At 61.9% G+C, this 57,091-nt stretch carries 50 protein-coding genes and 1 riboswitch (1 of these 51 cut by a window edge); of the genes, 19 read left to right on the top strand and 31 right to left on the bottom strand.

Annotated features, from left to right (window positions below; all coding sequences use genetic code 11):
• Positions 1-164: 164 nt before the first annotated feature.
• Entirely contained in the window at positions 165-515 is a 351-nt protein-coding gene (locus tag ABH944_RS25070) for a winged helix-turn-helix transcriptional regulator (protein WP_404610171.1), read from the bottom strand.
• A gap of 94 nt (positions 516-609) precedes the next feature.
• Here ABH944_RS25070 and ABH944_RS25075 point away from each other — a divergent pair, with 94 nt between their 5' ends.
• Positions 610-1,359 carry an SDR family NAD(P)-dependent oxidoreductase gene (locus ABH944_RS25075; protein ID WP_404610170.1) on the top strand — a complete coding sequence of 250 codons (750 nt, stop codon included), beginning with the start codon at positions 610-612 and terminating at the stop codon, positions 1,357-1,359.
• Between the two features lie 26 nt (positions 1,360-1,385).
• Here ABH944_RS25075 and ABH944_RS25080 read toward each other — a convergent pair whose 3' ends face one another.
• The 4 genes from ABH944_RS25080 to ABH944_RS25095 form a co-directional block, all read right to left on the bottom strand.
• Entirely contained in the window at positions 1,386-1,742 is a 357-nt protein-coding gene (locus ABH944_RS25080) for a c-type cytochrome (protein WP_404610169.1), read from the bottom strand.
• A 64-nt stretch (positions 1,743-1,806) separates the two neighbouring features.
• A complete protein-coding gene (locus ABH944_RS25085; RefSeq protein ID WP_404610168.1) occupies positions 1,807-3,570 on the bottom strand; it encodes a GMC family oxidoreductase in 1,764 nt (587 codons plus the stop codon).
• Between the two features lie 12 nt (positions 3,571-3,582).
• Complete coding sequence (locus ABH944_RS25090; RefSeq protein ID WP_404610167.1) at positions 3,583-4,341, bottom strand: gluconate 2-dehydrogenase subunit 3 family protein; 759 nt, start codon at positions 4,339-4,341, stop codon at positions 3,583-3,585.
• A 103-nt stretch (positions 4,342-4,444) separates the two neighbouring features.
• A complete protein-coding gene (locus tag ABH944_RS25095; protein ID WP_404610166.1) occupies positions 4,445-6,178 on the bottom strand; it encodes a methyl-accepting chemotaxis protein in 1,734 nt (577 codons plus the stop codon).
• A gap of 362 nt (positions 6,179-6,540) precedes the next feature.
• Here ABH944_RS25095 and ABH944_RS25100 point away from each other — a divergent pair, with 362 nt between their 5' ends.
• Positions 6,541-7,911 (top strand): protein kinase, encoded by a 1,371-nt coding sequence (locus tag ABH944_RS25100; RefSeq protein WP_404610165.1) that lies wholly within the window; start codon positions 6,541-6,543, stop codon positions 7,909-7,911.
• A gap of 56 nt (positions 7,912-7,967) precedes the next feature.
• Positions 7,968-9,113 carry an alpha-hydroxy acid oxidase gene (locus ABH944_RS25105; RefSeq protein ID WP_404610164.1) on the top strand — a complete coding sequence of 382 codons (1,146 nt, stop codon included), beginning with the start codon at positions 7,968-7,970 and terminating at the stop codon, positions 9,111-9,113.
• 13 nt (positions 9,114-9,126) lie between these two features.
• Here the strand turns inward: ABH944_RS25105 and ABH944_RS25110 are convergent, their stop codons facing one another.
• From ABH944_RS25110 to ABH944_RS25130, 5 genes are all read right to left on the bottom strand, one after another.
• On the bottom strand, positions 9,127-10,605 hold the full coding sequence (locus ABH944_RS25110; RefSeq protein WP_404610163.1) for a M81 family metallopeptidase: 1,479 nt from the start codon (positions 10,603-10,605) through the stop codon (positions 9,127-9,129).
• A gap of 85 nt (positions 10,606-10,690) precedes the next feature.
• Positions 10,691-11,464 carry an ABC transporter substrate-binding protein gene (locus ABH944_RS25115; RefSeq protein WP_404610162.1) on the bottom strand — a complete coding sequence of 258 codons (774 nt, stop codon included), beginning with the start codon at positions 11,462-11,464 and terminating at the stop codon, positions 10,691-10,693.
• Positions 11,465-11,576: 112 nt separating this feature from the next.
• Positions 11,577-12,680 (bottom strand): DUF2817 domain-containing protein, encoded by a 1,104-nt coding sequence (locus ABH944_RS25120; protein WP_404610161.1) that lies wholly within the window; start codon positions 12,678-12,680, stop codon positions 11,577-11,579.
• A 49-nt stretch (positions 12,681-12,729) separates the two neighbouring features.
• On the bottom strand, positions 12,730-13,833 hold the full coding sequence (locus ABH944_RS25125) for a 2Fe-2S iron-sulfur cluster-binding protein (RefSeq protein ID WP_404610160.1): 1,104 nt from the start codon (positions 13,831-13,833) through the stop codon (positions 12,730-12,732).
• Positions 13,834-13,835: 2 nt separating this feature from the next.
• On the bottom strand, positions 13,836-14,888 hold the full coding sequence (locus ABH944_RS25130) for an aromatic ring-hydroxylating dioxygenase subunit alpha (protein ID WP_404610159.1): 1,053 nt from the start codon (positions 14,886-14,888) through the stop codon (positions 13,836-13,838).
• Between the two features lie 158 nt (positions 14,889-15,046).
• Between ABH944_RS25130 and ABH944_RS25135 the strand changes: the two genes are divergently transcribed.
• Entirely contained in the window at positions 15,047-15,988 is a 942-nt protein-coding gene (locus ABH944_RS25135) for a LysR substrate-binding domain-containing protein (protein ID WP_404610158.1), read from the top strand.
• 79 nt (positions 15,989-16,067) lie between these two features.
• On the opposite strand, the gene ABH944_RS25140 is transcribed toward ABH944_RS25135, so the two are convergent.
• Positions 16,068-16,709, bottom strand: coding sequence for a hypothetical protein (locus ABH944_RS25140; protein ID WP_404610157.1), 642 nt, complete (start codon positions 16,707-16,709; stop codon positions 16,068-16,070).
• 198 nt (positions 16,710-16,907) lie between these two features.
• Between ABH944_RS25140 and ABH944_RS25145 the strand changes: the two genes are divergently transcribed.
• On the top strand, positions 16,908-17,474 hold the full coding sequence (locus ABH944_RS25145; protein WP_404610156.1) for a cytochrome b: 567 nt from the start codon (positions 16,908-16,910) through the stop codon (positions 17,472-17,474).
• A gap of 151 nt (positions 17,475-17,625) precedes the next feature.
• Here ABH944_RS25145 and mntP read toward each other — a convergent pair whose 3' ends face one another.
• The gene (gene mntP / locus ABH944_RS25150) at positions 17,626-18,195 is read right to left on the bottom strand and encodes a manganese efflux pump MntP (RefSeq protein WP_404610155.1); all 570 of its coding nucleotides are present in this window, start codon (positions 18,193-18,195) and stop codon (positions 17,626-17,628) included.
• A 20-nt stretch (positions 18,196-18,215) separates the two neighbouring features.
• Positions 18,216-18,397, bottom strand: a riboswitch (yybP-ykoY riboswitch).
• Positions 18,398-18,754: 357 nt separating this feature from the next.
• Between mntP and ABH944_RS25155 the strand changes: the two genes are divergently transcribed.
• Entirely contained in the window at positions 18,755-20,323 is a 1,569-nt protein-coding gene (locus tag ABH944_RS25155; protein ID WP_404610154.1) for a sensor domain-containing diguanylate cyclase, read from the top strand.
• A gap of 128 nt (positions 20,324-20,451) precedes the next feature.
• Positions 20,452-21,033, top strand: a complete 582-nt coding sequence (locus ABH944_RS25160; protein ID WP_404610153.1) for a transglycosylase SLT domain-containing protein — start codon at positions 20,452-20,454, stop codon at positions 21,031-21,033.
• Positions 21,034-21,096: 63 nt separating this feature from the next.
• Here the strand turns inward: ABH944_RS25160 and ABH944_RS25165 are convergent, their stop codons facing one another.
• The 3 genes from ABH944_RS25165 to ABH944_RS25175 all read right to left on the bottom strand — a co-directional run bounded on the left by ABH944_RS25165 (position 21,097) and on the right by ABH944_RS25175 (position 24,902).
• Positions 21,097-23,292 carry a hybrid sensor histidine kinase/response regulator gene (locus tag ABH944_RS25165; RefSeq protein WP_404610152.1) on the bottom strand — a complete coding sequence of 732 codons (2,196 nt, stop codon included), beginning with the start codon at positions 23,290-23,292 and terminating at the stop codon, positions 21,097-21,099.
• Positions 23,293-23,662: 370 nt separating this feature from the next.
• Complete coding sequence (locus ABH944_RS25170; protein ID WP_404610151.1) at positions 23,663-23,992, bottom strand: hypothetical protein; 330 nt, start codon at positions 23,990-23,992, stop codon at positions 23,663-23,665.
• A 160-nt stretch (positions 23,993-24,152) separates the two neighbouring features.
• Positions 24,153-24,902: a response regulator gene (locus tag ABH944_RS25175; protein ID WP_404610182.1), complete on the bottom strand. Its 750-nt coding sequence runs from the start codon at positions 24,900-24,902 to the stop codon at positions 24,153-24,155.
• A gap of 247 nt (positions 24,903-25,149) precedes the next feature.
• Between ABH944_RS25175 and ABH944_RS25180 the strand changes: the two genes are divergently transcribed.
• Both ABH944_RS25180 and ABH944_RS25185 read left to right on the top strand, forming a co-directional pair.
• Positions 25,150-25,926 (top strand): response regulator, encoded by a 777-nt coding sequence (locus ABH944_RS25180; protein WP_404610150.1) that lies wholly within the window; start codon positions 25,150-25,152, stop codon positions 25,924-25,926.
• Positions 25,927-26,072: 146 nt separating this feature from the next.
• Positions 26,073-27,374 (top strand): ATP-binding protein, encoded by a 1,302-nt coding sequence (locus tag ABH944_RS25185; RefSeq protein WP_404610181.1) that lies wholly within the window; start codon positions 26,073-26,075, stop codon positions 27,372-27,374.
• Here the strand turns inward: ABH944_RS25185 and ABH944_RS25190 are convergent.
• A complete protein-coding gene (locus tag ABH944_RS25190) occupies positions 27,361-29,613 on the bottom strand; it encodes a hybrid sensor histidine kinase/response regulator (protein WP_404610149.1) in 2,253 nt (750 codons plus the stop codon). The genes ABH944_RS25185 and ABH944_RS25190 overlap by 14 nt on opposite strands.
• 397 nt (positions 29,614-30,010) lie before the next feature.
• Entirely contained in the window at positions 30,011-30,241 is a 231-nt protein-coding gene (locus tag ABH944_RS25195) for a hypothetical protein (RefSeq protein ID WP_404610148.1), read from the bottom strand.
• Between ABH944_RS25195 and egtD the strand changes: the two genes are divergently transcribed.
• Positions 30,240-31,220, top strand: a complete 981-nt coding sequence (egtD, locus tag ABH944_RS25200; protein ID WP_404610147.1) for an L-histidine N(alpha)-methyltransferase — start codon at positions 30,240-30,242, stop codon at positions 31,218-31,220. The two genes, ABH944_RS25195 and egtD, sit on opposite strands and share 2 nt — an antisense overlap.
• A 230-nt stretch (positions 31,221-31,450) precedes the next feature.
• On the opposite strand, the gene ABH944_RS25205 is transcribed toward egtD, so the two are convergent.
• The 5 genes from ABH944_RS25205 to ABH944_RS25225 form a co-directional block, all read right to left on the bottom strand.
• Positions 31,451-31,747 carry an acylphosphatase gene (locus tag ABH944_RS25205; protein ID WP_404610146.1) on the bottom strand — a complete coding sequence of 99 codons (297 nt, stop codon included), beginning with the start codon at positions 31,745-31,747 and terminating at the stop codon, positions 31,451-31,453.
• Between the two features lie 190 nt (positions 31,748-31,937).
• A complete protein-coding gene (locus ABH944_RS25210; protein WP_404610145.1) occupies positions 31,938-33,131 on the bottom strand; it encodes a hybrid sensor histidine kinase/response regulator in 1,194 nt (397 codons plus the stop codon).
• Positions 33,132-33,163: 32 nt separating this feature from the next.
• Positions 33,164-33,772 carry a chemotaxis protein CheB gene (locus tag ABH944_RS25215; RefSeq protein ID WP_404610144.1) on the bottom strand — a complete coding sequence of 203 codons (609 nt, stop codon included), beginning with the start codon at positions 33,770-33,772 and terminating at the stop codon, positions 33,164-33,166.
• A gap of 2 nt (positions 33,773-33,774) precedes the next feature.
• Positions 33,775-34,617: a CheR family methyltransferase gene (locus tag ABH944_RS25220; RefSeq protein WP_404610143.1), complete on the bottom strand. Its 843-nt coding sequence runs from the start codon at positions 34,615-34,617 to the stop codon at positions 33,775-33,777.
• A 12-nt stretch (positions 34,618-34,629) separates the two neighbouring features.
• Complete coding sequence (locus tag ABH944_RS25225) at positions 34,630-37,782, bottom strand: response regulator (protein WP_404610142.1); 3,153 nt, start codon at positions 37,780-37,782, stop codon at positions 34,630-34,632.
• Between the two features lie 209 nt (positions 37,783-37,991).
• Between ABH944_RS25225 and hpnA the strand changes: the two genes are divergently transcribed.
• Together hpnA and ABH944_RS25235 are read left to right on the top strand one after the other, a co-directional pair.
• A complete protein-coding gene (gene hpnA, locus ABH944_RS25230; RefSeq protein ID WP_404610141.1) occupies positions 37,992-39,002 on the top strand; it encodes a hopanoid-associated sugar epimerase in 1,011 nt (336 codons plus the stop codon).
• Positions 39,003-39,167: 165 nt separating this feature from the next.
• Positions 39,168-39,650, top strand: a complete 483-nt coding sequence (locus ABH944_RS25235) for a hypothetical protein (protein WP_404610140.1) — start codon at positions 39,168-39,170, stop codon at positions 39,648-39,650.
• A 60-nt stretch (positions 39,651-39,710) separates the two neighbouring features.
• Here ABH944_RS25235 and ABH944_RS25240 read toward each other — a convergent pair whose 3' ends face one another.
• Both ABH944_RS25240 and hpnC read right to left on the bottom strand, forming a co-directional pair.
• The gene (locus ABH944_RS25240; protein WP_404610139.1) at positions 39,711-40,901 is read right to left on the bottom strand and encodes a glycosyltransferase; all 1,191 of its coding nucleotides are present in this window, start codon (positions 40,899-40,901) and stop codon (positions 39,711-39,713) included.
• A 52-nt stretch (positions 40,902-40,953) separates the two neighbouring features.
• On the bottom strand, positions 40,954-41,814 hold the full coding sequence (gene hpnC / locus ABH944_RS25245) for a squalene synthase HpnC (RefSeq protein WP_404610180.1): 861 nt from the start codon (positions 41,812-41,814) through the stop codon (positions 40,954-40,956).
• Positions 41,815-42,594: 780 nt separating this feature from the next.
• On the opposite strand from hpnC, the gene ispH reads away from it, so the two are divergent.
• The 3 genes from ispH (at position 42,595) to ABH944_RS25260 (ending at position 45,174) form a co-directional block, all read left to right on the top strand.
• On the top strand, positions 42,595-43,563 hold the full coding sequence (gene ispH / locus ABH944_RS25250) for a 4-hydroxy-3-methylbut-2-enyl diphosphate reductase (protein WP_404610138.1): 969 nt from the start codon (positions 42,595-42,597) through the stop codon (positions 43,561-43,563).
• A gap of 13 nt (positions 43,564-43,576) precedes the next feature.
• Positions 43,577-44,731 (top strand): adenosyl-hopene transferase HpnH, encoded by a 1,155-nt coding sequence (gene hpnH, locus ABH944_RS25255; RefSeq protein WP_404610137.1) that lies wholly within the window; start codon positions 43,577-43,579, stop codon positions 44,729-44,731.
• Positions 44,732-44,922: 191 nt separating this feature from the next.
• Positions 44,923-45,174, top strand: coding sequence for a hypothetical protein (locus ABH944_RS25260; protein ID WP_404610136.1), 252 nt, complete (start codon positions 44,923-44,925; stop codon positions 45,172-45,174).
• Positions 45,175-45,222: 48 nt separating this feature from the next.
• Here the strand turns inward: ABH944_RS25260 and ABH944_RS25265 are convergent, their stop codons facing one another.
• The 4 genes from ABH944_RS25265 to ABH944_RS25280 all read right to left on the bottom strand — a co-directional run bounded on the left by ABH944_RS25265 (position 45,223) and on the right by ABH944_RS25280 (position 48,456).
• The gene (locus ABH944_RS25265) at positions 45,223-45,618 is read right to left on the bottom strand and encodes a type II toxin-antitoxin system VapC family toxin (protein WP_404610135.1); all 396 of its coding nucleotides are present in this window, start codon (positions 45,616-45,618) and stop codon (positions 45,223-45,225) included.
• The gene (locus ABH944_RS25270) at positions 45,615-45,851 is read right to left on the bottom strand and encodes a type II toxin-antitoxin system Phd/YefM family antitoxin (protein ID WP_404610134.1); all 237 of its coding nucleotides are present in this window, start codon (positions 45,849-45,851) and stop codon (positions 45,615-45,617) included. Before ABH944_RS25270 ends, ABH944_RS25265 begins: the two co-directional genes overlap by 4 nt.
• Positions 45,852-46,051: 200 nt before the next feature.
• Positions 46,052-46,678, bottom strand: a complete 627-nt coding sequence (locus ABH944_RS25275; protein ID WP_404610133.1) for an MlaC/ttg2D family ABC transporter substrate-binding protein — start codon at positions 46,676-46,678, stop codon at positions 46,052-46,054.
• A gap of 143 nt (positions 46,679-46,821) precedes the next feature.
• Positions 46,822-48,456, bottom strand: a complete 1,635-nt coding sequence (locus ABH944_RS25280) for an acyl-CoA synthetase (RefSeq protein WP_404610132.1) — start codon at positions 48,454-48,456, stop codon at positions 46,822-46,824.
• Between the two features lie 739 nt (positions 48,457-49,195).
• Between ABH944_RS25280 and ABH944_RS25285 the strand changes: the two genes are divergently transcribed.
• Entirely contained in the window at positions 49,196-51,421 is a 2,226-nt protein-coding gene (locus tag ABH944_RS25285; protein ID WP_404610131.1) for a TonB-dependent receptor, read from the top strand.
• 60 nt (positions 51,422-51,481) lie between these two features.
• Positions 51,482-52,165: a Fe2+-dependent dioxygenase gene (locus tag ABH944_RS25290; protein WP_404610130.1), complete on the top strand. Its 684-nt coding sequence runs from the start codon at positions 51,482-51,484 to the stop codon at positions 52,163-52,165.
• Between the two features lie 10 nt (positions 52,166-52,175).
• Here the strand turns inward: ABH944_RS25290 and ABH944_RS25295 are convergent, their stop codons facing one another.
• Positions 52,176-52,496 (bottom strand): type II toxin-antitoxin system PemK/MazF family toxin, encoded by a 321-nt coding sequence (locus ABH944_RS25295; protein ID WP_404610129.1) that lies wholly within the window; start codon positions 52,494-52,496, stop codon positions 52,176-52,178.
• Entirely contained in the window at positions 52,490-52,738 is a 249-nt protein-coding gene (locus tag ABH944_RS25300) for an AbrB/MazE/SpoVT family DNA-binding domain-containing protein (RefSeq protein ID WP_404610128.1), read from the bottom strand. Before ABH944_RS25300 ends, ABH944_RS25295 begins: the two co-directional genes overlap by 7 nt.
• Before the next feature lie 291 nt (positions 52,739-53,029).
• Between ABH944_RS25300 and hpnN the strand changes: the two genes are divergently transcribed.
• Together hpnN and ABH944_RS25310 are read left to right on the top strand one after the other, a co-directional pair.
• The gene (gene hpnN, locus ABH944_RS25305; protein ID WP_404610127.1) at positions 53,030-55,654 is read left to right on the top strand and encodes a hopanoid transporter HpnN; all 2,625 of its coding nucleotides are present in this window, start codon (positions 53,030-53,032) and stop codon (positions 55,652-55,654) included.
• A 46-nt stretch (positions 55,655-55,700) separates the two neighbouring features.
• Positions 55,701-56,585, top strand: coding sequence for an MlaA family lipoprotein (locus tag ABH944_RS25310; RefSeq protein ID WP_404610179.1), 885 nt, complete (start codon positions 55,701-55,703; stop codon positions 56,583-56,585).
• 57 nt (positions 56,586-56,642) lie between these two features.
• Here the strand turns inward: ABH944_RS25310 and ABH944_RS25315 are convergent, their stop codons facing one another.
• Positions 56,643-57,091, bottom strand: the end of a protein-coding gene (locus tag ABH944_RS25315; RefSeq protein ID WP_404610126.1) for a dicarboxylate/amino acid:cation symporter. It continues 880 nt past the right edge of the window; only the last 449 of its 1,329 coding nucleotides appear in the window; its start codon lies off the right edge, out of view; the stop codon is at positions 56,643-56,645.

The raw sequence follows: 57,091 nt of genomic DNA on the forward strand, positions 1-57,091 counted from the left end.
CTCGTTTGGTGCGTTTCGCTACGGTCATCGTTGCTCCTAGATGCTGGCAGTCTCCTGCCAAATGACCGTTTACACAAAACTAATTACACCCTCGCCGGGCCCGTGCCGGCGGCGCTATTCCACTCGCGTGTTTACATCTTGTTCATCAGTACACCGCATATCATCTATTCAGCTTTTGCCGTGTCCAGCAGCAAACCATCTATCCGTTCCCGGTTTTCATCGCCCCAGGCACAGAGCGGCATGAGTGCTTTCGCCAGCGTCTTGCCAAACTCGGTCATTTCATAATCGACCCTTGGCGGCACTTCATGGTAATCACGCCGCACGATGATGCCATCCTCGGCCAACTCGCGAACTTGCTGGATCAGGACCTTTTCGCTGATGCCCGCGACAAGACGCTTCAATTCGCCGAACCGGCGCGGCCCGCTGTTCAGATGAAACAGCACGATCGGCTTCCACTTCCCGCCAACAACCGAAAGGGCTATCTCAAGCCCGCAGCTATACGCCCGGTTTCCCATAAAAAGAATCTCCACACATACCTTTAGGTAGGTACTAGCCTAACAGAATGTACCCGACCATAATGAATCTTCGAACTCGACCAGGAGATGTCAGATGGGCAAGCTCAGCGGCAAAGTGGCAGTAGTAACGGGTGCAAACAGTGGAATCGGCCTCGCAACGGCAAAGCGTTTTGCGCAGGAGGGAGCGCGTGTTTTCATGAGCGGCCGGCGTCAGAACGAACTCGATGCGGCGGTGGCCGAGGTGGGAGAAAATGCGCGCGGCATTCAGGGCGACGTGTCCAACCTCGCCGACCTGGACCGCCTGTTTGCGATCGTAAAAGAGGAGGCGGGAACGATCGACGTCCTGTTCGCGAACGCCGGCGGCGGGGAATTTGCAGCACTCGGCGAGATCACGGAAGAGCACTTCGACAAGACCTTCGCGACCAACGTGAAGGGCACGCTTTTCACGGTGCAGAAAGCGCTTCCGCTGCTCAAGGACGGTGCGTCGGTCATTCTCACGGGATCGACTGCCGCGGTCACCGGCATCCCGTCATTCAGCGTCTACAGTGCAAGCAAGGCCGCGATCCGCAACTTCGCGCGAAGCTGGATCCTCGATCTCGCGCCGCGCAAGATCCGCGTCAATGTACTTGCTCCGGGCGCAACCGCCACACCGGGATGGCATGGCCTTGCCACCTCGGAAGAGGCAAGCAAGGAGATGATCCGGTTCGTGCAGACCACGACGCCGCTTGGCCGCCTTGGAGACCCCTCGGAGACCGCGAGCGCGGCATTGTTCCTGGCTTCTGACGACAGCAGCTTTGTCACCGGAAGCGAACTGTTCGTCGATGGCGGGTCCGCGCAGATCTAGCAGGCTCTATCGTGCGGAATGGGCGATCACTTCAGTGTCGCCAGATACGCGATCAGATCCGCGCGTTGCGTAGCGTCAGCCATTCCTGAATAGGGCATCAGGTTACCCGGCACCACGGCCTGCGGATTTTGCAGATAGGCGTCCAGGGTCTTCTCGTCCCAGGTCAGCTTGGCGCGCTTCATCGCAGGGCTGTAGCGAAAGCCCGGCTGCGAGGCGCTGGCGCGCCCGACTATGCCTTGCAGGCCCGGGCCTATGCCGTTCGCGGCGCTGGTCGCATGGCAGGCCATGCATTGTGCATAGGCTTGCGCGCCCGAGCTTTGAGCCATCGCGCTGGTGGCGGACAGGATCAGCACGACGGCTAACGCGAGTCTTTCAATAGACATCGTTGGAATTTCCTTTCTGAATTGTGGCGTGCCGCTGGTCCGGCATCACGTTGGAAAACCAGCTTCACGCCAGCTCGCGCGGACGCTGCACGTAATCGACCAGGTCCTCGCCCAGGCGCAAGGCCATGGCGGCCAGGGGGCCGGTCGGGTTATACCCCGCGTTATGCACGAATACCGACGCGCCGACCACGAACAGGTTTTGCGCATCCCAATGCTGCAGGCGCGGAGATACCACGCTCGAATGCGGATCGGCGCCCATGATGGTGCCACCCGTGATGTGGGTGGTCTGATACACGCGCGTATCGAACGGGCTCTTGCGCGGTGCGGCCGGCCCGACAATATCGGCGCCCATGGTCCTGGCTATGTCTTCCATTTTGCGGGTCACGAACGCGGACATCTTTTCTTCGTTGGCGCGCCAATCGAACGTCATGCGCACCAGCGGTTGCCCGTAAGCGTCCTTGTAGACCGGATCGAGGTCAAGGAAGTTTTCCGTGTTCGGATAGCAACTGCCTTGCACGCTCAAGCCCATCGAGTGCGCATACCAGTCGGCGCTGGCCTTCTTCCACGCCGTGCCCCACAGCGGCGTGGCGGGCGGCAAACGGCGGCTCTTGATCGGACGACCGCTGTACATGCCTGCGCTGATCAGGCCGCCACCGAGAAAGTCCAGGCCGGTGTGATCGAAGTTGTCGTTGTTGAAGTCGTCGATGCACATTGACGTGCCGCCGGTGGCGAGAAACGGGTTCATCCAGCTGTCCTTCATGAACAGGTTCATGCCGGAGTTGGTCTGGTAGCAGAAGTTCTTGCCGACCACGCCCAGACCGGTTGCCGGGTCGTAGGGCTGACCTATGCCGTTCTGCAGCAGCAGCTTGTTGTTGGTCATGGTGAATGCTGCCAGTACCACCACGTCGGCGGGCTGCTCATACTCCTGGCCCGACTGTACATCGATATAACGCACGCCGGTCACACGCTTCCCGTCGCGGTCATAGTCGATATTCAGGACGTGGGCATGCTGGCGCAACTCGAAGCTCTTGCGCTGCCTGAGCATGGGATACAGCAAGACGTCCGGTGTCCCCTTGGCTTGTGCCTCGCAGATAAAGCGCTCGCAGTGGCCGCAATACTGGCATTGACCGAGCTTTTGTCCGTCCGGGTTGGTGTAGGTGCCCGAGGAATTGGCAACGGGCATGGGAAACGGGTGATAACCCAGATTTTGGGCCGCCGCCGTGAACTGCAGGCCCGCTTGGGTGGTGATCAGCGGCTTTTGCGCATAGTCGCCGCGCCGTGGCGCTTCGAACGGGTTGCCGCCCGCGTGCTTCTTGCCACTGATGTTGCCGGCCTGGCCCGAGATGCCGAACAGCTTTTCGAACAGCTCGTGGTACGGCTCCATTTCGCGGTACGTGATACCCCAGTCCTGCAGCGTGACGTTGCCGGGGATCGCGTTCTTGCCGTAGCGATCGACGTAATGGGTGCGCAGGGTCGGTTCGTACTCGGACCAGCGCCAGGTGTGGCCGTTCCAATGGTTGGCGGCGCCGCCCACCCCGTCGCCCGGCAGAAACGCTTCCATCCAGCGTATCGGTGCCGCGGCATCCTGACGGTTGTGGCGCAGCGTATAGGTCTGCACATTCCAGCGTTGCACCAGGCCCTGGCGGGTGTCCCAGCGCAATTCGTCGCGCTGCGTCGGCAGCTTCGCCTCGGCGCCCTCAGCGTGCTCGCCGCCGCGCTCCAGCACCAGCACATCCACGCCTTGAGAAGTCAATTGGCGAGAAATCAAACCCGCCGTCAAGCCGCCACCGATGATCACGACGGTGCGCTTGGGTAATTTTTTGATCATGCACCTGACTCTCTAGCTGAAGTCGACGATTGATTTGGGATCTCGGGCGCCGGGATAGGGCTTGCCGCGAAAATTCAGCATGTCCAGCGTGTGCGTGGCCGGTAAGCCGGGATAGCCGACCATCTTCCAGAACACCTTGTCGTGGTTACCGCCGTAGAGGGGGTCGGAAAAACAGGCCTGCTCGAACAAGGGGTACATCAGCTCGTTGAACCAGGGCGCAAGCATAAGTTCGTCATCCTTAACCTTGCCGTGGCTGAGATCTTTCAGGAAAGCGTCCGCGTCGGCCGGCGCCAGTTGATCGAAGGTCTTGCCGAGTTGCGCCTTGCATTGGCGGTTGGCCGCAGCCACCCCGGCACTGAAGAATTGCGCGGGCGTGAGCGGCAACTGCAAGCCCATTTGCGGTTTGCTGGCTTCCCACGGGCCGGACATGTAACGGCCGGCGCCTTGCCCGAATGCGCCCGCGAGTTGCCTGTCAATAAAGATGGCCAGTCCGCAATCGACGCCGTTTGGCGTGTATTGATCGGCGGGGCACATCACGTTGACCATGCTCTCTACAAAGGCCGCCTCGTCCGCACTGAAACATGCGTAGCCGACCAGGACAGGCGTGCTGGAGGGCGGTGGTGCATCCGCCGCCGCTGCGGAACCGGCGGCCAACGCCGCAATGCCGGCGCCGGCCAACTGTTGCGGCGCGAGCGGCGCAGTGCCCACTACCGCCATGACCGTGCGCAAGAAGTTACGGCGTGGACGGGTATCCGATGTGTTTTGACTCATCTTCCTATCCTCTGGTGTCGATGGGGCCGCTGGATGAATACGTCGCGTGGCTAGAGGCTCAGTGTTCGGCAGAAGAGCGAGAAGGAGGCCAGGCGTCGCGGCCTTAGAAGGTTTCCCACTCGCCGGCGCGACTGGTTTCCTGAGGTATCGGCTTGGGCGGCGGCGGACTTGCCTTGGACATGCTAGTGGTGTTGGTGTTACTGGCCGCCAGTGCGCGGCGCGGGCCGGCTGGGCGGGGGCCGGCGACAGGCATTGCCGGCGTCGGGTTTGCGCGTGCGGCGGCATGGGTGGCCTGGCCCGCGATCCGGAAAACGGAGACAGCGTCCTTCAAGGACAAGGCCTGCTGTTCGAGCGATTGCGCCGCGGCACTCGCCTGTTCCACCAGTGCGGCATTTTGCTGGGTGGCCTCGTCCATTTGTGTGACGGCGTGCGAAACCTGGTCGATCCCGGAGCTTTGCTCGCTTGATGCCGCGGAAATCTCACCCATGATGTCGGTTACGCGCTTCACCGCGCCGATGATTTCGCTCATGGTCTTTCCGGCCTGGTGAACCAGTACCGCGCCCGATTGCACACGGTCCACCGAGTGCATGATCAAGGCCTTGATCTCCTTGGCGGCACTTGACGAGCGCTGCGCCAAGGTGCGCACCTCGGTGGCCACCACCGCGAAACCACGGCCCTGTTCGCCGGCCCGGGCCGCTTCCACGGCGGCATTGAGCGCGAGGATATTGGTTTGGAAGGCGATGCTGTCGATAATGCCGACGATCTCGGTGATCTTGGATGAGCTTTCCTTGATCTCGTCCATCGTGTCGACCACGCGGCTGACGACCTCGTTGCCCTGGCCCGCGATGTCCGAGGCGTTGCCCGCCAGCGTGGTCGCTTGCCGTGCGTTCTCGGCATTGTGTTTGACGGTGCTGGTCAGTTGCTCCATGCTCGCCGCCGTTTCTTCCAGCGACGCGGCCTGTTGTTCAGTGCGCGCCGACAAGTCCAGATTGCCTGCGGCGATTTGCTTGGTGGCTGATGCAATCGCTTCGCTGCCGATCCGCACGGTGGTCACGGTCTTGACGAGGTTGTCCTGCATCTTGCCCAAACCGGCCAGCAGCTGGCCCATTTCATCGGAGGAGTGCACCCGCACCGCATGGGTGAGGTCGCCGGCTGCGATGTCGTCGAAATGCTTGAGCGCATGGTTGATCGGGTCCGAGATGGCACGGCGCAGCGAGAACCAGCCGTACCCGGCGACGATCAGGCCCACGATGATCATCAGGCTGGATGCCAGACGGAAAGTGCTGTAACGATGCTCGGATGCCTCATAGCTGAGGCGCGCTTGCTCGGTCTCGTACTCGTTAAGCGTAGTCCCGCTTTTTTGCATCACCGTGTAGACGGTGCCGACCTTGCGGGCAGCATCCGAAATGGCTTGGCGGTCGCCGCTCTTGATGGCGCTGCGAAAAGCGTCCATTGCCTGTTCCGTCTGCGTCAGGCCGTCGGTAACGTCCTGCGCCAACTGCTTGCCGCGCTCGGTTTGCGGCAGGGCCTGGTATTTGGACCACCAGTCCAGGGCTTGCTTTTTGACATCGTCGGCCGTTTGATACATGCGCTCGGCCCAGGCGGGATCGGTGGTCACGGAGGCCTGGTCCAGCGAGGTGCGCTGACGTCCCATCCACAGCAGCATGTTATCCGCGGCTACGGTCTTGGGCAGGCGCTCCTGGTAGAGCTCGCGATTTGTGTCCACAACGGTTGAAATGCCGATCAAGCCGATAACGCCGATTGCAAACAACAGTGCTGACAGAATCACCATGGCCCACGCGAGGCGCGCTTTGATGGTGAGTTTGATGAGCGGCATGGACGAAGCTCCGTAGTTTTTTGCTGAGCGTTTTGGACAAGCTACGCGAGTGTCTGGTGACGAGCGGAACAAGACTGAACCTTTAGGCTTAACGACGTACCCGGCAAAAACTTTAGCGATGCAGAGGATCGGCTGTGAGAAATCGGTGCTGACATTTCGTAAGTTGATACGAAAGCATTTTGTAATAACAAAGATAGCGGCTGCCCCTCACACCCTGTTTAGATGGGAGCCAGATTCAGCAGCTTGTAACGGCAACATCGGGGGAGATCTGGCGGCCAGGCATGGGTGTCGAAAATACTCAGTAAAATCGATCCCGCACGGGCAAAGCCAACCTGCCGCCCATCCTGGATATCCCCGCCACTGTGACAAGCACACTCGAACAACTTCGCGCCGGAAAACTTGCCGGTACCCAGCGACTCGCACTAGCCTGCGGCCTGACCGAATTTCCGCGCGAGATATTCGATCTGTCCGATACGCTCGAAATCCTCGACCTGTCCGGCAACGCGCTTTCGTCGCTGCCCGACGATCTGCCGCGCCTGACGAACCTGCACACTATTTTCTGCTCGAACAACCAGTTCACCGAACTGCCGGAGATCCTCGGGCAGTGCACGCAATTGAGCATGGTGGGATTCAAGGCGAACCGCATACGCAAGGTATCCGGTGCGTCATTACCGCCCAAGCTCCGTTGGCTGATCCTGACCGACAATCAAGTCGAAACACTGCCGCCCGAGATCGGAAACTGCACCCGGTTGCAGAAGCTGATGCTGGCGGGGAATCAGTTACGCACCCTGCCCGTGGAGTTGGCAGCATGCTCTCGCCTCGAATTGATCCGGCTGGCAGCTAATCAGCTAGCCGAACTACCGGTCTGGGTCGCGTCCTTGCCCCGGCTATCGTGGCTGGCCTACGCGGGGAATCCATTCAACGAAAGGCTGGAAGCCGACGCAATGACGGATACGCCCGTTGCCCATATCCCGTGGCAGGAGTTGGATCTGCAGCATCGGCTGGGAGAAGGCGCATCGGGTGTCATTCATCGCGCAGAACATCGGGCGACGTATCCGGCAGTACACGGCGACAACCGGCCCGTCGCCGTCAAGCTCTTCAAGGGCGTGGTGACGAGCGATGGTCTGCCGCACTGCGAGATGGCAGCCTGCATTGCCGCCGGCGCCCATCCCAATCTGATTCCGGTACTTGGCAAGGTGAAGGACCACCCCACCGGTATCCATGGCCTCGTGATGGAGCTGATCGACCCGCAACTCAGGAACTTGGCCGGGCCGCCGAGCCTCGCGTCCTGCACGCGCGATATCTATGACCTCGATACCCGCTTCGACCTGGCTTCAGCGCTAAGCGTCGCGCAGGGTATTGCGTCGGCAGCCCGGCATTTGCATCAGCAGGGCATCATGCATGGCGACCTGTACGCCCACAACATCCTGCATGGCGCTCAGGGTCACGCGCTGATGGGGGATTTTGGCGCAGCATCTTTCTATGCAGCCGACGATCAGGCGCTGGCCCCCGCACTCCAGCGCCTGGAAGTAAGAGCCTTTGGTTGCCTGCTCGAAGAATTGATCGAGCGATGCAATGTGCAAGCGTCCGCGCAAAGCAGCATCGCGATGCTCGCCAGCCTGAAAGACCGTTGCCTGAGCGAGCAGGCCGGCGACCGGCCCCTGTTCGGCGAAATCGTGAATACCTTGTCTGCGCTGAGGGATTCGCATCTGAACGCGCCAACTTCAGCTTAAATTCAGGCTCTTTAAACCGTATACTCATGCTCCCGTTCCCGTAGCGAGAGAGAAACGTGCCAGTGATTACCTGCATCGAGGATTTGCGCGTGCTCGCGCAGCGGCGCGTCCCGCGCATGTTCTACGATTACGCCGACAGTGGCTCGTGGACCGAGAGTACCTACCGGGCCAATGAAAGCGACTTCCAGCGTATCAAGCTGCGCCAGCGCGTAGCGGTCAACATGGCGGGCCGCAGCACCCGCACGGAAATGGCGGGTCAGGAGGTCGCCATGCCGGTGGCGCTTGCCCCCACGGGCTTGACCGGCATGCAACATGCCGACGGCGAGATCCTCGCGGCGCGCGCGGCGGAGAAGTTCGGTGTCCCGTTCACCTTGTCCACCATGAGCATCTGCTCGATTGAAGACGTGGCCGCACACACCAGCCAACCGTTCTGGTTCCAGCTCTACATGATGCGCGACCGCGACTTCATCGTGCGGCTGATCGAGCGCGCCCGGGCAGCGAAGTGCAGCACCCTGATGCTCACGCTCGACTTGCAGATCCTCGGCCAGCGCCACAAGGACATCAAGAACGGGCTGTCGGCGCCGCCCAGGCTGACCCTCCCGAACCTCATGAACCTCGCGACCAAACCACGCTGGTGCCTCGGCATGCTCGGCACCAAGCGGCGCAGTTTCGGCAACATAGTGGGTCATGCAAAGGGCGTGGGTGATCTCGCGTCGCTGAGCTCATGGACCGCCGAACAATTCGATCCGGGCTTGAGCTGGGCGGATGTCGAGTGGGTCAAGAAGCTGTGGGGCGGCAAGCTCATCCTGAAGGGGATCATGGATGTGGAAGACGCGCGCCTTGCCGCCGACAGCGGGGCTGACGCAATGATCGTCTCCAACCACGGCGGCCGCCAGCTCGACGGTGCGCCATCGTCCATCTCCGCACTACCCGGGATTGCGAGCGAGGTGGGGAACCGGATTGAAGTGTGGGTGGATGGCGGCATCCGCAGCGGACAGGACGTGCTGAAAGCCGTGGCGCTCGGCGCGAAGGGTACGCTGATCGGCCGCAGTTTCCTGTACGGGCTGGGCGCAATGGGCGAGGCGGGTGTCGAGCGATGCTTGCAGGTCATCCACAAGGAACTGGACATCACCATGGCCTTTTGCGGACACACCAACATCCGGAACGTGAACGACCGGATCCTGCTGCCCGGGACCTTTTGAAAACCTGCTGCGATTACCAGGCCGTGCCGGCATCCAGCGGATAAACCGGCCGCTGGACGTTCCTGAATTCGAACAAGCCGAAATCGGAACTGGTGACGCCACGGCTGTCGCATTCCACGAGGCCGTGCGCGATCGGTACGAATACCGGACGGCAATACATACGCGACTTCAGGATGAGGAACCTCGCGCGCCGCGGATCGATGCCCACACTTTCGAATACGCCAAGATCCCAGGGCTCATGCGTGCGCTCCGTCAGCACGATCTTTGCCACCTCTACGTCGAGTACCGCGGTGCGGCCCATGTGTGCGCGCTGTCCCGTATAGGTCGGTCCGCTGATCACGTATTCCCCATCGGTCAACGCCCGCACAACGCCAGTCAGCATGACCGGCGGACGCGGTTTCGCGGCTCCTCCGCTGAGCTTGTTGCCAACGCCAAGCGTGACGGTCCCGCCCACTCCCGCTTTGAATAATGTAGCGACGGCTTCCGGATCGCATAGCAGCCCCATCACGATTCCCGTCAGGCCCTGGCCGATAGCTTCCTCGTACACATCCATCGTGTCGCACGTGCCGCCCGACATGCAGTTGTCGCCGTGGTCCAGCAACAGCACCGGTTTATCAGCGCCACGGGCGAGCGTGGTGCCCTCCGCCACAGAGTCTGCAAGCGGCGGACTACGATAGAAAAACCCTTCGCGATCGGCCCAGATTTGCCGCGCGATACGGTCGGCCACGCGCGCTGCTGCCGCGCGATCGCCGTCGCCAACCACCACCACGCTGATGCAAGGCGCCGGGATATCGGCGAGCGAAAACCCCGCCAGCACGGAGACCGCGAGCATGCCCTCGCGCTCGGCGGCCCGGGCCGCTTCCACCGCGCGTTTCATCGCCCCGGCGGCACTCGCGGTGCGCAACGTATGGGTGAGCACCGGCGGCTGCGACCACGCGAGCACGGGCTGCGCGCGGCCATCGAGCAGATCGAACAACAGCCGCGCCGCGTGAGCGCCGCATTCGAACATATCGACATGCGGATAGGTCTTGAAGCTGACCATGACATCCGCGTTGTCGATCATCTTCTGCGTGACGTTCCCGTGCAGATCAAGAGCGACGGCGATGGGCGCATCCGGCAACGCGGCACGCACGCGTTCGAGCAGGTCACCCTCGCCGTCATTCGAATTTTCCGCGACCATTGCGCCGTGCAGGTCGAGCATGACGGCGTCGCAACCGTGCGCGGCTTCCACAATGGCGTTGCAGATAAGGTCGTACGCCGCAGCCGCGACCGGACCGCTTGGATTAGCCGATGCAGAAACCGGCGTGACAAGTTGCGCGCCCGCGCGTTCGGCGGCGTCGATGAACGCGGACATGCCGGTCCGCATGCCCTTGTTCTCGTTGTATGCGTCCTCGCCAAACGCAGGACCGTTACGACCGAACGCCGCCAGCGGCGTAGCCACCGGCGAGAACGTATTGGTCTCGTGATTCATACGCGCGACAAGAATTTTCATGCGGCTTCCACTCAACGGGTTGAGACCACGCGAACGCACCTTCCCACACAGCGAGCGCTTTCGCCTCTCGCCCGATCATACATTTTCAACTCCCCGAAATATCGAAATCGAAATAGCGCCGCTCGATTTTTCGATAGGTTCCGTCCTTCCTCATCGAATCGATCGCGTGATCGAGTTTCGTCCGCAATGCGGTATCGTCCTTGCGCACGCCAATGCCGGCGCCCTTGCCCAAGGTCTTCGCATCGCTCACAGGGTCTCCGACAAACGCAAAACCCTTGCCTTGCGGCGTCTTGAGAAATCCCTGGCTGCCGGCAATCATGTCCGTCAGCGTGACATCTATACGGCCGGCCAGCAGATCCGTATACACCTGCTCCTGATTCGCGTACGACACCACGTCGATCCCGGCCGGCGCCCAGTTCGCTTTCGCATAGGCCTCCTGCGTAGAGCCCTGCGCGACTCCAACTTTCTTGCCCGTCAGCGAAGCCACCGTCGGCTTGATATCCGCGCCTTCCTTTCCGATCAGACGGCTAGGCGTATTGAACAGCGGCACGGAAAATGCGACCTGTTCCTCGCGTTTCGGGGTGATCGACATAGCCGACAGAATGGCATCGAACTTGCGGCCTTGCAGCGCCGGAATAATGCCGTCGAAACCCGTTTCGACCCAGATGCATTTGACATCGAGCCGCTTGCAAATTTCGTTGCCCAGGTCGATCTCGAAGCCCACCAGTTGTCCCGACGGCGCTTTCGATTCGAACGGCGCATAAGTCGGGTCAACGCCAAAGCGAAGTTCACTTGCGTCCTTCGCTTGCACGCAGAACGCGGCGAGTAACAACGCCATGCCAGCCAGTGCCTTTTTCATGGATGCTCCAGTTCGACGGAATAGCCGCATCGTTGAATGCGTTGCCGGCTAAGGTTGATAAAACCGCGTCTATAGCGGGTTGTGAGATCGCGCGTTGCGTGAGGCTCGGGCACTAGGCGGTCTGCAGAGCCAGCAACCCACGTTCGAAAATCTGCCGTGTGCGTAGCTGGACAAGTTCGCGCCAGTCGCGGTCGGCAGGGTAGAAATGTTCCGCCAACGCGGCCTTGATCCGGCGTCCCGTTTCATCTTCAGGATCGCCGTACAGGTGCAGCCAGTGATCGTCCCTTAGCGTGCTATGTCCTCGCGCGCCATCGTAGGTCCCGCATTCGATGACCAGTTGCATCAGGTCGGTACCGGGCAACGAATCGAGCAGCGCCTGTGACGTATAGCCGGTCGCAGTCGCGGCAATTCCCGAATCGGTCGTAGCGGCAGGTCCGGTGATGATCGTGTAAAGCCATGGGCCGAAAACCGACTGTGACTTGACGAGTGCGGGATAGCTTTCCTGCGCCACCGCCAGCAACATGGCATGACCGAACGCGCCTGCCCCGGTATGCAGGTCGAAGCACATTGCCGTCTGTGCGCCTTCCATAAAACGTTTCGCAATGGCGCGCAGGGTCTGGTTGCTCCAGGTGGCCTGCCGGCCGCCGAAGAAGATGCCGTCGGCGTGAGCGTACTGACCCGCTTCGACAATGCTCATGACCGTGGCGAGCCCTGACGTTTCGATTTCCGCTGCGAACCGCTCGTCGGCGCGGCGGCGGGCGGGACCGTCCAGGTCGCGGCACAGATAGATATCGTGAAATGCTTCATAGCGCGCGTTGTCGGGCAGGAGCTCGTTGAACGCGACATAGTTCCGGTTGAGGTCGACGTTGTCCTCATTCACTCGACGTAACCAGGCCGTTCCCCACGGATTGATCAGGTGCACCACGATCACGCAGACGTCCGCCGGCAAAGCACGCTTTTGCAATGAATGAAGAAATGCAATCTGCGCTTCGGAGCCGTAGTACCCCTCGATGCCATGCGTTCCGGAGATGACAATGAAGCGCTTGGGAGCAAGCGGATCGCCGATCAACGCTACGTCTGTGGCAAGCATTTCGCCACGTGGACCGCGCATTGGATGCGGGAACTCCGTGAGATCCGCACCGGCAGCCAGCGCGGCTTCAATAAAACGCTCACGCTGTGCAGTAAAGCCTGGTGCTTCGATAAAGTGCCGGTTCATGTTCTCTTTCCAGAATTTACGATCGCTTGCGACCAATTAGTTTGATTTACTAAATAATTCGTATAGTGACTGTGGTCAACGGCCTCGCACAGCACAGCAGCACTTCGCCGTCACGCGGCTCATCGAGCGGTTGCTCGAAGTACTCGACCGTTCCATCGATCAACTGGCTGGCGCAACACCCGCACAATCCGGCGCGGCAACTGAAAGACGGTTTGAGGCCGGCAGCTTCGGAAAAATCCAGTAATGAATGACATGACGCGTCCCATGCAAGGGTCTTGCCGGAGGGCGCAAAACAAACCATCGGTACCGACTCATCGGATGAGACCAATGGCTCGGACGAGCACGGCACATCGGCCTCGTCCGGTTCAAGCACCGAGGCAGGTCCGAAGAACTCATGCCGGATGCGGGCTTTATCCACACCAAGGCTGCGCAGCAAACGGAAGTTCGCCTGCATGAAGGGCGTCGGGCCGCACAGGTAGACGTCGTAGTCGTCGAGCGGGAGCAAGCGCTGCATGCTCTCCCGCGTGATCAGGCCGTGGCTGTTGAAGCGCTGCTCCGCGACGTCCAATGGCTCAGGCGTGCGGTAACAGATATGCGTCAGCACACCCTCCCTGCTCGCCTGCAAGCGCGCCACTTCATCCTGAAACGCATGCACGCTGCCGTTTTCGCATGCGTGGATGAAATAGACACGACGCCGGGACGTCGCGCACAGGCGATGCAACATGCTGAGCATCGGCGTCACGCCAACACCACCGCTTAACAACACGACCGGTCGATCGCTATGCTCATCGAGCACGAACGCACCGGCCGGACCGGCAACATCAAGCGTAGCGCCTGCCTCCATAACACCATGCAGATGGCTCGACACCAGCCCGTCAGGAAGGTCGCCCCGATCCGGCGGCGCCAGTTGATGCTTGACCGAAATGCGCCAGCGTGTGCGCTCGGCAGGATTGCCGGACAAGCTGTAATGCCGCAGCAAGCTCTGCCCGCCGGCACCGGGGACACGCACCTGAACAAATTGCCCCGGGAGGAAAGCGGGCAGCAGCGCACCGTCCATCGCTCCAAGCGCGAACGATTTGATGACGCTGCTTTCGCGCTGTACGTCAACTACGCGCACTCGCCTGAACGCTCGCGGTTCTGTTGCGTCTTGCATGGCTAACCGACGCAGTCGAGCGCGGCGGGTTCCGGAGCCGGCGTCTCCGCCTCGATCAGCCGCTGCAGGCTGCGTCGAAAGCGCAACGGCCCGGCGTCGAGCGGCAGATCGAGATTAGGCGTTCGCCGGTTTGCCATGCCCGCGTGGACAGCCGTCAGGATCACGCGGTCCTCTTCGAATGCGTGGCGAACGTCCTCGTTGAACTGACGCGACACGCTTTCATCGCGTTGATCGAAGTTGCGCATCTGGAACCAGAAATAGCGCGTGTTCGATTCATCGATCGGCGTCATGAAGTTGTACGAGTTCATCAGGAAGACATGCTCGTGCAGCGGACCTTCGTCGGTACCGGTGCCGGCCGGCGTGAACACCGCCTTGATGATCGCATGCGATGGAAACCGCACTTCGTAATGCTGCTTGCGGTCGCACCGTCCCGAGAATTTCACGAAACGGGCGTAGAAAGGCGCCACATCCACGTCTCGCATCCAGCGCGAAACGACTACGCCGTTATCGCTCACCGTTGTCTTCAGCGGCTCGGATTCGCATGCCGCGTTGCCGAACGAAGACGGATGAACCCACGCAACATGGGACGGATCAAGCAGGTTGTCCGTTACATACAGATAGTTGCACGCGACCGTCATGGCGTCGCCCTGGTTCATGCCCCAGGCCGGATCGCCCCATTCATCGACTGCGAAAATATCGTCCGTATTCGCCTGCTGCGGCGAGCCCATCCAGATCCAGACCAGACCGTAACGCTCTTCAACGGGGTAGCTGCGAACCCGTGCAGCCGGTGGGATTCTCGCCATGCCCGGTGCTCGCACGCAGGTTCCCGCGCAATCGAATGTCAGGCCGTGGTAACCGCACTCGATCTGGCCGTCCTGCAGGCGTCCCATCGATAAAGGCAGCTTCCGGTGCGGGCAAGCGTCTTCCAGCGCAGCCACCGCGCCACCGGGCGTGCGATACAAAACCACCGGTTCGCCAAGCAGCATGACGGGATGCAAGGCATCGCCAATCTCGCTGCTCCATGCCGCCACATACCACGCGTTTCTTAAGAACATTGACCCCTCCGCTCCATTCGGCTGACGGCCATTGCGGCCGCTCTATCCGTCCAATCGCCTGAGGTCAGCTTAGGAATTCAAAATTGAAAAGAACAGAGGGCTAAATCTTCGACATCGTTTAGAATTTCTAAAACGACTCGCGTCCCCACCCGCCAAGCATGGACACACTCCCGCCACTACGAGCGTTACAGGTATTCGACACCCTGGGCCGTTGCGGGGGTGTAGTCGAGACAGCGCGCCGGCTCGGCGTTTCGCCGGGTGCAGTCAGCCAGCAGATCAAGATCCTGGAAGAGTCGCTGGGCATGCGGCTGCTGGCGAAAGAAGGCAAGCGCCTTCGTCTGACCGCGGCAGGCCTGCGTTATCACGAAACCTGCGCGGCGGCGTTCGAAAGCCTGCGGGTAGCCGGCGCCGAGATGGAACGTGTCAGGAACAGGCGCAGCCTCAGCGTGAGCGCGTTGCCCTCGCTGTTGTCAAAGTGGCTGGCGCCGCGCATCTACGAGTGGCAAAGCGCGCACCCGGAACTGGATGTGTATCTGGACGGCACCCATTCGGAGCCGTCGCCCGATGGTCCCGAGATTGACTTTCGCATTACCTACGGCGAGCGCATCAATCATGCGGGCACCACGGTCGAACTGTTTCGCGACAGCGTCGTACCCGTATGCAGCCCTCGGTTGCTCGAGACCGGGCGGCCACTCGTAAAGCTGGAGGACATCCTCGCTTACCCGTTGCTGTCGATAGACTGGTTTCCCAAGTTCTCCTCGCCGCCTTCCTGGTGCGAATGGTTCGCGGCCCATGGCGTTGATTGTGCTGAGGACGTGCGCGTCAATCGCCTGGTGTTTTCTTTGTCCGGGCTCGCAATACAGGCAGCCATTGAAGGTCATGGGTTCGTGCTGGCGCAGACATCGATGATCGTCGATGACCTGACAGCGGGCCGGCTCGTTCTGCCGTTTCCGGTGGGCGTTGTATTGCCCTCACCCTATTTCCTGACCTGGCAGGCCAGCAGCTTCGACCAGCCGCACTGCCGCGTTTTTCATCGCTGGCTTCTCACCCGCAGCCGCGAACAACAAGCGATCAACGACCGGATGCTCGACCCCGCGTAGGCCTTGTGCACAAGAAGCTTTTATGACTTACCTCGATGATGCCAACTTGCGAATTGCTGCCCGCGCCCTGGCACGCTCCCTACATGCCGCCCAGGAATTTGCCCAGGCAATACTTTCCATAGATTCGGCAATGGACTGGAACGGTCAGGTGTTTCTCGACTGTGACACCTGTCTGCGCCGATACGCGCATCAGGTTGGGCGCGAATGGCCGCGTAGCGGGATTGAGAAAAGCGAATAGCAGAAGAACAAGCAGCCCTACCAAGCGGCGCGCCAGGATTATTGTGCGGCGAAGCTGAATTTGATCCATCGCCTGTCCTTCGTCGGCTATTGCATTGATTGCGTGGTCAATGCGCTTGAGATACCTGCGATTAAAACACGCCAGTCCGCTAGGACAAAAACAAGTGGGCATGGCGCCGCCCTGCCGCACGCAGCCACGCCCGTGCGTTCCCGCCAGTGCAACCAGATCATCTGCACGACCTTTACCACCACCAACCCGACCGCCACGATCAGGTAACCACGAAGCACGCCCATCCAGAGGCGGCATGCGCCACGTGTCCCGTGTTTCCTTCAGGTAGCGCTGCCCGGTGCGCGCCGTTCCCAAGCGGGCTCGAAATATGCCGTTCCTCCCGCATCCACGCACAACGCCTTTCGTCTGACATCTGGCGGCCTGTAGGCCAAGAGCGGCCTGGATGCCGGCGTCGGCTGCGTGCTCGAAAGTCATGATCGGTGGCCTGACCTTAGGCACGCTGCAACTGTGCCGTAATGCCGATGAGCGCCCACTGGACGAACGCGGAATTCGGCGTAATGTGGAGCAACCTGCAAAGCGATTCCCGGGGCAACGTGTACGGATCCGAGTGAGAAAGCGAGTAAAGAAAAGCCGGAACGCGGCCCACGCCGCAACCAACGGGAGGAGGCGAGCATGAACATCGCGCATTCGTCCAACACGCCGCTCAATGCAAGTGCAGGCGGGCCGCGTTATTCACCCGCGCAGATAGCGCTGCACTGGGTGATCGGGTTGGCGATCATCGTCATGCTCGGAATTGGTCTCTATATGGTCGGACTGCCGAAAGGGCTCGATTTCAAGTCGAGCCTGATCAACTTCCACAAGTCGCTTGGCATGACCGTTTTCCTGCTTGTGCTGGTTCGCATCGTGGTTCGCCTGGTCGCAGGCCGGCCTCCGCTTCCCCCCATGCCGGCGTGGCAACGCGCTGCTGCAATCATGACGCAGGGTCTTTTATACGTGGCGATGATCGTCATGCCGCTGACGGGTTATCTCGGCTCGACATTCAACAAGCTCGCCACGCGCTTCTGGGGCATTCCACTGCCCATGTGGGGCTGGGACGACCCTGGCCTGCGCAGGATTTTCTTCACTGTGCACACGTTCGCCGCCTGGATCCTGATTGCTCTGATCATGTTGCATGTTGCGGGCGCACTCAAACATCAGTTGATAGATCGCGACCGCCTGATGGAAAGGATGCTGCCATAGCTTTATATACAAGAACCGGTGCTTTAAAATCCGGCTCTCCCTGATAACTACTTCGTAACCCTTATCAATTATCAAGTGACTTTGGCGGCGCTCGGCGCCCCGGCCTTCGCTGTTGTTCGGCGCCGGGGCAACCTCCGATCCGCTTGCTACCTCAGCTCATATAGCCGAGATGCTCGGTCAGGATCACCGACCCGATAACAACAAGAATGAACCCGCCCGCGATCTCCGCGCGTTGCCCGACAGCCTTGCCGAGAAAACGCCCGATCATCACGCCCAGGGTCACCATGATCAGCGTCGCCAGTCCGATGGTCGCAGCGGTCGACAGGATATTCACATCGATGAAAGCGAGTCCCGCTCCCACCGCCATTGCGTCGATACTCGTCGCGAATCCGGTGAGCGCCAGCAGCCAGAAACCGTAGCTGCTAGGCTTCTCGGCTTCGGGCGCAGGCGTGCGCAGGCCCGATCTGATCATGCGTACGCCCAGCACAAGCAGCAGGCTGAACGCGATCCAGTGATCCCACGACGCGACGTACGGCGCGGCGGCCTTGCCGAGCGCCCAGCCAACCAGCGGTGTGAGGGCTTCAATCACGCCGAAGATGAGCCCGGTACGAAGCGCCTCGCGAATCCGCGGGCGGTGCAGCGTGGCGCCCTTGCCGACAGCGGCGGCGAAGGCGTCCGTCGACATGGCGAAGGCGAGCAGGAGAGTAGAAGCAATATTCATGGGGATGTGGGTTGTTGTTGAGCCATTCAGGTCGGGCGAGAACATACGATGCAGCGGCGAGCCCGACCGGTCTCCCCGACACATCGATGGTCTTGCCAACCAAAAAGCTAACGGTTGCTCATGCCACGGTTCGATCGAACCAAGCGTGTTGACATGAGCGCTTCCAGTGCATGGAAGCCGGCTACTCCCCAAAGACGGATGGAGGCTATCACGACTGAAATGAATTTGTAAGATTTCCCCGCCAATGTGAAGGGATACTTTTGGCACACTTGCGGATCGCTTCTGCTGTGCGCGTGGACATGGATCAAGGGTCCGCACTGGTCCACACAGGACGCAAACCCCGCTAGTCCTGGCCGCCGGCCGCGCGGGAAAGAAAGTTCGAGCCGATACAATGCGGCCTGCAAGCCAGACGTGGTGAACCTCCCGATCCAACCTGCCGCACGATGCCAAATCCGAAATCCATGCCGTTGCCTGACTGTGCGCGCCCAGCGCCGCACTGCGCGTCGTGCTGCCGGCCCTGTCATTCGCGGCGCAGTCCGTGCATTGCGAGCCGTACGCGATGAACCCTGCCTCGCCCCCCGACAAGGCTTTGAGGAAGCGCCGCATCCGGCCGCGCTGGACGGCGGTCGGCATGGCGAGCGCGCTCTCCCGCCGTCCGTTGCTTGCGGGCGTCGCCGGTACCGTGGTCGCGGTGCTGATGGCAAGCTTGTCCATCGGCACGTTGTATCAGGGGCGCCAGGGCGTGCTCGACCACGCGCGCGAAACCTCGGCGAACCTCGTCGCGATCATCAGCAGCGACATCGCCCGCAACGTCGAAATCTACAATCTGTCACTCAACGCGATGGTCGAGGGCGCGCAGAATCCGGCCATCATGGCGCTGTCGCCCGCCCTGCGCCACCAGATCCTTTTCGACCGCGCGATCTCCGCGGCCTATATCAGCGGCGCCTACGTGCTGGACGCGTACGGCAACGTCACGGCGGAGGCCAAGGACGCCCCCTTCCCGGCGGGCTCCTTCGCCGACCGCGAATATTTCTACGCCCAGCAACGCAGCCCGTCGGCCGGCCTTTACTTCTCGCATCCGTTTGCGTCGCGTTTGCGCGCCACCCCGACAATCGGCATGAGCCGGCGCATCAACGCGCCTGACGGTTCGTTCGCCGGCATCGCGCTGCTGGCAATGAACCTCGCCTATTTCAACTCGCTGCTGGACAAGCTCAACGTGGGCGCCGAGGGGTCGATCTTCATCATCCATCAGGACGGCACGATGATCGCCCGCAAGCCTTTCCGCGAGAACATCGTCGGCCACAAGATCGCCAGCTCGCTCACTTTCGCGCGCATGGCGAATGCCGGGTCGGGATCGTACGTGGCGGTCTCACCGGTCGACGGCGTGCGCCGCCTCTACACGTTCTCGCGCGTCCCGGGGACGCCGTTCATCGCGGCCGTGGCCCCGGCGGAAGACGACGTACTGGGACCGTGGCGCGAGCGCAGCCGGATTGTCGGCGCGCTGACACTGCTGTCGGGTTTGAGTTTCGTCGCAGTGTCGTGGCTGCTCGCACTGTCGCTGCGCGAGCGCGCCCGCGCGCAGGAGGAACTCGTCCTGCTGGCCGGCACGGATGCGCTCACCGGCCTGCCAAACCGGCGCGCGTTCGACGAACGCATGGACGAAGAATGGCGTCGCGGCCGCCGGGCGGGCACACCGTTGTCGATGTTGTTCATCGACGTGGATTATTTCAAGCCCTACAACGACACCTACGGCCACGCCCTCGGCGACGACGCGCTCGCCACCGTCGCGCACAGCATTGCCACGGCCGTGCGCCGTCCGGGCGATGTCCCCGCGCGCTACGGCGGCGAAGAGTTCGTCGTGCTGCTGCCCGATACGCCGTCTGAAGGCGCGCTGCATATTGCCGAAGCGATCCGGCAGGGCGTGCTGGCCTGCGCGATCCCCCACCGTGCCAGCCCGCTTGGCACGGTGACCGTCAGCATTGGCTGCGCGACGGCGTCGCCGCCGGGTCTGGGCGGTCCATACGGCCTGCTCGGCGCCGCCGACCAGCAGCTCTACAAAGCGAAGGCCGCGGGGCGGGACTGCGTCCGGCCGTTGACCCACATGCCGGCCGCGGTAGTGAATTCCTGAGCACGCCGAGGAGCGGGCCGGCGTGCACCGAATAGCGCCCAGGCCGCTCTCGCAGCCAAGCAAACTCATGATTTGCAAGGATTTTTCTCGTCTGTATAATGCGACCTTCCCTTCCAAGGCCACTTCCCATGAGCAGACTCCTTTGGCTTGCTGCGCTGACACTAGGCGCAGCGCTAGGACCGACGCAAGGCGCGGTGGCCCAGGAACGAGCCCCGGAAGCGGCCCAGCAAGACGCCGCAGCCAGCGACGCCACCACCGAGGCCACTCACCAGGTCTCCCGCCTGATCTCCCAGAAGTTCGGCGTCGCGCGGGAAAAAGCGGAGCAGATTTCAGCCGCGGTAATGTCCGCGGCATCCAAATACTCCCTTCCTCCCGCCCTCCTCCTCGCCATCATCTCCGTTGAATCCCGCTTCAAGGAAAAAGCCCGCGGCGCCAATGGCGCGACCGGCCTGATGCAGGTCGTGCCGACCGCGCACAAACAACTCGTGCGCCACATCGACCTGACTGAAGCGACTGCGAATATAGAAGCCGGATCGGCGATTCTTCATGGTTATGTCCAGTCCGCTCGCGGCGACGTGGGCGCAGCCCTGAAGAGCTATGGCGGCTCGAAAGCCTACGCGGAAAAGGTCAGCCTGCGAGCCAAGGCGTTCGCCCCGCAATTCGGCTCCGACGCCGCTGCTGACGCCGACACCGAAACGGCCCGCGACTGACTCCGGGTTCCTCGCTTCAACGCTCAACTGTTATCCCGACCGCTCGAATGGTGCATCGCTGAATTAGCGCAGCACGAGTTCCCGCAACTCGTCGATATTGAATGGCTTCGCGAGAATCGTCACCCCCGTGTGACGCGCGCGCTCGAATTCGTCGGCATAGCCGGTCATCAATGCGATCCGCTGCGTGGGCCAGGTCCCGCGGACTTTCTCCGCCAGATCGATGCCGTTGAGCCGCCCGGGCATCTGTATATCCGACAACACGAGATCGAAGCGGCTGCCTTCGTTGAGCAAGTCGAAGGCTTTGTCCGCGGTGAGTTCGTGGCGTACGTCGCAGCCAAAGGTGGCGAGCACGGCCGCCACGCCGGCCGCGACTTCCTCGTTGTCCTCAACCAGCAGGATCGACCCCGGGTGCAGCCCCGCCGGCGCCGCCCTGTCCGTGGAATCTGCTGTACCTGGCACGTCCGGTATCTCAATGCCGGCTGCGTCCGCCGCCGCCGTCACCGGCGCGGCGGCCGGGCCGTGGTACCGGGGCAGATAAAGCCGCACGGTCGTGCCGCGCCCCGGCACGCTGGCGAGTCTTGCCGTGCCGCCCGCCTGCTCGCACGCCGCCAGCACTTGAGCGAGCCCCAGGCCCGTGCCCGATCCGCTCAGCTTGGTCGTGAACAACGGCTCGAACGCGCGCCGCGCTGTGGTTTCAGGCATGCCCTCGCCGCTGTCGGTGAAAGCGAGCAGCGCGTATTCACCGTCGGGCAGGACGTTGTCGGCCGTCACGCGAACGTTCTGGCAGCGGATCACGAACCGGCCGCCCTGGGGCATGGCATCGCGGGCATTCACGGCAATGTTGATGATCGCGAACTCGAGTTCGGTGGCATCCGCGCGAACCTGCCACATGTCCGACGACACCTGCACCTTCACCTGCACCTTCTCGCCGGCCGCCGTTTCGATCAACCCGGTTGCCGCGGCCAACCAGACGGAGAGGTCGATCGGCGCCTGCTTGAGCGGTTGCTTGCGCGCGACGCTGAGCAAGCGCCGGGCGAGCGCCTCGGCGCCGGCGGTCGCCCGTTCGACTGCCAGCACTTCCCTTTCCAGCCCGTTGAAATTCTTGCGGCGCGCAAGCTCCATGTTCGCCGCCACGACCATCAGCAGGTTATTGAAGTCGTGCGCCACGTTGGCGACCAGGTTGCCGAGCGCGCCCATGCGCCGCAACTGCCGGCTGGATGCCTCGGCCGACAGCCGCATGGCGACCTCCGCCTGCCAGCGCTCCCACGCGGCTTGCTGCGCCCGTAACTGGCGCAACGAGAACAGCACGAGCAGCCAGACCGCGATGCACGGCATCGCCGTGATCACGACGATCAACGTGTAGTGCTGACGCCATTGGGCGAAGATCGCGCCGGTCGGAATGCCGCTCGTCACATAGAGCGGGTAGTCACCCACACGGCGAAACGCCAGCACGCGCTCCAGGCCATCAATGCTCGAGCGTATCCGCACGCGCCCAAACAATTCGTTGTTGCGCATGGCGTTGGTGAACGCTGTGTCGTGAGCGTGGGTGATGCCGGCACGGCTGGGGGGCTCACGCACGAGAATGCCGCCGTCGCGGCGAAACAGGCCGACGCTCATGCCGGGTTCACCATTCGACAGATCGCGATAGAACCCGGTGAAATAATCGCGCTTCAGCGCAATCGACACGACGCCGGCAAACCGGCCGTCGTTCAAGCTGCGCCCGACGCTGGTCGTGAATACATCGGTTTGCTCGACGCGGCCGACGAGCGGCAGGGAGAAATACGGGTCGGGGCGGATGGACCGGGCGGAGATGAAGTCGTCGCGATTGGCGATCGAAACGGCTGGCACGGGGAAATAATGGTTGCTGGCGAGCATCTCGCCATTCACGCCGAAGATGGTGATTGCCGCCACCTGCGCAAACGATTCGCCAATCACGCTCAGGCGGTCATGGATGGCTTTCTGGTTGGCACTGATCTGGGCGTCGTCGCTGTCAGCGAGCATTTCCACGATGCGCGTCGAGATTTCGCGATTGAGATCGAGCACCTTGACGGCTTGCTCGTCAGCGACCCGGGACACGCGGTCGGCGATGTCGTCGGATTCGGTCATCCGGCGCTGGTAGTCGTAATAACCGTAGCCGAGCAGGAACACGACCGGAAACAGGATCGACGCCGCCAGCACGACCAGCAGGATTCGCCGGGTTGCAGCGAAACTGCGCAGCGGCAGCGGCAAGTCGAGTGCGGCGGAATCCGAAGAGTGCAAAGCGTCAGGGCTCCAGGGTTGTGTCCGCTCGCGCCAGGGTTGGTTTGATCGCGCTTCGGGCAGTCCTTCCGACAGCCAACAGCAGCTATCAGCAGCGGCTTTGACATTGTCCCACTACCGTCCGGCGACGCAGTGGCCGAGTTGCTGTTCGCGCTCGATCCAGATGCAAGGAGCATGCCGCACGAGAGGCTATTTTTGGGCGACACCGCTTGCCTGGCGGGCATTCCGGGCATCGTCTGCCGCAGTATTGGTGAGCGTGAGGTGGCTTGTTGACCCGCCTTTGCGTGGAACACCAACCTGTTTCGGTGCGCACAAAACAAAAAAACCGGGCTTGGTCAGCCCGGTTTTGTCATTGCGAGGTATTTCGGTCTTACCAGCCTTGCTGGTAATAGCCCGGCTGCGGTTGCGGGCCGCACGGTACATAGGTACGGCGATAGTCGTCGAAGCAGTATCCCGGCGGCGGGCCGGGTTGGTACGCCGGCTGCGCATAAACAGGTTGTGCATAGACCGGCTGATACACCGGCTGTGCGTACACAGGTTGCGCATACACCGGCTGAGCCACCGCGGACCCCACCAGCGCGCCAATCACCGCCCCGCCCAGCAGCGCGCCGACTACCGCACCGCCGTCCCCGTGCGCGGACGCCTGACCTGACATGGCAAGACTTCCGGCCAACACCAACACTGCAGCTACGCGTTTCATTTGGGTTCTCCATATCCCGTGGTCGGGACTATGGAACCGATCTTATGCGGGTACAGAAGAAATAACTGATGCAGTTGGTAACGGATCATTTCAGCGGATACATCTTCATCGGCCGTTCTTGCATTTTTACATGCAAGGCCTGGGAAGGCCTCGCGCGTTGTCACGCTTCGGTCGACGCACGCCGGATGGCACGCTCCACCGCGCCGGTCTCGCCGTGCGGCACGAAGATATAACCCTGTCCCCATACGGTCTGGACGTAGCGTGGATCGGAGGGATCGGCTTCCAGCAGGCGCCGCAGCCGCCATATGGATACGTCGAGGCTGCGGTCCCGGTACGTTCCCGCCTGACCGCGCAGCTTCTCGTTCAATTGCGCACGCGTCAGTACGACCATCTCGTTTTTCACGAAGATCTTCAGCGTGGCAAATTCGCCGGAACGCAACGGCACCCGTTCGCCGTTGTGACGCAATTCGCGGGCGGCAAAATCGACTTCGTAGGGACCAAAGCGGTAAGGAGGCCGATCCTCCGGCGCTCCCGGCGCCGCCGCGTCGCGGCGTCTGAGGACCGTACGGATGCGCGCGAGCAGTTCGCGCGGATCGAAGGGTTTGGCCAGATAGTCGTCCGCGCCCAGTTCGAGGCCGATCACGCGATCGATCACATCCGAACGCGCTGTCAGGAAGATCACGGGGATGTCGTCGCCGCCCGCGCGCAATTCGCGCAACGCGCTGATGCCATCCTGCTCGGGCATCATTACGTCGAGTACGACAATGGATGGCCGCTCGGCGTCGAGGCGCCGCTTGAGGCCTGTACCGTCGTGCAGCACCGAAACTGCAAGGCCATTGCCTTGCAGATATTCGCGAACCAGGTCGCGCACTACCGGGTCGTCGTCGACGAGGAGAACATGATGAGTCATGTGTTTCATTCTAAGACGCCAAAGCGCCTTTTCGCGACACTGATTCCTTTCCGCTTCTTTCATCGAATTGCACGGGAAGCGGGCGCTTAATACATCGCATCAAAGCGCTTAGCCGCACCGGTCAACGCGCACGGGCTTTTCGGGCCGCGCCGCGAGGTCATTTTTGCTGGAGTTTCGAGTAAGAATCGGTAACTATCTTAGGGTAGATCAAAAACCGCACTTTTACGATGCCAGCTAAAATTTCATCATGACTACCTCCGTATTGATCGTCGACGACGACCTGGCCGTGTGCGACCTGCTAAGCCGCTTCCTGAAAGCGCGCGGACTCGACGTTTCCGTCCTTCACGATGGCGCCGGCCTGCGCCGGCGGCTCGAATACCTCCGTCCGTCCATCGTGGTGCTCGACATCATGATGCCGAACATGGACGGCATTGCAGCGCTTCGCCAGGTGCGCGCCGCCGGTGACGACATTCCCGTGATCTTCGTCACTGCACGCGACAGCGTGACAGACAAGGTAGAGGGGCTGGAACTCGGCGCGGACGACTATTTGGCCAAGCCCTTCGATCCCCGCGAACTGCTCGCGCGCATAGACACCGTATTGCGGCGGCGTGCGCCTGCGTCCACGGGACGTCCGGAAGCCGTCGCAAGCGAACGCTTCGGCCGCTTCGAACTCGACTTCGTCACGCGTGCACTGGTCAGCGGCGACGAGCGCATTCCCCTGCGCGACAGCGAATTCGCATTGCTCAAGGTGCTCGTACGGCATCCTTATAAAGTCTTGTCCCGCGTGCTGATCCACGATCTCGTGCATCGCGACGACAGCACTTTCAGCGACCGGAGCCTCGACGTGCCAATCTGGCGCTTGCGCAGAATCATCGAGGAAGATCCGGCCAGTCCGCGTCATGTGCAAACCGTGCGTGGCCAGGGTTATGTGTTCATTCCGGATCCCGACGGAGCGCGTAATACAAACACGGCGACGGAACCGGCGCCCGGGGCATCCACGTCCGACCGTGCATCGACAGTATGAGAATTTTCGGCACGGCGGATTCGCGCAGCGGCAAACGCGCCCGCATCGGGTCAGGTCATGCCAAGCCGGGCCGTGCCTGGAGTCGTAGCGGCTCGGGCCGCGGCAACCCGTTCAACGGCAATCCCTTCAATACGCTGTTCGGGCGCATGGCGCTCATTTCGCTGGTCGTGCTGTTCGCCGTGCAAGCCTGCTGGTTCGCGGTGCTTACCGTGCAGCGGCCGCATCACGACGCGGAAGGTTACGCACGTGGCTTGATGCTCGTACTCGCCGCCGCCAACGACGACGCGCGTCAAGGCGTACGGCTCGCGCCCGCGCTGAGCGTGCAGTTGGTGTTGTCGTCGAACCTGCCCGAAGGCATCACGCTGCGCGAGCCCGACAACGGTCCCGTCGTGCATTTGTTGCGTGAGTTGCGGAACGTGCTGCCGCCGGGCACCCGGCTCGCCGTCGATGGCCCCAAGCACGCCCAGCGTCTGTGGGTGCGTTATCCAAACAGCCCGAACTGGATCGTGACGCCGGTCGACCTGCCGCCCGCGCCGCCTATCCTGGTTGAATCGGTGGGCATGTTGATGGCGGCCGTGATCCTGTCGCTGGTCGCCGCGTGGCAACTGCAACGGCCGTTATCGCGCGTGGCGCAAGGCGCGCGTCAGTTCGGCGCGGGCGAGCGGCCAGTCCCGGTGGACGAGCGCGGCCCGCGTGAGCTACGCGACCTGATCCGCGCGTTCAACCAGATGATGCGGCGAATCAACGACGCCGACGACGAGAAAGCAGTCATGCTCGCCGGCATCGCGCACGATCTGAAAGCGCCGCTCACCCGCCTGAAGCTGCGTGCGAGCGTCCTGGTTCAGGACGACGCCGAGCGCGCGCATTTCATTCGCGACATCGACTCACTGACGCACATCGTTCAGCAATTCCTCGAATTCGCGGGCAACGCGTCGACGAGCGGACCGGTCATCAACGTGGACGCTTTTCTCGCCGAGCAGTTTGCGCAGGACGAAGCCGGCGATACCCCCCTGTTCCGCCTCGACCTGGCCGCAGGCGACAGCTTCCACTTGCAGCGCACGTTGCTGGACCGGCTGGTGACCAATCTGGTCGATAACGCGCTGGAACACGGCGCCCCGCCCGTCGATATCAGCACGGGCAAGCGCCACGGCGAGTGGTTCATCACGGTGCGCGATTACGGCGACGGCATCCCGCCCGAGCGTCTGGACGATGCCCGCAAGCCGTTTGTCCGCCTGGACCCAGCACGCGCGGGCGACGGTCATTGCGGACTGGGGCTCGCCATTGTCGGACGCCTCGCCCAGCAGCTTGGCGGCCGCTGCGATATCGGCAACGCGGCAGACGGTGGCCTGACCGTGCGGATCGTCATTCCCATGGCCGAACCCATCCGGCCGGGTTGCGGCCCGGCTGTGCATACCGCCAGTGCACGTGAAGCCGTCATGGCTTCCTGAACACCGCCTGCTCGAGTTCATCGAAGTTGAACGGCTTTGGCAGCAGCATCGCACTGCTAAGTTCGTCGCCAAGCTCCGCCGCAATGCCCGTCCCATAACCCGATGCCAACACCACATGCACGTGCGGCTGCACGCGCTTCATCGCGCGGGCCAGGTCGAGGCCCGACATGCCGGGCATGCGGACATCGGTAAGCAGGACATCGAATAATTGCTGTGTGATCAGGTCCAGCGCTGCCTGCGCGCTGTCTACCGCGATTACTTTAGCGTCGAGCAGTTCAAGCAGCTCACGCGTCGCTTCGCGGGTGTTGGCGTCGTCCTCCACAATCAGGACGCGCAGCGGCTGAGGCTCTGGCGCGGCGGGAGCGTGAGACGCCTGCGGCGCGTCCGGCATATCGGGCGCCTCATAGACCCGCGTGCGGAACATCCAGCGCACCTTGCGCGCCAACGCATCCCGCCGATACGGCTTGCTGATCAGCGCCACGCCCGGATCAAGACGGCCACCGTGCACGATCGCGTTTTCGGTGTACCCCGACGTGAACAGCACTTCCAGCGCCGGCAGCATTTCCTTCGCGCGCCGCGCCAGTTCGACACTGCGCATGGGTCCGGGCATGACGACGTCGCTGAACAGCAAATCGACGTGCACGCCGCTTTCGAGCACACTCAGCGCGCTCTGGGCATCCACGGCTTTCAGCACCTGGTAACCCAGCTGGCTCAGCATGTCCACCGCGGTCGCCCGCACGTTCGGATCGTCTTCCACCACCAGGATCGTTTCCGTGCCGCCCGTGACGGGATCGTTCGCGGCTTCCACCCGCACGGCCTCGTTTTCCATCGAGCGCGGCAGGTACAGCTTGACCGTGGTGCCGTGACCCGGCTCGCTATACAACTTTATGTGGCCGCCGGTCTGCTTCATGAAACCGTACGCCATGCTCAGGCCCAGGCCTGTGCCGCGGCCTTCGGGCTTGGTCGTATAGAAGGGCTCGAACGCGCACGCGAGGACCTCCGGCGTCATGCCGCAACCGGTGTCGGAGACGGCGATCATCACGTACTGGCCGCTCGCCAGGTCGTCATGATGGCGCGTGTAGTCGTCGTCGAGCATCGCGTTGCCGGCCTCGATGGTCAGGCGGCCCGCGCCCTCCATTGCGTCACGTGCGTTGATTGCCAGATTCACGATCACGTTCTGCAAGTGATTCGGGTCGGCCAGCGTATTCCACAGCCCGCCCGACACCACCGTTTCCAGTTCGATGGTTTCGCCCAGCACGCGGCGCAGCATGTCGCCGGAGTTGCGCAGCAGCCGCGAGATATCCAGCGCCACCGGCTCAAGCGGTTGCCGGCGCGCAAACGCGAGCAGTTGCGACGCGAGCTTCGCGCCGCGCTCCACCGCTTCATGCGCGCACGCGAGGCGCCGCGTCAGGGTTTCGTTGCCGTTCGATTCCTGCACGGCAAGTTGAAGATTTCCGCCAATCACCTGCAGCACGTTGTTGAAATCGTGGGCCACGCCGCCGGTCAGTTTGCCGACCGCGTCCATTTTCTGCGATTGCGCCAGCGCGGCCGCCGTTTCGCGCTGCTCCGCTTCGATCGCGCGCAAGGCCTTCAACGCCTCTTCAATCCGTTCCTCCAGCGTCTCGCGATGCCGTTCCAGCGCCTCGCGCAAGCGTAGTTGCTCCTGCAGCGCCGCGACCCGCGCAGTGATATCGCGGGAAATGGACACCAGCCATTGCACGCCGTCCGGCCCGTTCACCGGCGAGACCGAGACATCCCAGTATTTCAGCGCGCCTTTCGCTGTCGGACAGGGTGCTTCGAAGCGCGAATGACGACCTTGCCGGGCGTTATCGATCGCATCAGTGAGCAGATACCGCGATTCCTCCGGCCACAGCGACGCCCACGACTTGCCCTTGAACGGCGCGAAGTTGTCGATCTCCATCAGGCAGAGACCGTTCACGTTCATGAATTCGAGCGTACCGTCACGTCGCAGGATCTTGATGCAATCCGTACTGCCGTTCAGCACGCTCAGGAAAAATTCGCCCGAATCGAGTGAAATGGCGGGGGTGTTATCGGGCGGGATATCGCTATCCGGCCCGTTTTCCGGTTCGGACGCGGCCGGCATCGCGCCATGAAAACCGAACGGCTTGTCGACAGGTGTCGCCGGGTCGGGCGGCTGGACCGGCGTCGGGAAGCAGTCCGCACCCGCGTCGTCAAGACGTCGTGCGATCGCGGGGTCGAAACTGGCTGAGTCGGTCATGAATCGGGCGCTGGAAAGAGAACGGCGAGGACAGCGCGGGGCGATTCTTGAGTCGATGCGCTGCAACGTGATCGGCAATGGAAAGCAAGCATTGCGCCAGTGTCAGGAAACGAACACCCGGGGTGGTTGACGCTTTTGTAGTGGTCGCTTCATGCGGGCGTCGACTCACGGCGTTCACGTGGCGCGTGTAAAAACCAACCCGGTAACGGGTAGTTCTTGCGCAATCGTCAATTTCCGGGATGGCTCCAGCGCGATTTCGAAGACACCGGTACAGTCGATTACGACGCGATTGCCACCGGTTGCCACGTGAAATCTGTTGACCTGTGCTTGGCCTGTTTTCTTGAATGTCCGCGTGGCGGTCGCTGGACAGCGCATCAAAGGACGCGTTTTGGGCCGTTCAGACACACAACCGCCATGACGATGCATGTCCTTGAACCAGCATATCGAGATGCCGTGCGCGCTTCTTGCTCATCCAGAAGCTTCGCTCCCCGGTCGCGCGATACCGGTCAACACCTTCATCGCCGGAATGTCGATCGACCCATTCTCGCCAGGTGTTTTTCGACGCGTATTTCTCGTCATGGATAACCCGCCGTGCGCGCCGCGCCGCGGCAACATGGAGACGCCTCATGCCTCAAGCCACGACGCAGGCCGCTCAGTCGCAGCGCTTTTCCACCCCGTTTGCCGCAGCCGTTCACGACGGCCTCACGCACGCGCCGCAAAAAGAATTGCCGTCGATGTATTTGTATGACGAAGTCGGCTCCGCCTTGTTCGAGGTGATCACGGCGTTGCCGGAATACGGCGTGACGCGTGCCGAAGAGCGCGTGCTGAATGCACATGCCGCCGATATCGTTGCCGAGTTGCCGCGTAATGTGACCGTTGCCGAACTGGGCAGCGGCAGCGGCCGGAAAACGCGGCGAATCCTGGAGGCGCTGTGCAAGAAGCGGCCAACTGAATACTGTCCAATCGAAATTTCGCCCACGGCATTGCAATTGTGCCGGCGGGAGCTGGGCGATATAGAACGGATTTCGATCGTCGGTTACGAGCGCGATTACCTGGCCGGGCTGGCGGAAGTCAGTGCCAACCGAAAAGAGGGCGAAGTGTTACTCGTCCTGTTTCTTGGCAGCACGATCGGGAATTTTGCACGGCTGGCGGCCACGCGATTTTTGAAGTCGATTCGCGGCATGCTCAAGCCGGGCGACTCGTTGTTGCTCGGGATGGACTTGCTCAAGCCACTGGATACGCTGATTGCCGCGTACGACGATCCCATTGGCGTAACGGCTGCGTTCAACCTGAATCTGCTTGCGCGGATCAATCGCGAACTGGACGCGGACATTCCGCTGGATGCGTTCGAACATCTGGCGCGTTTCAATCCCGATGCCCGCAGCGTGGAGATGCATTTGCGGGCAAAACGTCCGGTACGGGCGACCATTCGCGCAGCGGGGTTGAGCGTGGAATTTCGCCAGGGGGAGACGATCTGGACGGAGAGCAGTCACAAATATCTCGCCGGGGAAGCGGGGCCATTGGCAGCGGACGCGGGGTTCACCTGCTCAAGACAGTGGCTGGACAACGAATGGGGATTTGCCGAAAGTTTGCTGGTAGCGAAGTGATGAGGTTGGTTACCCGCGACGTGGTCGTGAAGTAGAAGTGGTGCCCGGTGCTTGTTTGACGCCCCGGGCATTCAGACTATCGTTTTTCAATTCACGTAGTTCACCTAACGCGCGCTTTGAGTCTGGCTGACGTCCCGGGAGAACGTGGAAAGGGCGAGTCGTAAAAGTCCATGTCAAACTGCAGGGCTTGTCGACCAAATTCGACTCGGGTTTCTCGTCGATCCGCCCGGTCAATGCTGTTCAAACCGCTCAAACCTCTTCTCGATATACCGCTCCTCGCTGACCAGATCCGTGACCCGCGCATGCGGCGGACCTCTGCGCAGCCATTCGAGCATCAGGTCGACCTGGTTCGCCGATCCCTGGATCATCGCTTCAACCGATCCGTCCTCCAGGTTGGCCACCCAGCCGCGAACACCGAGCGCATGCGCCCGGCGCACCGTCGCGTGGCGGAACCCCACTCCTTGCACCAACCCCTTCACGTGCACGTGATACGTCTCTATTCGAGTATCCAGGTCCGGACTCGGCATGTTTGCTTCTCCCGATTATTGCTGATTCGCCGCGTCACCGGATTTGTACCGAAGGCACACCCCGGCTGACGCCATCAGGCCGCATTTTAGACAAGACCAGGAAATCCGGCAGTGTGCATGAGACTACCGCGACCAGGTAGCGCGAAATAAGCACACGAGGTCAAGCAACGACCAACGCACCATTCCGCCGTCACCCAAGCCGGAACGGCTGCGCACCCTCGGCAGTGTCGTCACCCATCCGCCGCGCCACCGCTTCGCGCGGCAACGTCACTTCGAATACCGTCCCGCTCTGCGCGTCGGAGCGGACTTCTACCCTTCCGCCATGCATCCGCACAATCTCGCGCGTGATGTAGAGCCCAAGTCCAAGCCCGCCTGTTTCCTGCTGCGGCCGCCCCGAGCGATACGGCGCGAAAATGGTCGGCAAGACATCGGCGGGAATCTCGCCCGCGTTTTGCACGCTGATCAGAACGTCGTCGGTAGCGTCACCGTTCAGACGCACCTGAATGGCCGAGCCGTCACGCCCGTGAGTCAGCGCGTTGCCGATCAAATTCGAAAACACCTGCGACAACAGATCGCCATCGCCCTGCAACAACGTATCGCCATCGCGGAAAATGAAGATGCGGCCACGACCCACCCGCGCCTCGTATTCTTCAATAATATTCTTCGCCAGCGTCATCAACTCCACCGCCCGCGGCTGCAGCGTCACACGCCCGCCGCGCAGACGCGCGAGATTGAGCAACTGGTCGACCATGCGCACCATCCGCATGCCGCTGCCCTTGATCCGTGTGCCGATATTCGCCACGTTTTCATCCGGGACGAACCGCGCAAGATATTCCGCCGAGGCAATCACCGCCGACAACGGCGTGCGCAGATCGTGGCCGAGCACGGCCATGAGCATTTCGTTGGCGTCGAGGAGTTGCTGGACAGTCGCCAGTTGCGTGGCGAGCTGCTGCTTCTGCTTCTCGATCTGGATGAACACATCCACCTTCGAATTCAGGATCCGCGAGTCGTACGGCTTGTACAGGAAGTCCACCGCGCCCGCCTCATAACCGCGAAACGTGCGCCCGGAGTCCTGCGCGGTCGCGGTCAGGAAGATGATCGGCACATGCGCGGTGCGCCGACTGCCGCGCATCAGTTCAGCCAGTTCGAAGCCGTCCATGCCGGGCATGTTGACATCGAGAATGGCGAGCGCGACCTCGTGCTTGAGCAACAGTTCGAGCGCGGCCGGCCCCGAACCGGCAGCGAGCACCGATATGTCCGGCCGCGCCAGCGACGCTTCCAGCGCGGTGATGTTGTTCTGCACATCGTCAACGATCAGGACGTAAATGGGCGGCCTGAGCGGCTGCGGGAGCGGCTGCCTGAGAGGTTGCCTGATGTGTTCCATTAGCGGAGTTCCATTAGCGTGTCGGCTCTGAGTCATCCATGTTCGCGGCGCGTGCCCACACCCATGCGCGCCAAGCGCGCGGCCATGACATCGAGCGTGAGAATCTCGGGCGCGCCGCCGCGCGCGATGGCGCCGAGCGGCATCGCGTCGGCGACTGCGGTATGCGGGTCCTGCACCCAGCAGCGCCCGCCTGCCCGCGAGATCGCGACCAGGCCGCGTGCGCCGTCGTCGTTCGCACCGGACAGCACGACGCCGAGCAGCGTATCGGCAAAACACAGCGCCGCCGATTCAAACAGCACATCCACCGATGGCCGCGAGAACCGCACAGGCGGATCGACGGAAAGGGAGATCGTGCAGTCCGGCTCGACCAGCATGTGATAACCCGGCGGTGCAACATAGATCGTGCCGCCCGCGATCTCGTCCTTGTCGTCGGGCTCGACGACCGGTAACCGGCAACGCGCGGAAAACAACGCGGGCAGCAAGCTGGGCGGCTCGCTCCTGACATGCACGACCACCAGCACGGCAGGGCGGAAATTGGGCGGCAGCGCGGGCAAAACGTGGTTCAACGCTTCGATGCCCCCCGCCGATGCCCCGATCACGATGGCTTCGATTGCGTCCAGGGAATCTGTCGACGATGTCATCGCTAGACCTTTTGATACAAACGTTCGCGCGCGTCGAAATCGGCGAAACCGCCCGCGTGTTTTGAAAACCGCAGGCTCTCTTTACTACCGAGCCCGAGGAATCCGCGCCGCACCAGCGAATCGCTGAACAGACCCAGCGCGCGATCCTGCAGCGCCCGGTCGAAATAGATCAGCACGTTGCGGCACGACACCAGATGCGCTTCGAGAAACACGCTGTCGGTCGCGAGGCTGTGATCAGCGAACACCACGCGCGACTTGAGTGTTTGCGAAAATTTCGCCGCGCCATAAGCCGCATGGTAGTAGTCGGAGAGCGAACGTTTGCCTCCCGCCGCCAGATAATTCTGGCTGAAACTGGCGAGCCGATCCAGCGGATAAATGCCGCTCTCGGCCTGGCGCAACGCGTCGGCGTTGATATCGGTAGCGTACAAAACCGTCCGGTCCGCAATGTTCTCCTCAGCGAACAGAATGGCGAGCGACCACAGTTCTTCGCCGCTGCTGCACCCTGCCACCCACACCTTGATGGACGGATACGTCTGCAGGATCGGCACGACCTGCTCGCGGATAGCGCGGAAATACAGCGGGTCGCGGAACATCTCGCTGACCTGCACCGTCAGGTACTGGAACAGGCGCGAGAACAGCGTGGCGTCGCGCAGAATACGTTCCTGCAACTGCGACAGCGTCGTAAAACCCAGGTCGTGCAGCGCCTGCGTCAGGCGCCGCCGCAGCGAACTCACCGAGTAATGGCGGAAGTCGTGCTGATACTTCAGGTACACGGCTTCGAGCAACAGCTTCAACTCGATGTCGAAAATCGCCTCTTCCGTGTTCTTCAGGTTTCGATGCGGCATGGCAGATCCTGGCTACCGTTGGCGCAACCAGACCCGACACAGCGACACCAGCTTGTCGACATCGATCGGCTTCGAAATATAGTCGTCCGCGCCGGCTTCCAGGCACTTCTGGCGATCACTCGCCATGGCTTTCGCGGTCAGCGCGATGATCGGCAGCCGCGCATGGTCGGCGTTCCTGCGAATCTCGGTCATGGCGGCGAACCCGTCCATTTCCGGCATCATGATGTCCATCAGCACGAGATCGATCTCCGGATGGCGAGCGAGCGAGTCCAGCGCCTCGCGGCCATTGCGCGCGATTTCCAGCTTCGCCCCCAGCGGCTCGATCACATGCGACAGCGCGAAGATATTGCGGACGTCGTCTTCGGCCAGCAGGATGGTGCGTCCCTCGAACACGTCGTCACGCTGGCGCGCCGCACGCAGCATGCGCTGCTGCTCGGGCGGCAACGCGCTCTCCACGCTGTGCAGGAACAACGTCACTTCGTCCACCAGCCGTTCCGGCGACTTCGCTCCCTTGATGATGATGGACTTGGAATAGCGGCGCAGGCGCTGCTCCTCATCCGGCGACAACACGCGCCCCGTGTACACGATCACCGGCGGCGACGCATGTTCCTGCGCCGTCGATACCCGTTCCAGCAAGTCATACCCCGAGCCGTCCGGCAAGGCGAGGTCCATCACGATGCAGTCGAAGGTCGCACGATTTATCTGCTCCAGCGCTTCTGCAATCGTCCCCGCTTCCACGATCTCGACCGTTTCGCTTTTCAGCAATGCATGGATGCTCTGGCGCAGCGCGGGGTCGTCCTCGACCACCAGCACGCGCCGCATGCCTTGCGCCGAGCGCGCTTCGAGCTTGCGGATCGCGCCCGCCAGCGTGTCGCGTGCGCTCGGCTTGAGCGTGTAGCCGATCGCGCCGAGATGCAGCGCGACGTCGGCATGATCCGTCGACGAGACGATGTGAATCGGAATGTGGCGCGTGAGCGGATCGTGCTTGAGCCATTCGAGCACGGTCAGGCCCGACTGGTCGGGCAAACCGACGTCGAGCAGGATGCCGTTCGGCTGAAGGTCGCGGGCCAGTTCCACACCCTGGCTTGCGGTGGTCGCGTGCACGAAGTCGAATTCGAGTTCATGCGCGAGGTCGTGCAGGATGTGCGCGAAACGCAAGTCGTCTTCAATCGCGAGGATCACGCGGTCCGGGCGCCTGCGGTTGGCGCGGTCATCGGGAATAGGCTGCGGCGCCGGGTAGTTCGGATTCGGCGCGCGCCAGGACGACGGCTCGAGAGAAGAAGAAGCCGACGCCATTGCTGCGAGATGCGCGGGCGCGTGGCTCTGCACGAGGGGGGCGATTCCCGGGGACGTGTCCGCCACCGCGGTCTCTGGTTCGCTCATATGCCCGATCACATCGAGTTTCGCAGTGACGGTGCCCTCTCGAACGGCCAGCGGCAGCGTGACCGAAAACACACTGCCCTTGCCCGGCTCGCTCGCCACGCTGACCGAGCCGCCCAGCAACCGCGAGAACTCCCGCGATATCGACAAACCCAGGCCGCTGCCGCCGTACTTGCGGCTGGTCGTGCCATCGGCTTGCTGGAAGGCCTGGAAAATAAGGTCCTGCTTGTCGCGCGGAATGCCTATGCCGGTGTCGCGCACATCGAAGCGCAACGCGTTTTCGTCGTTGTCTGCCTTGTGCACTGAAACCGTCACCTGACCCCGCTCGGTGAACTTGAACGCGTTCGACAACAAGTTGCGCAGGATCTGCTGGAGGCGCTGGTTATCGGTGACGAAATACTCCTGCACGCCTTCCGCGCGTTCGGTCACGAGCTTCAGGCGTTTCGAGTCGGCTATTGGCGCGAAGGATTGCCGCAATGACTGCAAGATGCCGTCGATGGCAACCGGCGCGAACTGCACGTCCATCTGCCCTGCCTCCACCTTCGACAGATCCAGGATGTCGTTGATCAAAGACAGCAGGTCGCTGTTCGACGAATGAATGGTCGCGGCGTAACGCACCTGTTCGTCCGAGAGATTGCCGTGCTTGTTGTCCTGCAAAAGCTTCGCGAGGATCAGTGAACTGTTCAGCGGCGTGCGCAACTCGTGCGACATGTTCGCGAGGAATTCGGACTTGTACTGGCTTGCCCGCTCCAGCGCGAGCGCGTTCGCTTCCAGCGCCTTTTGCGCGCGCACCAGTTCCACTTTCTGCCGCTCGAGGTGCTGCGTGTATTCCTCGAGATGCACGTTGGTCTGCTCGAGCTCAGCCTGCTGCGTTTCAAGCCGCGCCTGCGTCTCCATCAACACCCGGCCGCGCTCCTCGAGCTCTTCATTCGATACCCGCAGCTCTTCCTGCTGAACCTGCAACTCCTCGCTCTGGCGCTGCGTTTCCTCCAGCAGCTCGACCATCCGCGAGCGATACTGCGCCGAACGCAGCGCCATGCCCATGGTCTCGGCGGCGTCTGCGAGCAAGTCGCGGGCGTCGTCCACCGCGCTCTCATCGCCGATAAAACCCACTTCCAGCACGCCGGTCACTTCGCCATCCGCCATCATGGGCGCGACCACGCAATGGCTCGCAGGCGCCGATGCCAGCGCCGAGCCCACGGTCAGGAAATCCGCGCCCGCGCCCCTGACCTCGATCAAGCGCTTCTCGTCGAGCACCTGCCCGAGCAGCCCCTCGCCCCGCGCGATCCGTTGCGGCACCGCGCTTTCAGCGGGCAGCGCCCACGCGGCAACGCGCTCGAGCGTGTCGCCTTCACGGCTGTACAGCACGGCGACATGCGCGCCCACATACGGCACGAGCGAGCGGAGGATGCCATTGCCGATCGCCGCGGGATCGAGATCCCCGCGCATCTGCAAACCGATCTGGACTTCTCCCTGCTTGAGCCATGCGCTGCGTTGCAGGTTCAGCCGGGTTTTGATATAGAGATGCCCCACGCCTGCCAGCACGAACATCACGATCACGCCGATCACGCGGTTGAGCTGAAGCACGATCGGGCCGGCAAGCGCGTCGGCGTTCGAGAGGAGATAACCCGCGAACGTCAGCACGGAGGCCGCGCCCGCAGCGATGAACGGCATGCTGGGCCGGTCGACCCACATGCAGAGCGCGACCGGCAGTACGTAGAACACCCAGATGGCGACGCGCAGCGGCGTGAGCCAGTCGACCGCAAACACGATCAGGAGCAACATCGCGATCGCGAAGGTCAGCCACGCGGATCGATTTCGACTGTCTATGAACATTGGCTGAAGACTTTTGTTTAAATTTTGGGTCGGGCGGACTTAAGCCGCACCGGACCATAGCACGAGCCGCCAACCCTTGTCACATATGGGTTGGCGGCTGATCGACACGCTTCGGAAGACGCGCAACTGTTACCTTTGCAAGACAAAAAGAGGCAAAAATGACTGACCCGTTAAGTGGGCGCGTGCTCGTCACCGGCGCATCCGGATTCGTCGGATCGGCGGTGGCGCGCATCGCGCGGGAGCGCGGTTTTGACGTTCGCGTAGTCATACGCAAGACTAGTTCCCGGCAGAACCTCGAAGGTCTCGACGCCGAAGTCGTGATCGGCGACATGCGCGACGAGGCCTCCATGCGCGCCGCCATGAAAGACGTGCGCTACCTGCTGCATGTCGCGGCCGACTACCGCATCTGGGCGCGGGACCCGGGCGAGATCGAGCGCGCGAACCTGGAAGGCACCGAGGCCACCATGCGCGCGGCGCTGGCCGAAGGGGTCGAACGGATCGTGTACACGAGCAGCGTGGCGACGCTGAAGGTAAGTCCGGCGGGTGAGATCGTCGATGAAACGAAGCCTGCGCAGGCCCACCAGACCATTGGCACATACAAGCGCAGCAAGGTGCTGGCGGAGCGTGCGGTCGAGCGCATGGTTGCGAATGACGGCTTGCCGGCGGTGATCGTGAATCCGTCCACGCCGATCGGTCCGCGCGACGTCAAGCCGACGCCGACCGGACGGATCATCGTGGAAGCGGCGACGGGCAAGATCCCCGCTTTCGTCGATACCGGCCTGAACCTCGTGCATGTGGACGACGTGGCGAACGGCCACTTCCTCGCGCTTGAGCGCGGGGTGATCGGTGAGCGCTATATTCTCGGCGGCGAAAACCTGTCGCTGCAGCAAATGCTCGCGGACATCGCCGGACTCGCCGGACGCAAGCCGCCGACCATCAAGCTGCCGCGCGGCCCGCTGTATCCGCTCGCGATCGGCGCGGAGCTTTACGCCAAGTTCAGCGGCAAGGAACCGTTTGTTACCGTCGATGGCTTGAGGATGTCGAAGAACAAGATGTACTTCACGTCAGCAAAAGCGGAGCGGGAACTGGGGTACAAGGCGCGGCCATACGGCGAGGGCCTGAGCCACGCGCTGGACTGGTTTCGCGCGAACGGCTACCTGAAACGATGAAGCACGATGAAGCGATGAACCGATGACTCGCGGCCTGCGTTGCCTGTTGTTTTGATGGCATGTTTATCGCCCTACACGCATTTTGTTACAACGTGTGGCGACGTTGCGCGGTACGCAGCAGTTAAAATCGCAGGCTCGATGCAAGGCTAGCAAGGCAAACAACGCATGAACTTAACCGACCAGCTCGGCGCGCTGGAATCAAGCCTCAATGAGTTGATTCTGGCCGCCGCTTCCATTCCAGCTTCTACCGAATCTTCCGCTGCTTCTGTTGCTGACTCTGCCGTTGAACCGGCAACGACGGCTGCTGAGCCCGTCGTCGAAGAGAAACCCACGCTGAACGTCTCACGCCCTGAAAAGAACTTGATCGCGATGACGATTGGCGGGGTATCGGTGGCGTTGAGCCCCGAGGGGGTATCGGAGTTGATCGAGGAGTTGTCCAACGCACGCGCTTCGATGGACGCCGAACAGCCGGGCGGCCTGCCACCCGGCTGGCGCTTTGTCGCCACGAAGAACCCGGTGATGGCCACGCAGCGTTATGCGAACGGTGACCGTTTGCTGGTGTTGCGCCACACCGGACACGGCTGGGTGCCGTTCCAGTTCTCACCCGACATGGTGATCGAGATGTACGCGATGCTCACAAAACGGTGAGCTGAACCGAGCGAGCGCGATCGGCTACAGACTCTTCATCCGCGCCCGGCTCGCCTCAGGTCAAGGCGCCTGCACTCGCGCCTTCCATTGCCCGCCCTTGCCGCGCCAGAACCGTATGGCTGAGCCAACCGTCGCGCTGACATAAAACAGCGCGATGACCGGCAATAGCGGCGCCCAGAGAATGGAGCGGCGGTAGTAACGCAGCATGGGTGCATACGCGCAACACATCGCGATCCACGCGAGCCATGCCGGCCAGCCCTTTGCACCCAGCGTCAACGCAACCACGGGCGGCGCGAGATAAATCACGCACATCGCCAGTACTGTCCCGACCAGCAGCACCGCTGAATAACGCAACTGCGTGAACGCTGTGCGCGCGATCATGTTCCAGATTTCGCGCCAGTCGTCATAGGGCCGCAGCGATTCGCTGTCGGCGGCAAGATCCAGACGGATCGGCCGTGCTGCGTTCGCGCCGTTACGAAACTTGATCCGGGAAGCAAGGCTGCAATCGTCGATCAGTTCGCCACGAATGGATTCAATTCCACCCGCCTCCACCAGCGCCGCGCGCCGCACCATCATGCAACCGCCCGCAGCGGCCGCCGTGCGGTTGCTCGCGCTGTTGACCCAAGCGAACGGGTACAACTTCGCGAAGAAAAACACGAACGCGGGAATCAACGCCTTTTCCCATGAGGAATCGCTGCGCAAGCGCACCATCAGCGAGACGAGGTCGCAATCTTCCAGGATCGCGCGCGCGACGAGTTGCGAGGCCGCGTCGGCGGGATGACGGATATCGGCGTCGGTCAGCAGCAGGTAATCGGCCGGAAAACCCAGCCCATCGATAGCCGCAATGCCTTGCGACTGCGCCCACACCTTGCCGGACCAGCCCGGCGGCAAGGGCGCGGCCGTCAACACGGTCAGGCGGTCTTCAAAACCGCCGTCGCGTGCGGCGGCCTGCGCAGCGTCGGCGGTGCCGTCGGTACTGTGGTCGTCGACGACGATCAGATGGAACGAACCCGCGTAATCCTGCGCGAGCAGCGACGTCACCGCGCGGCCGATCACATCGGCTTCATTACGCGCCGGCACGACCGCGACGACCGCCGGCCACGCGCCGCGACGTGCAATCTCCGCCTGGCCAACGGCGTGGACGGTACTCTCGCTGAGACGTTCGAGGGCTTGCGCGCGCCAGAAACCACCGCGGCCGAACAGCAGGACAAGCCAGATAAGGAGGGACAACCAGGCAATCAGGAGCATCATCAATTCGGGTTAGGCAGATTCAACATCAACAGGGCGGCACAACGAGGTCAGGTCAGCTTTCGACCGAGCGCAACTGCACACCCACCCGGCCGCGCAACCGCATAGCGAGCGACCGCGCGCCGATCACCACCCAGTCCGGGCCTTTCAGCACCGGGCGCTTGCGGAACACGTCATAGTCGGCCTGTTCGATCTTTTCGAGGATGCGCAACCCGCCATGCACGACGCTGCACAGTTCCAGCCCGAAGCGGCCCGGCATGCGCACGGCAAGCGGCGCGCCGCCCACGATCATCGCGCGTGCGTGGTCGACTTCATGGCGCATCAGTGCGCGCCAGGCGTCGTCGCAGATCTGCTCGTCGATATGCCGTTCAGTCACCCCGAAACGCTCGAGGTCGGATAAAGGCAGGTAAATGCGGCTCTTCTTCCAGTCGATACCCACGTCCTGCCAGAAGTTGATGAGCTGCAACGCAGTGCAGATCGCGTCGGAATCGGCGAGGTTTTCGGGCGTGCCGGCGTCGAAGAGATGCAGCATCAGCCGCCCGACCGGATTCGCCGAGCGCCGGCAATAGTCCATCAGCGCAGACCAGTCGGCGTAACGCGTGGTGTCGATATCCTGATCGAACGCCGAGACGAGATCGTAGAAGGGCCCGAGCGGTAACCCGTATTGCGCGACGGTGCCGGCAAGCTTCTCGAACAGCATGGGATGAACCGGCGCCGGCTCGCCGGCCGCGACCGCGTCCAGCCCGGCGCGGAAATCGGCGAGACGGGCGTGGCGTTCGGCCGCTTCAAAGACACCTTCATCGGCAATGTCGTCCGCTGTGCGCGCGACGTGATAAATCACGCCGACCGGCGCACGCAGCCGTTTCGGCAGCAAAACGCTGGCTACCGGAAAATTTTCGTAGTGATCGACTTCCATGACACGGTCCAGGTATTCGACACGGCGCGGGGATGCCTGAATGGACATCGACACACGCAGGTCGTACGTGCAGGGTCGCTGACGCGTGACAACATTCTGCTCACACAGCGGCGAAAATGTTGGATAGGCGCAACGACTCTGCACGGTATAAATTCTTGTCGTGCGCTGCCCGAAAACCGGTTGGAGAAGGGTCCAAACGCGAACCCCAAGCGAATCCGGTGCGCTCATGCCACCGCTCATGCGACTTCTGTGGCACCCGCCCCAACCCGGGTCTGGCTTTGCTTTCGCTTCAGCTTCCGTATGATCCTGCTGCCAGGACCCATGCTTCGACTGCCACAGATCCCCGGCGTTCTGGCTGCGCGCCGCTTATCCGGGGCGTCTGGGTGTTTCGTCGGGCCTTTCGCGGTGCCTTTAGCCGTGCCCGCAGCGCCGGCCCGGCCACTCCCCCGGGCGTGTTACAGCAGCTCAAAAGCCGCTTCAAAAGCCGCTTTGCGGGAAACGCGGGGAGTCGCTAGTTTACCGGCTTCCGCGTCCGCGCAGTAATTCAACCCTGTCGATAGAAACGGAAACACCCTCTTACAAGCACCCAAAAACTGAACGAGTTAGAATACGCGGTCAACTTCGGCCTTAAAGTTGAAACGAATGGCCCGTTTCCAGCCACTTGTTTCCGAAAGCTTTTTCCGGGAAGCTTTAATTTTGCTTACAACAAATCAACCGGATTTGATCGAAGCCTATAGCCGGTTCCATTCGAAACCCGCGCCAGTCGGAGTTCGCCCGAATATGCGTATTATCCTTGCTCAACCCCGCGGCTTTTGTGCGGGCGTGGTCCGCGCGATCGAGATTGTCGATCGTGCTCTTGAACGACATGGCGCGCCGGTCTACGTGCGCCATGAAATCGTTCACAACCGGCACGTCGTCGACAATCTGCGTAGCAAGGGCGCGCGTTTCGTCGAAGAACTGGACGAAGTGCCGCACGGCGCCGTCGCTATTTTCAGCGCGCATGGCGTGGCGCGAACGGTGGAAGCCGACGCGGAAGCGCGCGGCCTGGACGTGCTGGACGCCACCTGTCCGCTGGTGACAAAAGTCCACGTACAAGGACGGCAATATGTCGCGCAAGGCCGCACGCTGATCCTGATCGGCCATGCAGGGCATCCGGAGGTGGAAGGAACCATCGGCCAGATTCCCGGCACGGTGGTGCTCGTGCAAAGCGAAGCTGAAGTGGCAACGCTTGCTCTGCCCGTCGACGCCCCGGTCGCGTATGTCACGCAGACCACGTTGTCGGTGGACGACACGCGCGACATCATCGACGCATTGCATCGCCGTTTTACGGACATCGTCGGCCCGGACACGCGGGATATTTGCTACGCCACGCAAAACCGCCAGGCGGCGGTGCGCGAGTTGAGCACGCAGGTTGACGTTTTACTGGTGGTTGGCGCCACGAACAGTTCCAACTCGAATCGTCTGTGCGAGATCGGCGCCGAAACCGGCGTGCCGAGCTACCTCGTGGCGGACGGCTCGGAATTGAAAGCCGACTGGTTTGCGAATGCGCAGACTGTCGGGATTACGGCCGGTGCATCCGCGCCGGAAGAAATGGTCAAGCACGTTATTAATGCACTGCGCGCGCTGGGTCCCGTTGAAGTCACGACGATGTCCGGCCGCGAAGAAAAAGTTGAATTCAAACTCCCCGCGAAGCTGACGAAGCCGCTGGCTGCGGCAACGGCTTCCGCCGGCGCCCTTCGCGAAGATTAAGGAGCACACGCAATTGTCTATTCCAATGCTGCAAAAGGTCCGGGTTGGCGCTTACATCGCGCGCCAGCATTTCATGCGCAACAAGCGCTATCCGCTCGCGCTGATGCTCGAGCCGCTGTTCCGCTGCAACCTGGCGTGTAACGGCTGCGGCAAGATCGATTATCCGGACCCCATCCTGAACCAGCGCATCTCGATGGAAGACTGCCTCGCGGCCGTCGACGAATGCGGTGCACCCGTGGTCTCCATCGCCGGCGGCGAGCCGCTGCTGCACAAGGAAATGCCCCAGATCGTGAAGGGCATCATCGCGCGCAAGAAGTTCGTTTATCTCTGCACGAACGCGCTGCTGATGGAAAAGAAGATGGACGACTACCAGCCGAATCCGTACTTCGTCTGGTCGGTTCACCTCGATGGCGACAAGCAGGCGCATGACCATTCGGTTTCGCAAGACGGCGTGTATGACAAGGCTGTCGCGGCCATCAAGGAAGCAAAGCGCCGTGGTTTCCGCGTGAACATCAACTGCACGCTGTTCAACGACGCAGATCCGGAACGGGTAGCGAATTTCTTCGACACGCTCGGACCCATGGGCGTGGACGGCATCACGGTGTCGCCGGGTTATGCGTACGAGCGTGCGCCGGACCAGCAGCACTTCCTGAACCGCGAGAAGACGAAGACGCTGTTCCGCGACATCTTCAAACGCGGCGATAACGGCAAGCGCTGGTCGTTCAGCCAGTCGAGCCTGTTCCTCGACTTCCTGGCCGGCAACCAGACCTACGAATGCACGCCTTGGGGCAACCCCGCGCGTACGGTGTTCGGCTGGCAACGTCCGTGCTATCTGCTCGGTGAAGGTTATGTGAAGACCTTCAAGGAATTGATGGAAACCACCGAGTGGGACAAGTACGGCACGGGCAAGTACGAGAAATGCGCGGACTGCATGGTGCATTGCGGCTTCGAAGCCACCGCCGTGATGGACACGGTTGCGCATCCGCTGAAGGCGGCACGCGTCGCCTTGCGCGGTCCGCGTACCGAAGGTGCTTACGCGAAAGACCTGCCGGTCGACAATCAACGCCCGGCGGAATTCGTGTTCTCGAAGCACGTCGAGATCAAGCTGGAGGAAATTGGCCGCGCGAAGAACAACAAGGGCGGCAAGCAAACGACGATTGCGGCTTGAGTTTGAGCACGTGAGCTTGGGCGAGTGGTCACTCGAGCTCACTGCACGCCGCAAAAGGAACAAACAGAACGAAAGGAACGGGTGGATAAGGTCGCGACGAGCGGCGTTATCCACCCGTTTTGTATTTCGGGATGCGTAGGTGGCGTACCCGTGTAGCATCGCGGGTTTTCAAAGCAAACAAGCAGGAAGCAATGGCTGAATTCAGCGTAATGATCAATCTCGGCAAAGCCGATCTGGACGACTACTCCCTCCTGGCGAAGATGCTGCAGAAGACCGGCTTCAGCGAGACGAAAGCCGCGCAGGTGGCATCGGACTATCGGCTGTTGCCCGCTTCGTTCAAATACTCCAGCGAGAACGAGAACCTGACCGCAGTGCGGGAGAAAGCGTTGAAGTCGGCGAAGAGCGTTTCTTCGACGGCAATGGTGCTTGTGTCGGAATGCTGAGGCGGGAGTGAATGCGCGGGGGTGGAGCCTCCCCGCCCACAATCTGACTCACCAGATTGTCTTGACGTGGGCGTAGGCCCTGATCTTGAGATCCTTCGTTACGAGTGGCGCAGCAAACTTGCGCGCCGTCGCTACAATCAACCGGTCTACTGGGTCTTTGTGGAACTCGCCAGGCAGTTGAACGGATTTCAGCGAAATATCGACGTCGACAGGGGTGAATTTCACGCCGGGTATCTGCTGCACGGTCGCAAGCCAGTTTTCCACGTCCATTGAGAACACGATAGTTTCACGCTCTACGAGCATGGCGATTTCCCACGCAGAGATCGCCGAAACAATGATTTCACCCCCTGCTCGTTCACGTTCGATTGCAGTCTTGGCCTTTTTGCTCAGCGCGACATCGTTGGTTACCCACCAGATCAGCGTATGAGTATCCAGAACGATCACCGCGCGGCCTCCCAATCGTCTTCCCCGACAGGGTCCGTCGGATTGTCATAACGCAACAGCGAGCCACGCAGAAGATCCAGCGGGTCCCGCGCATCAGCACGATACGGCCGTAACTCCAGCGTTGGCCGGCCATGGTCGGTCACGATCAAACTCTCCCCTGACGACTCAACCTGCCGAAAGAACTCAAGCGCTTTCGCCTTGAACTCAGATTTCGATACTTGCCGATTTGGCATTTTGTGCCCCTGGTCATATGTCTATGGTCATTTTAGTGGATGTAGGGATATTTTGTAAATGGATAGCCGTTGACAAGTGCCACGTAAAAAAAGGCGCATCCGGCTCGCCGCCGGATGCGCCTTTTGGTTCTGCTGTTAGATGACGTCTCGGGGTTATTCCATGCTTTATGAGCAAATCCCGCCGTCAACCCCGCTGAAAGTCACTCCGCCGTCCGCTCGTTGTGTGCGGTCAGGAACTTGATCAGACCGTCTACGCCGCCCTTCGACAACTGACCTGCGAACTGCGCCTGGTACACCTGGATCAGCCACGCGCCCATCATGTCGATGTCATAAATCTTCCAGCCGTCAGGCGTCTTTTCCAGGCGATAACGCACCGGGTTGTCGCCACCGGTCGAGTACACGTGCGACTGCACGACGGCGTCTTTCCCGCCGGCGTCGAGCGTCGGGGCATCGAATTTGAACTTGACGTCTTCATCGCGTAGTTGCGACAGCGACGACGTGTAGGTGCGCACCAGCAGCGTCTGGAATTGCTCATAGAGCGCCTTTTGCTGGTCGGGAGTGGCGGTGCTCCACGCCTTGCCGACGGCGATCCGCGTGGTGCGCTGGAAATCGGTTGCCGGCACGAAACGCGTCTGCACCAATTGCGCGATCTTGGCCATGTCGCCGCCACGCGCGGCTGGATCAGCCTTCATTGCGTTGACAGTGCCTTCCACAGCGCTTTTAACCACAGCATCGGGGCTCGTCTGCGCAAACGACGTGCTGGAAAATAGCGCCGCCGAGAAAGTCAGGGCGAGCAGAACAACACGAAAAGGCAAATAGCGTTTCATACGACCGTTATCAAGTAATGGCGGGCGGCGTTCGGCCCGACGCGCCGGGTTAGCTGAAAAACGCAGTAAGTATATCGACCCGCGCCTGCCGCAACAGTTCAGCACGTTCGAACGATTGTCGATTCAACGCCAACACGGGATCCTCAGCTCGAATCCTTCAGACCCGGCAACCCCGCCCGTAATTCCTTGCGCATCACCTTGCCGGTCGGCGTCATGGGCAATGCATCGACAAAACGAATCTCGCGCGGATATTCATGCGCCGCCAGCCGCGTCCTGACGTGCTGCTGAAGCTCGCGCACCAGCGTTTCATCCGGGACGAACCCGGCATTCAGCACGATGAACGCCATCACGATCTCCGTGCGCGCCGCGTCAGGCGCACCCACCACCGCCGCCATGCTCACGGCGGGATGGCGCAGCAAACAATCTTCAATAGGCGCGGGACCGATCCGATAACCCGCACTGGTAATCACGTCGTCGTTGCGGCCGACGAAGCGGATGAAACCATCGGCATCGCATGAACCAAGGTCCCCGGTCAGCAGGAACTGGCCGCGAAACTTATCGCGCGTGGCCGCTTCGTTGTTCCAGTAGCGCAGGAACATGACCGGGTCGGGCGCGGCAATCGCAATATTTCCGGGCGCGCCGGTTGGAAGTTCCGTGCCTTCATCGTCGACAATAGCCACGCGATGTCCCGGCACGCTACGCCCGATTGCCCCCGGGCGAGGCTCGAACAACGCAGCGCACGACGACACCACCACGTTGCATTCGGTCTGCCCGTAAAACTCGTTGATGGTCACGCCAAGCGCCGTCCGGCCCCAGGCGATCAACTCTTCACCCAGCGATTCGCCGCCGCTCGCCACCGCACGCAACGACAACCGCCACTGCTCGGGACGCGCGACCGAACGCATCATCTTGAGCGTGGTCGGCGGCAGGAACGTGTGCGTGACGCCGTGACGCGCCATCAGGTTGAAAGCGGCGGGGCCATCGAATTTTTCAAAACGCCGCGCCAGCACCGCGACGCCGTGATGCCACGCCGGCAGCAGGACGTCGAACAGGCCGCCAATCCACGCCCAGTCGGCGGGTGTCCACATCAACCGGGCGTTCGCCGGGAAAAGACCTTGCGACATCTCGACGCCCGGTAGATGGCCCAGCAACGCGCGATGCGCAAGCAGCGCGCCTTTGGGCTTTCCCGTCGTGCCGGAGGTGTAGATGATCGCGGCGGGGTCGTCGCAGGCGGTATCGGCCGGGGTGAAGACGTCCGTTTCCGCGCGCAGCGCTTCCCAGAAGGAGTGGGCGTTCTCGCGGGTGGTGGTATCGACGCAATAGGCGGCTTTCAGGTCCGGCAGGGTCTCACGAACCTGCTCCAGCTTCTCGAAGCCCGCCTGGTCGGTGATGAGCGCCGCTGCGCCGCTATCGGCGAGCCGGTACTGGATGGCGTCGACGCCGAACAGCGCAAAGAGCGGCACCGCGATATAACCCGCCCTGTAGATAGCCAGATGCGCGATGGCCGTCTCCGGCGACTGCGGCAAGAATATTCCCACCCTATCGCAACGCTTAAGCCCCGCGCGGGCAAGCGCGTTGGCGAACTGGTTGGAGAGCGCCTTCAGGTCATCGAAGGTGTAACGCGTTTCGGAACCTTCGCGGGTCTCGTAGATCAGCGCGAGGCGGCCGGAACCGTCGGCCCATTTATCGCACGCGTCCACGCCAATGTTGTAGTACGCGGGCACCTTCCACGAGAAGGCCGCGGCGAGGGTTTCATATGAATCGGCTGCGGGAAGCATCGCTTCTCCCTGGTTGAGTCTCACTCGCCGGCGCTGGATGGCACGGCTTGATTTTTTGAATGGTGATGCCGGGAAATTCCTGCAACCCCGCAGGCGGCTGATAACGCAAAACCCCGTTGAATTCAAGCGTACGCCCAGCGGCCGCCAAGGGCCACGAATGCCGCGTTCGGCACGCCGCCATCAACGCGAATGACCCTGTCATCGATGAATGCCGACGCTTCCGACAGCAAAAATATCGCCGCCCAATCCGAAAATCTCCGCCCTCGGGCAATTGCAGCGCGACGTGGCAGCGGCACTCAGGGCTTTTGAAGACACCCCCGGCTCGCCTGAATGAAAGCCCCGCTTTCGTGAGAAGGTTACAGTTGACTGCGCCCCTGCAACAAGATTCATCGCGCGCCAGGCTTCGGCATCTCCCCTCTCATCCCCACCCCACAGCGCCCCACCCTCCACGGTGCGTTTTATTTCCTCCGATAAAACCACCTCGCAAAAACGCGGGGCCTCCGTCCGTCAGGTAACCGAATAGTTTCCGAATACGTATTGAAAACAATTATTACCTGTGTAATGATATTGATTCGTATTTAGAAATCAAGCAAATGGCGTGCGTTCGTCGCAACGACGGACTGCTGCTTCTGCCGCGCCTTTTGCCGACCACTCACCGCCGCCGCGGACATCGCGGAAGCAATTGACCGGCATGGCGCGACAGCGCCGGCTATCGACCATCTAGTATTCGGGGAAACACATGTTGAGGAAGACACCGCTTGCCGCGGCGATCATGACCGCGGTGGCGACTCCTGCTGCCTTGCCGCTTTATGCTCACGCGCAAGCCGCGCCGGTCAGCCAGGCAGATCAACCCGCCGAGGCTGCACAACAAGCCGCACCCCCCGTTGAAAACGCCGCGCTGCCTGCGGTGCATGTCTCCGCCCAGGCCATCACACCCGATTTCCAGCCCGAAAAATCAAGCGTCGGCGCCAAGGTCCCTACCGCACTGCGCGATATTCCCCAGGCCGCTGTGGTGGTCCCGAAAGCCGTGCTGCAGTCCCAGGCGGCCACTTCGTTCTCCGACGCCCTTCGCAACGTCCCCGGCGTCACCATTGGCGCAGCGGAAGGCGGACAGATCGGCAACAACATCAACCTGCGCGGTTTCTCGGCGCGCACCGACATCTACCTGGACGGTTTCCGCGATCGCGGCCAGTACTATCGGGACACGTTCGACCTTGAATCCATCGACGTGCTGTACGGCCCGTCCTCGCTCTATTTCGGCCGAGGCTCCACGGGCGGTGTGATCAACCAGGTGAGCAAGCAGGCGGAGTTGAAAGCGCATGCATCAGTGTCCGCCATGGTCGGCACGAGCGACCGCTATCGCACCAGTGTCGACATCAACCAACCGCTCTCGGACACGTCGGCCTTTCGGCTCAACGCGTTCGGGCAAGACCTCGGCTCCACACGCGACGTCATGAAGAGCAAGGACTACGGCTTCGCGCCGACGGTGCGCTTCGGGATCGGCACACCGACGGAAGTCACGCTCTCCGCCCTCATCCAGCACAACCGCGACCAGCCGGACTACGGCATTCCGCCGGTGAACGGCGCGCCGGTCCCGGTGAGCAAGAGCCAGTTCTACGGCTTCGAAGGCGATCGAACGATTCAGGACGTGCAGACGCTCTCGGCGCGCATCCAGCATCGTTTCGACGACAATCTCACGCTGCGCAACCAGACCCAGTTCAGCCACTACGGCACCGAGGCCACCGCAACCAATGCGGCGGCGGTGCTGACCGGACCGCTTGGGACATCGACGGCGCTGGCCAACGGCAACTACACGTCGTTGCCGTTGTCGTCGCTGTATGTGAAGTTGCAGGGCAAGGACCGCAACATCAACGATCACTCGGTCTACAACACGACCGATATCGACTACAAGTTCAACACCGGCCTGCTCAAGCATGAGGTGATAGCCGGCATTGATTTGAGCCACGAGACCTACAGCAACCAGTCGTTCACCGCGACCACGCCGGGCCTGCCGTCGAACACCATCGCGATCGTTCCGCTGCTCAATCCGCAATACACCACGCGGCCGGCCAACACGCAGGAAGTGGCGACCAACCTGGTGGAATCGAGTGCGAACGGTGTTGGCATTTACGCCAACGACACCGTGTCTGTCGGCCAGTACTGGAAGGTGGTGGGCGGCTTGCGCTGGGACCGTTACGAGGCGTCGATCAAGAACACCCTCAACGCGCCTTCCTACGCCACGCAGACGAACTATTTCACCAGCGTGCGCGGCGGGATCATTTTCCAGCCGACCGACTGGCAGTCGTACTACGTGTCGTACGGCACGTCGTTCAATCCGTCGCTGGAAGCGCTGACGCTGACCAACAACCAGCAGAACACGCCGCCGGAATCGAACCGCTCCTATGAAGTGGGCACGAAATGGGATTTGCTGAACGGCGGGTTGTCAGTGACGCAGTCGCTGTTCAATATCGATAAAACCAATGCCCGCACGCTCCAGGCTGACGGCAGCTACACGCTCGACGGCGACGTGCGCGTGCGCGGTTATCAGCTCGGACTGGCGGGCCATATCACCAACAAGTGGCAGGTCTTTGGCGGCTATACATACATGGACGGCAAGGTGGTGAAGGCGCTGGACAACACCAACGGCAAGACCCTGGCGAACACGCCGCGCAACATGATCACGTTGTGGACGACTTATGACGTCACGCCGCAATGGACTTTCGGCGGTGGCCCGGTGTACACGTCGGCGCGATATGCCGCCAGCAACGACTTCGTGGAAGTGCCCGCGTACACGCGCTGGGACGCAATGGCGGCGTTCCACCAGAAACATTACGACATCCAGTTCAACGTGCAGAACCTGACCAACAAGCACTACTACGATGCGTTGATCCCATCGGATGGCGGCCGCGCGGTGCCGGGTTACGGCCGGACGTTCCTCGCGACGCTAAACTACCGGTTCTATTGACCGACTGCAGGACACGCGAGCGGCGCGATGCATGTCGCGCGGCCGCTGGACCCAAAAAACATGATCCTTTCGATACCCAGCGTCCTCAGCCCCGAAGACGCCGCTGTCATGCGCCAGCGGCTCGATGCGTCGGATGCGTGGGTGGACGGCCGCGCGACGGCCGGCTATCAGGGCGCGCCGGTCAAGCGCAACCAGCAGATCGCGCAGGAAGCGCCCATAGCGTTTGAACTCGGCGACATCATTATTGGCGCGCTCGAACGGCATCCTTTGTTCATCAGTTCGGTGCTGCCCAACCGGGTTTATCCGCCGCTCTTCAACCGGTACGAAGGCGGGATGCATTTCGGCAGTCATGTGGATGGGGCAATCAGGCTCGTGCCGGGACATGGCACGCGGGTGCGAACGGATGTATCGATCACGCTGTTCCTCACCCCGCCGGAAGACTATGACGGCGGCGAGCTGGTGATCGAGGATACGTACGGTGTGCAGGAGGTGAAGCTGCCGGCGGGGCATGCGATTGTTTACCCGGCGACCAGCTTGCATGAGGTCCGGCCGGTGAGGCGGGGAATGCGCGTATCGAGTTTTTTCTGGGCGCAGAGCCTGGTTCGCGACGATACCCGCCGCAGCCTGCTATTCGATATGGACAACGCCATTCAAAGGCTCAACGCACAGAACGCCGACGACGCCGCGAGGCGAACGCTCGTTGGCTGTTATCACAATCTGCTGAGGCTTTGGAGCGAGACGTAGGGGTTGCTTCTTAAGCAGCGAAAACTTCCTGCAGCGTCCGCAATGTGACCGACAACGTGTTGGCCGGCACGGCGCCGAGCTTCTTGACCAGACGGGTTTTGTCGATGGTACGGATCTGGTCAAGCAGGACCAGTCCTTTCTTCTGACTGAATACAACTGAGACACGGTACGGTGCGGGCCGGCTTTTGGTTGTCATGGGCGCGACAATCACCGTGCGCAGGTGGTCATGTAATTCAGGTGGCGATATGACCACGCAAGGCCGGGTTTTCTGGATTTCACTGCCGACAGTAGGGTCCAGGTTAATGAGCCAGACCTCTCCGCGCACTACCACGAAAACTCCGAATCATCGGCGTTCGGAAACTCGCCCATCACAAGCTCGTCGTCGCCAGCCTGCGATAAGGCTTTGCTTGCGTCAGCCCAGCCCTGGCGGGCTTTCTTCTGCGGTTTTCTTAAAACAATTGCGTCGTTTTCCACTTCCATCTCCACTTCGTCCTCCAGCCCAAGTTGGGCCAAAATGGGTTTCGGAATCAACACGCCTTGCGAGTTACCCATCCTGCGAATCGTTGTTTTCATTGCTTCACCGTGATGACAATGTTAGTCCGGAAACGAGCTGAGCGGTGTCACAATGTTAGTACATTTGGTCATTAAGTGTGCGCTGATCTCGGCACCCGCCAGACCTCGGCCCGCAAACTGCTGACGCGAACGACAAGTTTTTGTCTGACAGCAAAGCCGGATTCGCAGGGCGCAGCGCGAACGCTCCTTCTGCTGGCGCCTCCTCGCGCCCGGTATACTCACGCGGCGCCTCACGGCACTTCTTTCCAATCAGCAAAACACCAGAACACGCCCTCCGAGGCATCCGTCTTCATGCTCACGCCTCTCATTGCCCGTCTTGTCACCTTATCGATCCGCCGACCCGGCTGGATCATCGTTCTATCGCTGCTGATTGCGGTGCTGAGCGGCTATTACGTGGTGCATCACTTCAAGATCAGCACGGACATCAGCCAGTTGATCGAGACGGAGCCCGACTGGGCCGCCCGCGGCAACGCGATTGACGCAGCCTTTCCGCAACGGGGATCGACGGTGCTCGTGGTGGTCGAAGCGCAAGCGCCCGAATTCGCCGATGCCGCCGCCAGCGAGCTCGCCACCGCGCTGGCCAAGAACACGAGCCACTTCACGGCAGTGTCACAGCCCTCGGGCGGCGATTTTTTCGAGCACAACGGCCTGCTGTACCTGTCCACCGATAAAGTCTCCGACATCACCCAGCAACTCGTGAAAGCGCGTCCGCTGATCAACGCGCTGGCGCACGACCCCACGCTCACCGGCCTGGCCGGCACGCTCAACACCAGCCTCCTCCTGCCGCTGCAACTTGGGCAAGTGACGCTCGGGCAAATGTCGAAGCTGCTGGGCAAGAGCGCCGATGTGCTGGATAAAGTCCTCGCCAATCAACCCGCCGTGTTCTCGTGGCGCAATCTGGTCGACACCTCGGCCACGCAGCCCGCGCGTGCGTTCGTGACCGTGCAGCCGGTAGTGGACTACAACGCGCTGGAACCCGGCGCGAGCGGATCGAATGCGATTCGCGCGACGGCGAATGACCTGAAGTTATCGGAGAAATATGGGGCTGTGGTGCGGCTGACCGGCGAACAGCCGCTCTCCGACGAAGAATTCGCGTCGCTGAAGGACGGCGCCGTACTCAACGGCATCCTGACGTTCATCGTCGTGCTGGTGATCCTCTGGCTCGCGCTGCGCTCGGGAAAGATGATCATCGCGGTGTTCATCACGCTGTTCGTCGGACTCGCCATCACCGCCGCGCTCGGCCTGCTCATGGTCCACGCGCTGAACCTGATTTCGGTCGCGTTCATGGTGCTGTTCGTCGGGCTCGGGGTGGATTTCGGCGTCCAGTTCGGGGTGCGGTATCGCGAGGAACGCTTCAAGGACGACCGGCTGGACGTCGCGCTCGTGAACACGGCGCGCCACGTGGGCATTCCGCTGACGCTCGCCGCCGCCGCGACGGCGGCGAGCTTCTTCTCGTTCCTGCCCACCGCGTATCGCGGCGTGTCCGAACTCGGACAGATTGCAGGCGTGGGCATGCTGGTCGCGTATGTCACCAACATGACCTTGTTCCCGGCGCTGATCAAGGTGTTCGCGCCGCCGGGCGAAGCAGGCTCGCCGGGCTTCCCGAAACTCGCGCCGGTGGACGACTACCTCGCGCGCAATCGCACACCGGTTCTGATCGGCACGCTGGTCGTCGTGATCTGCGCGCTGCCGCTGCTGCTGCATCTGCGTTTTGACTTCAATCCGCTGAACCTGAAGGACCCGAAAACGGAGTCCATGGCCACGCTGCTCTCGCTGAAAGACGCGCCCGAAGCAGCTGTGAACGACGTGAAGGTGCTTGCACCCTCACTAGAAGAAGCGGACAAGATCGCGGCGAAGCTCGAGAAGCTGCCGGAAGTGGAGCGCGCGACGACCTTATCGACGCTCATTCCTGCCGATCAGCCGCAAAAGCTCGATCTGATTGCCGCCGCGGCGTCGGTGCTCCTGCCTTCGCTGGACCAGCGTGTCGCCACGCCGGCCAACGACGACGTGCGTGTCGCCACGCTCAAGCGTCTGTCAAACTCGCTGGAACTCGCCGCCGACGAACATCCCGGCCCCGGTGAGGCTGAAGCGCGCCGGCTTGCTGCGACGCTGAAAAAGCTTGCCGCAGCCGATTCCGCCACCCGCGACCGTGCCGAGCACGCGATGTCCGATCCGCTGCGTATCGCGCTGGGCCAGATGCGTGCGCTGCTGCAGCCGTCTCCGATCACGCTGGCGTCGCTGCCTAAATCGATGACAGAAAGCTGGCTCTCCGCCGACGGCCACGCGCTGGTGGAAGCGTCGCCCAAAGCGCTGGACGGCAAGAGCCGTGACGACGACAAACTGCTCGCCCGCTTCGCGGACGCTGTGCAGAAAGCCGAACCGAACGCGATTGGCGGCCCGATCTCGGTGCTGCATTCGGCCAATACGATCATCAAGGCGTTCGAGCAGGCGGCGGCGTGGTCGCTGATCGCCATCGCGATCCTGCTGTGGCTGACTTTGCGCCGAATCGGCGACGTTTTGAGAACTTTGATACCTTTGCTTGTTTCCGCCGTCGTTACGCTGGAGTTGTGCGTGGTGTTCGACATGCCGCTGAACTTCGCGAACATCATTGCGTTGCCGTTGATGCTGGGCATTGGCGTGGCGTTCAAGATCTATTTCGTCATGGCGTGGCGCTCCGGACAAACCGGCCTGCTGCAGTCCAGCCTCACGCACGCCGTGATGTTCAGCGCCGCGACCACGGCGACGGCGTTCGGCAGCTTGTGGTTTTCGCATCATCCGGGCACATCGAGCATGGGCAGGCTCCTGGTCCTGGCGCTTTTTACGACGTTGGTCGGCGCAGTGGTATTTCAGCCGGTTCTAATGGGAAAACCCCGGGTGCGGTCCAAAGCAGCCAAAATCGTTAAAACCTCCCCTTAAACGCACTAACTACTTACGCACGACCCAAGGAAACCGACCCATGAGGATGGCAAAAACGCCTGATGCCGCCCGCACCCTGCGAGCGCTCTCCGGCGGCGTGCTGCTCGCCGCTGCTTTCGCCCTGTCCGGTTGCGCCACGGGCCCCGACCGTAAACCGGGCGATCCGCTGGAACCGATGAATCGCGAGATCTTCAAGTTCAACGACGCCGCCGACAGATACGTCGCCCGCCCGATTGCAACCGGCTACGTGAAGGTCACGCCGGCGCCGCTGCGCACGGCGATCAGCAGCTTCTTTTCGAACATTGGCGACGTCGGCAACTTCGCGAACAACTTGCTGCAATTGAAGATCACCGACGCGACCGAAGACCTGATGCGGATTGTGATCAACTCCACGTTCGGTATTGGCGGCCTGATCGACTGGGCGACACCCGCCGGGCTGCCGAAGCACGATCAGGACTTCGGGCTTACGCTGGGCCATTACGGGGTGCCGTCGGGACCGTATCTGGTGTTGCCGCTGCTTGGCCCGAGTTCGGTGCGCGATGCAACGAACTGGATTGCGAGCTATCCGCTGAGCCCGGGAACTTACCTGAGTACGGAAGCGGATGTGTCGTTGTTCGTCATGCGGTTTGTCAGCGCGCGGGCCGATTTGCTGGGCGCAACGGACATCCTGTCGCAAGCCGCGCTGGATAAATATGCGTTCGTCCGCGACGCCTACACGCAGCGTCGACAGTATCAGCTGACGGGCGCGGCGAACGCGGCGCTGCCGGATTACGGCGATGAAGGCGGTGGTGCCGCGGCGCCTGCGGCCGGCGCGAGCACAACGGCTGCACCGGCAAAACCGGGCATGGGCGGAAGCAGCAGTTCGCAAGGCTTGCCGAACTACGCCGATCCGGGCGTGGCCGAACCGGCGTCGGCACCGGCCGGAAAGTAACGCTGCGTCAACCTCATCAGCTTCGGCTCGCGATACGGCCGCCGTATCGCGGGTGCTTCAAAGAGACCGCCCGACCTTGCGTTGTTTCCATCGGCCAACCAGGGTCGAGCGTTCTCCTTCCACGCGTTGCGGCATCCCAAGCTGGGCGCGCAGCATCCCGCGATCCAGTTCCTTCTCCCACGAAGCCACGACGATCGTCGCCACCCCGTTCCCCACAATATTCGTCAGCGCCCGGCATTCCGACATGAACCGGTCGATGCCGAGGATCAGCACCATCGCGGTCACCGGCACGGTCGGCACGACTGACAGGCTGGCCGCGAGCGTGATGAATCCCGCGCCGGTCACACCCGTGGATCCCTTTGACGTCAGCATGGTCACCGCGAGCAGCGTCACCTCCTGCATCACGGTCATATGCGTGTTCGTGGCCTGGGCGAGAAACAGTACGGCGAGCGTCATGTAGATGTTGGTGCCGTCGAGGTTGAAGGAATAACCCGTCGGCACGACCA

Origin of the sequence: Caballeronia udeis (assembly GCF_044909315.1) — a bacterium.
GTDB lineage: Bacteria > Pseudomonadota > Gammaproteobacteria > Burkholderiales > Burkholderiaceae > Caballeronia > Caballeronia udeis_A.

What these genes read in the sequence shown, in the direction of transcription:
- ABH944_RS25070 (WP_404610171.1), bottom strand. Translation starts at nt 515, where the DNA reads ATGGGAAACCGGGCGTATAGCTGCGGGCTTGAGATAGCCCTTTCGGTT.
- ABH944_RS25075 (WP_404610170.1), top strand. Translation starts at nt 610, where the DNA reads ATGGGCAAGCTCAGCGGCAAAGTGGCAGTAGTAACGGGTGCAAACAGT.
- ABH944_RS25080 (WP_404610169.1), bottom strand. Translation starts at nt 1,742, where the DNA reads ATGTCTATTGAAAGACTCGCGTTAGCCGTCGTGCTGATCCTGTCCGCC.
- ABH944_RS25085 (WP_404610168.1), bottom strand. Translation starts at nt 3,570, where the DNA reads ATGATCAAAAAATTACCCAAGCGCACCGTCGTGATCATCGGTGGCGGC.
- ABH944_RS25090 (WP_404610167.1), bottom strand. Translation starts at nt 4,341, where the DNA reads ATGAGTCAAAACACATCGGATACCCGTCCACGCCGTAACTTCTTGCGC.
- ABH944_RS25095 (WP_404610166.1), bottom strand. Translation starts at nt 6,178, where the DNA reads ATGCCGCTCATCAAACTCACCATCAAAGCGCGCCTCGCGTGGGCCATG.
- ABH944_RS25110 (WP_404610163.1), bottom strand. Translation starts at nt 10,605, where the DNA reads ATGAAAATTCTTGTCGCGCGTATGAATCACGAGACCAATACGTTCTCG.
- ABH944_RS25115 (WP_404610162.1), bottom strand. Translation starts at nt 11,464, where the DNA reads ATGAAAAAGGCACTGGCTGGCATGGCGTTGTTACTCGCCGCGTTCTGC.
- ABH944_RS25120 (WP_404610161.1), bottom strand. Translation starts at nt 12,680, where the DNA reads ATGAACCGGCACTTTATCGAAGCACCAGGCTTTACTGCACAGCGTGAG.
- ABH944_RS25125 (WP_404610160.1), bottom strand. Translation starts at nt 13,833, where the DNA reads ATGCAAGACGCAACAGAACCGCGAGCGTTCAGGCGAGTGCGCGTAGTT.
- ABH944_RS25130 (WP_404610159.1), bottom strand. Translation starts at nt 14,888, where the DNA reads ATGTTCTTAAGAAACGCGTGGTATGTGGCGGCATGGAGCAGCGAGATT.
- ABH944_RS25135 (WP_404610158.1), top strand. Translation starts at nt 15,047, where the DNA reads ATGGACACACTCCCGCCACTACGAGCGTTACAGGTATTCGACACCCTG.
- ABH944_RS25140 (WP_404610157.1), bottom strand. Translation starts at nt 16,709, where the DNA reads ATGACTTTCGAGCACGCAGCCGACGCCGGCATCCAGGCCGCTCTTGGC.
- ABH944_RS25145 (WP_404610156.1), top strand. Translation starts at nt 16,908, where the DNA reads ATGAACATCGCGCATTCGTCCAACACGCCGCTCAATGCAAGTGCAGGC.
- mntP (WP_404610155.1), bottom strand. Translation starts at nt 18,195, where the DNA reads ATGAATATTGCTTCTACTCTCCTGCTCGCCTTCGCCATGTCGACGGAC.
- ABH944_RS25155 (WP_404610154.1), top strand. Translation starts at nt 18,755, where the DNA reads ATGAACCCTGCCTCGCCCCCCGACAAGGCTTTGAGGAAGCGCCGCATC.
- ABH944_RS25160 (WP_404610153.1), top strand. Translation starts at nt 20,452, where the DNA reads ATGAGCAGACTCCTTTGGCTTGCTGCGCTGACACTAGGCGCAGCGCTA.
- ABH944_RS25170 (WP_404610151.1), bottom strand. Translation starts at nt 23,992, where the DNA reads ATGAAACGCGTAGCTGCAGTGTTGGTGTTGGCCGGAAGTCTTGCCATG.
- ABH944_RS25175 (WP_404610182.1), bottom strand. Translation starts at nt 24,902, where the DNA reads ATGACTCATCATGTTCTCCTCGTCGACGACGACCCGGTAGTGCGCGAC.
- ABH944_RS25180 (WP_404610150.1), top strand. Translation starts at nt 25,150, where the DNA reads ATGACTACCTCCGTATTGATCGTCGACGACGACCTGGCCGTGTGCGAC.
- ABH944_RS25185 (WP_404610181.1), top strand. Translation starts at nt 26,073, where the DNA reads ATGGCGCTCATTTCGCTGGTCGTGCTGTTCGCCGTGCAAGCCTGCTGG.
- ABH944_RS25190 (WP_404610149.1), bottom strand. Translation starts at nt 29,613, where the DNA reads ATGACCGACTCAGCCAGTTTCGACCCCGCGATCGCACGACGTCTTGAC.
- egtD (WP_404610147.1), top strand. Translation starts at nt 30,240, where the DNA reads ATGCCTCAAGCCACGACGCAGGCCGCTCAGTCGCAGCGCTTTTCCACC.
- ABH944_RS25195 (WP_404610148.1), bottom strand. Translation starts at nt 30,241, where the DNA reads ATGAGGCGTCTCCATGTTGCCGCGGCGCGGCGCGCACGGCGGGTTATC.
- ABH944_RS25205 (WP_404610146.1), bottom strand. Translation starts at nt 31,747, where the DNA reads ATGCCGAGTCCGGACCTGGATACTCGAATAGAGACGTATCACGTGCAC.
- ABH944_RS25210 (WP_404610145.1), bottom strand. Translation starts at nt 33,131, where the DNA reads ATGGAACACATCAGGCAACCTCTCAGGCAGCCGCTCCCGCAGCCGCTC.
- ABH944_RS25215 (WP_404610144.1), bottom strand. Translation starts at nt 33,772, where the DNA reads ATGACATCGTCGACAGATTCCCTGGACGCAATCGAAGCCATCGTGATC.
- ABH944_RS25220 (WP_404610143.1), bottom strand. Translation starts at nt 34,617, where the DNA reads ATGCCGCATCGAAACCTGAAGAACACGGAAGAGGCGATTTTCGACATC.
- ABH944_RS25225 (WP_404610142.1), bottom strand. Translation starts at nt 37,782, where the DNA reads ATGTTGCTCCTGATCGTGTTTGCGGTCGACTGGCTCACGCCGCTGCGC.
- hpnA (WP_404610141.1), top strand. Translation starts at nt 37,992, where the DNA reads ATGACTGACCCGTTAAGTGGGCGCGTGCTCGTCACCGGCGCATCCGGA.
- ABH944_RS25235 (WP_404610140.1), top strand. Translation starts at nt 39,168, where the DNA reads ATGAACTTAACCGACCAGCTCGGCGCGCTGGAATCAAGCCTCAATGAG.
- ABH944_RS25240 (WP_404610139.1), bottom strand. Translation starts at nt 40,901, where the DNA reads ATGATGCTCCTGATTGCCTGGTTGTCCCTCCTTATCTGGCTTGTCCTG.
- hpnC (WP_404610180.1), bottom strand. Translation starts at nt 41,814, where the DNA reads ATGGAAGTCGATCACTACGAAAATTTTCCGGTAGCCAGCGTTTTGCTG.
- ispH (WP_404610138.1), top strand. Translation starts at nt 42,595, where the DNA reads ATGCGTATTATCCTTGCTCAACCCCGCGGCTTTTGTGCGGGCGTGGTC.
- ABH944_RS25260 (WP_404610136.1), top strand. Translation starts at nt 44,923, where the DNA reads ATGGCTGAATTCAGCGTAATGATCAATCTCGGCAAAGCCGATCTGGAC.
- ABH944_RS25270 (WP_404610134.1), bottom strand. Translation starts at nt 45,851, where the DNA reads ATGCCAAATCGGCAAGTATCGAAATCTGAGTTCAAGGCGAAAGCGCTT.
- ABH944_RS25275 (WP_404610133.1), bottom strand. Translation starts at nt 46,678, where the DNA reads ATGAAACGCTATTTGCCTTTTCGTGTTGTTCTGCTCGCCCTGACTTTC.
- ABH944_RS25280 (WP_404610132.1), bottom strand. Translation starts at nt 48,456, where the DNA reads ATGCTTCCCGCAGCCGATTCATATGAAACCCTCGCCGCGGCCTTCTCG.
- ABH944_RS25285 (WP_404610131.1), top strand. Translation starts at nt 49,196, where the DNA reads ATGTTGAGGAAGACACCGCTTGCCGCGGCGATCATGACCGCGGTGGCG.
- ABH944_RS25290 (WP_404610130.1), top strand. Translation starts at nt 51,482, where the DNA reads ATGATCCTTTCGATACCCAGCGTCCTCAGCCCCGAAGACGCCGCTGTC.
- ABH944_RS25300 (WP_404610128.1), bottom strand. Translation starts at nt 52,738, where the DNA reads ATGAAAACAACGATTCGCAGGATGGGTAACTCGCAAGGCGTGTTGATT.
- hpnN (WP_404610127.1), top strand. Translation starts at nt 53,030, where the DNA reads ATGCTCACGCCTCTCATTGCCCGTCTTGTCACCTTATCGATCCGCCGA.
- ABH944_RS25310 (WP_404610179.1), top strand. Translation starts at nt 55,701, where the DNA reads ATGGCAAAAACGCCTGATGCCGCCCGCACCCTGCGAGCGCTCTCCGGC.